This is a genomic window from Corynebacterium sp. HMSC072A02, assembly GCF_001810085.1.
GTDB lineage: Bacteria > Actinomycetota > Actinomycetes > Mycobacteriales > Mycobacteriaceae > Corynebacterium > Corynebacterium hesseae.
In genome coordinates, this window is record NZ_KV799885.1 from 395 (window position 1) to 57,206 (window position 56,812).

Here is a 56,812-nt window from a genome sequence, read left to right on the forward strand (position 1 = left end):
TTCTGAGGTTCCAGGCGTCGAGGGTTTTCTTGACTTTTGCGGTGTAGGACTCGATGAGTGTGAGGGTGCCTAGGCTGTGGCGTTGTTGAAGTGCTGCGTGGCGGGCTTTGCGTTGTTTGCCGCTAAAGCGGGTGGGGCCGAAATAAACCTGGTTAAGGCGTGCAAGCTCAGTGGCATCGGAAGCAGAAGCTCCGAGCGTGCGGAGCTCATCGGGTGAGCCAGGAATGTTTTCCACCAGCGCAATCCCCGAATTGCGTAGGCGGATGTAGGTTTCGATATCCCCCATGGGCACAGAGACTAAAACAGCACCGTGGGCCCCGCAACCGGAGCGAAGAAACACCCAGCTCAGGTGGTGTGGGAAAGGCCAACCCGAAAATGGAGGAATGAGCACCATGGGTGGGGAAGGTGGCTGTGGGCGTGGAGTTGGCATGAGAAAAGCCCCTCAGGGGAGGGGCTAGACGCGTGTGCTAACCGCGGTCGACGGCGCGGTTGCGCAGGGCGCGGGCGAGGCGGTCACGCTGCTCGGTCACCGTGCGGCGCAGGCCACCGGCTAGGTCGCGAGAGAGGAATTCGTCGGCGCGGTCGAGGGTCTCCTGGCTGACATCCCAGCGCGGGAACAACCCGGTCACCGTGGTCAAGGCAATCTCGTTGGACTGCGCGGACCAAATCTTTTCCGCCACGTCGAAGAACTCAGTACTCGGCAGGAGTTCATCGGAACCCACGAAAGTCAGGCCCGCTAGCTTCGACTCCAAGTCGCGGTTGCCCAGTTCACCGGCGACAATCTCGTCCCACACCGCGCGCTTGTTGTCCTCGGTATTAACCGCGGCCAACGCTTTAAGTGAGGCCTGGTAGCCCGTCGCGGTGTTATCGCGCTTGAGTTCCTCAGCCACCGCCGTCATGGCGGCGCCGGCGGCCTCGGGGCCGGTGACGTCGGCAAGCGAGCCATCGGCGATGAGCGCGGTGAGCGCCTTCCAGCGCAGGCCCGCATCCGAGGAGGTCTTAAGGAGCTCCTGGAAGAAGGCGCGGGAGGCGTCGTGAAGCTTGATGCCGGCCAGCGCCTGGGTGAAGACGATGGAGCGCTCGGCGTTTTCGGAGCGGGCGCCGTCAAGGAGGGCGTCGGCAAGCTGTGTGTCCTCCTTTGCCCACTCCGGGTCGGCGTAGGTGGACTGGGCCATAGCGGCCTGGGAGAGGATGCGCTCCAGCACGGCGAGCTCGGTCTCCGCCGCCGCACCGCGGGCCACGAGCGCCACGAAATCGCGGGCGCGCATCGAGCCCGCACGGGTCATTTCCCACGCGGTGGACCAACACAGAGTGCGGGCCATGGGATCTTCGAACTTGTCGATATTCTCCAACAGGAACTGCAGGGAACCCGCATCCAGCTCGATGAGGCAGTAAGTCAGGTCATCGTCGTTAGGCAGCACGAAGTCGATGTCCGCCTGCTTGCGGCCGATGAGTTCCGGAATCTCGGTGGAAGCGCCATCGATATCCATCTCGATGCGCTCGGTGCGCACCACCTTCTCACCCTGCAGGGCGTAGACGCCGACAGCGACGCGGTGCGTGCGCAGAGTATCGCCGCGCTGGGTGAGATAGGCCTGAGTAATGGTGCCGGACTCGTCCGTCGCCAATGCCATGCCCAGCGTGTTGACTCCTGAAGTCTTCAACCACTGCTGCGCCCAGAAGGACAGGTCGCGGCCCGAGGCCTCCTCCAAGTGGCGCAGCAGATCCCCGAACGTGGCGTTCGACCACTGGTGCTCCTGGAAGTGGCGGCGCACCCCGGCGAAGAAGTTCTCACGGCCCACGTAGGCCTGCAGCTGCTTGAGCACCGAGGCCCCCTTGGCGTAGGTGATGCCGTCGAAGTTCTGCTCCACGGTCTCAATATCGGAGGCATCCGTGGAAATCGGGTGCGTGGTGGGCAGCTGATCCTGCTGGTAGGCCCAGGCTTTCTCCACGTTGGCAAAGGTCACCCACGCGGTGTCGTACTGGGTTTCCTCCGCCTGGGAAATCGCCGCCGACCAGGTAGCAAAGGACTCGTTGAGCCACAGGTCATCCCACCATTGCATGGTCACCAAGTCGCCGAACCACATGTGCGCCAGCTCGTGCAGGATGGTGTCTGCACGGCGCTCATACTTGTAGTGCGAGGCTTGCGACGTAAAGACGTATTCATCGCGAATGGTCACGCAGCCGGCGTTCTCCATCGCGCCGGCGTTGAATTCCGGCACGAAAATCTGGTCATACTTGCCAAAGGGGTAGGCAAAGCCGAAGTTGCGGTGGTAGAAATCAAAGCCCTGCTTGGTCTCCGTGAACAAGCGCTCGGCGTCGAGCGATTCCAGTAGCGAGGGGCGGCAGTAAATGCCCAGCGGCACCTCCACGGACTTAGCCGGTGAGCCCTCCGGGTGCTCCGCCAAGGTGCCGGTCCACGTATCCGTCACGCCCACATACGGGCCCGCACACAGGGCAATCAGGTAGGTCGACAGCGGGTAGTCCACCGCCGCGCGCACGGTATTGCCCGAACGCGTGATGGGGGAGTTCGTAATCACGGTCCAGTGCGCCGGAACCTCAAAAGCTAGCGAGTACGTAGCCTTCAAATCCGGCTGGTCAAAGCAGGCGAAGACGCGCTTGGCGTCGGCAGTCTCGAACTGGGTGTAGAGGTAAGCCTCGCCGTCGACCGGGTCAACGAAGCGGTGCAGGCCCTCGCCGGTGCGGGAGTAACGAATCTTCGCCACGACCTTCAGCTCATACTCCGCCACCTGCAAACCCGACAGCGGGATCCCGTACGTCGGGTCATAAGCGCTGGTGGGCAGGGGAGCGCCGTTGAGGCGGACCTCGAGAAGCTCGTCACCGCGCAAGTCAATAAACGTAGAACCGGCCTTCTTAACTCGGAACTTCACCACCGTGGTGGAGGTGAAATACTCCTCTCCGGTGAGGTCCAAGGCGACGTCGTAGTGGCTTACCTCCACCATGTCGGAGCGCTGCTGGGCTTCCTCGCGGGTGAGGTTAATCGAGGTCATAAACTGCATCTCCTCTTTCTCTGTACCTAAAGTCTCTGCACCAGCGTAGTCACACGCCTAGGGTGGGGTGCCAAAGACCACAGAAACAAAGGAGATTTACCGTGGCTCAACAAGTGACGTTCTGGTTCGACTGCTCATGCCCCTTCGCATGGCTGACCTCGCGCTGGATTAAGGAGGTGGAGAAGGTCCGCGATATCGAGGTGACTTTTGAGCCGATGTCCCTGTCCGTGCTCAACAAGGGCCGTGACCTGGACCCGGAGTACATGAAGATGATGGAGGCCAACTGGGGCCCTGCCCGCGTGGCGGCCAAGATTGCCGTGGAGGCCCCGGACAAGGTCGACGCCTTCTACACCGCCGTGGGCACCCGCATCCACACGGAGGGGCAGGGCGGCAAGAAGGGTTACGGAGCCTACGACGACATCATCAAGCAGGCGCTTGACGACGCCTCCCTCCCCGCCACCTTCGCCTCCGTGGCCAACACCGAAGAGATGGATGACAAGCTCACCGAGTTCCACAACCGCGGCATTTCTGAGGTCGGCGATGAGGTCGGCACCCCGGTGGTGAAGTTCGGCGATACCGCCTTCTTCGGCCCTGTCATTACCCGCGTTCCCACCGGCGAGGAAGCTGGCGAGCTTTTCGATGCCTCCGTGCGCCTCGCCCAGTTCCCGTACTTCTTCGAGCTCAAGCGCTCCCGCACCGAAGAACCCCAGGTTTAACGCGTGCGGTTGCGCATTGCCGCCACGATGACGCAGACCAGGACGATAGGGGTGAGCACGAAAGCGGGAAGTCCCGCGATGTTAATGATGGGCAGATAGCTCTGCGCCTGGTATTCCTCCCACTCGGCGGCTAGCCACGTGGCCCACGAAGCGCCCGCAAGTATCGCTAGGACGCCGGCGGTGATTCCGCCGGCGGTGCGTGGCTTATGCAGGAGCCACCACAGACCCACGCCGAGGTGGGCCAGCGTCATCACTGCTGCCAAGAGAAGTGGCAGGATGAAGACGTTGTCGGTGAAGAAACCGGCGGCGAATAAACCTGCGCCGACAAGGATTGCGCCGACGTAAAGAAAGCAGACGCGTGTGGTCATGGGCATAGCGGGGTCCTTCCTAGGGGAGTAGACGTGCCCCACCATATCAATTTTGAGGTATTGCTAAAACGGGTCGGCGGGCGTGCCCGCTGACCGCTAAGATGTGGGCCATGCGCGTTTATTTAGGAGCAGACCACGCAGGGTTCGAGACGAAGAACGTCATCGCCGAACACCTGAAGAAACAGGGCCACGACGTCATTGACTGCGGTGCCCATGAGTACGACGCCGAGGATGATTACCCGGCTTTTTGCATTGAGGCCGCGCTGCGGACCGTCAACGATCCGGGCTCGCTCGGCATCGTGCTGGGTGGTTCCGGCAACGGCGAGCAGATCGCCGCTAACAAGGTGAAGGGCGCGCGCTGCGCCCTGGCGTGGTCGCCGGAGACCGCACGCCTGGCCCGCGAGCACAACAATGCCCAGCTCATCGGCATCGGTGGCCGCATGCACTCTGAGGAGGAGGCACTCGCCATCGTGGACGCTTTCCTTGATCAGGAATGGTCCCGTGCTGAGCGCCACCAGCGCCGCATCGACATTCTTGCCGAGTACGAGCGCACCAACATTCCGCCGGAGCTTCCGGAGGCTTAGTTCATGTCCTTGGGGTGAGTGCCGCCGCGGCCCTCTTCCCCAAGGTCGAGAACGGTGATGGCGGCCATCTCGGAATCATCAAGCTCAAAGCCGAATACATCGAAGTTCTGCGCGATGCGCTCCGGGTTTTCGGACTTCGGGAACACGATGACGCCATTTTGTAGGTGCCAGCGGATGATCACCTGAGCGGGGGAGACGCCGTATTTCTCGGCGGGCTCGGTGATTTCCGGCTGCTCGAAGAGATCCGTCTTGCCCTGGCCTAGTGGGCCCCAGGCTTCGATATGCACCTGGTGGGCGCGGAAGGCATCGAGCTCGCGCCAGCGCTGCAGGTAGGGGTGCAGCTCTACCTGGTTGACCACGGGGGTTTCATCAGTCTGGGTTTCCAGCTGGTCCAAGTGCTCAAGTTCGAAGTTGGAGACACCGATGGACTTTGCCTTGCCGGCCTTCTTCAGCTCGATGAGCTGCTTCCATGCCTCGACGTAGTGGCCGTTGTCCGGACAGGGCCAGTGGATAAGGTAGAGGTCGACGTAGTCGAGCCCCAGCTTCTCTAAAGATTCGTCGAGGGCCGCGGCTGCGTCAGTCTGGCGGTCATTCCACAGCTTCGTGGTGATGAACAGCTCCTCGCGCGGGATGCCGGACTTGGCAATCGCGCGGCCCACGCCGTCCTCGTTGCCGTAGATGGCAGCGGTATCGATGTGGCGGTAGCCCACCTTGAGGGCTTTGAGGACCAGCTCTTCGGTCTTGTCGGGGTCAACCTTGAAGACGCCGAAGCCGAGCTGCGGGATGGAGTTTCCATCGTGCAATTTGATATTAGGTACAGTCATGCGGCCCACTCTACGCAGAGCTTGGTCATCCGTGCAGAAAACGATTAAAACCGCACCAACTACCGAAATTAGGTGGTTAGCGCGGCTTTTTCTTGGAGGGAATGACGGGAATCGAACCCGCGTCTTCAGCTTGGAAGGCTGAGGTATTAGCCACTATACGACATTCCCACAACCGGCAATCTTCAAATTTCAAAGTCTTGACTTTGAAAGTCTCAACGTTGAAAGCTGTTGAATCGGCGTGCGGACTACTTTAGCGCACGCGGGCGCTGAAAGAAAAATGGGAACTTAAGCGGGGTAAAACGCGTTAGTTTGGGTAGGCGTACAAGCAAAACAACACATAGTTCGACACGCAATTCAACTCTGAAATGAAAGTGGTGCTTTCGTGAGCTCGTTATTGCTCCTTATCCTCGTCGTCGGTGGCGGCGCATGGTTCCTGTCCTCGCGTAACGGGAAGAAGCAGCAGGAGCTGCGAGAATCCCAGCGTTTTGAGGACGCCATGGCGGATGCCCGCCGGTGGACCGAGCGCCTGGGTGGTCAGGTGATGAACTTAAGCGGTACCGATACTGCCTCCCAGCAGGCCATGGCGGATGCCTCCGAACGTTTTACCGCAGCAAATTCGGCAATCTCCCAGGCAACGACCGCGAAGCAGGCGCACCTGGCGCGCGAATCTGCACTGGAGGGGCTCTACTATGTGGCAGCCGCGCGCGAGATTATGGGCATGGATTCGGGCCCGGAGCTGCCACCGCTGGAGGGCCAGCGCCAGGCCGGCAAGGTGACGGAGACCCGCACGGTAGAAGCGAACGGGGAGACGCTGACGGCGTCGCCAAGCGCATCTGCACAAACCCCGAACTACTACCCGGGCGGTGTCGTGGCTGGGCGCCCGGTCCCGGCCGGTTGGTACTCGCGCCCGTGGTGGGCTGATGCGTTGACCACCGGCGTGTGGATGGTGGGTTACTCCATGATGTTCAACGCCATGTTCGCGGGCATGTCCGGCGTCGGCTACTCCGCCGCGGCGGCTGAAAGCGGCGACTGGGGTGGAGACCTCGGCGGCGCTGAAGGCATGGACGGCGGTGCCCTGGACGGAGCCGGTGATATGGGCTCTGGCGATGCCGGGGGAGGCGACGATGGTGGCTTCTTCGATGGCCTCTTTGGTGGCGACGGAGGCGATGGCGGAATGTTTGATTTCGACTTCGACTTCTAAGCGGTGAAACATCCTTTGACATGCATAAATGAACATAAAATGGGGCCGGTGTTGGGATAGTCAAGCGGCTATCGGTACACTAGCCCCAGTATGAAGCGCAGCTGCGTTCGGAGCTTCCGGGCGCAGAGGCTTTCCATACGGGGCGTGGCGCAGCTTGGTAGCGCACCTGCTTTGGGAGCAGGGGGTCGCAGGTTCAAATCCTGTCGCCCCGACGTATGGGGGCCTGGACACGCATCCAGGCCCCTTCATTACATTTTTAGACGATCACAATCAGGAGAGTTTCTCGTGAAGACCACCGTAGACAAGCTGAGCGATACCCGCGTCAAGCTCACCGTCAACGTTCCGTTCGCTGAGTTGGACAAGGAAATCGCTCAGGCCTACGCGGCGATCGCGCAGCAGGTTTCCATCCCGGGCTTCCGTAAGGGCAAGGCTCCGCGCCAGCTTATCGACGCCCGCTTTGGTCGTGGCCCCATCCTCGAGCAGGTAGTCAACGACATGCTGCCGTCCCGCTACGAGCAGGCTGTTACCGAAAACGATCTCAAGGTCATTGGTCAGCCGGAGATCGACATTGCCAAGCTGGAGGACAACGACTTCGTCGAGTTCACCGCTGAGGTAGATATCCGCCCTGAGTTCGAGGTGCCGGACTTCTCCAAGATTTCCGTTAAGGTGCCGGCACTGGAGACCTCCGAAGAGGACGTCGACAAGGCGCTCGAGGACCTGGCTTCCCGCTTCGGTGAGCTCAAGGACACCAAGCGCAAGATGAAGACTGGTGACTACGCCATCATCGACATCACCACCGAGGTTGACGGCACCAAGCTGGATGAGGCTTCCCACGAGGGCATGACCTACCGCATCGGCGACGACAACCTGATCAAGGGCCTCGACACCGCTCTGCGCGGCATGAAGACCGACGAGGACAACGAGTTCACCACCACCATCCAGTCCGGTGAGCACGAGGGCGACGAGGCCACCGTGAAGGTCCACGTCCAGCAGACCAAGGAGCGCAAGCTGCCGGATCTCGACGACGAGTTCGCACAGATGGCCTCCGAGTTCGACACCATTGACGAGCTGCGCGAGGACACCAAGACCCGTGTCGAGGAGTCCAAGAAGTCCGAGCAGGCTGCCGCCATCCGCGATGAGGTCCTCAAGGCCGCGCTTGCCGACGTTGACTTTGAGCTCCCCGCCTCCGTGGTGGACGAGCAGGTCCACGCCCAGCTGCACCAGGTCATGGGTCAGCTGGCTCACGACGAGAAGGCTCTGGCTCAGCTGCTTGAGGCGCAGGGCACCACTCGCGAGGAGTTCGACGCTGACGCTCGCAAGTCCGCTGAGGAATCCGTGCGCACCCAGCTCTTCTTGGACGCACTCGCTGAGGTTGAGGAGCCGGAGGTGTCCCAGCAGGAGCTGACCGACCACATCCTCTTCACCGCCCAGTCCTACGGCATGGACCCGAACCAGTTCATCCAGCAGCTGCAGTCCAGCAACCAGCTGGGCAACCTGTTCTCTGACGTGCGCCGCGGCAAGGCCCTGGCTATGGCTATCTGCCGCGCCGAGGTCACCGACGAGGCTGGCAACAAGGTTGATGTTGACCAGTACTTCGGTGAGATCGATGAGGACGAGGCTGAGGCTTCCGAGGAGAAGTAATCTCCCGCTTGTAAAACGCCGCTGCCACATGTGTGGTGGCGAGCGCGCGTGAAACCCCGGATTCAGGTAACTCAAGGATGAGCCTGAATCCGGGGTTTGTGTCATTGTGAACGCCCTCTAGGAGTCTTTGAGTACTTCGTAGAGGGCGTGATGGGTGTTGGCTGGGGATACCGCTAGCCGTTCGTGGCTCTAAAGGCCTTGTCGGTTAGCTGCAGGAAGCGCATAACGTAATCCTTGACAAAGTCTGCGGTGCGTTCATTGAGATGTCCGGACTCTTCGAAAAGGGTGGGGGATTGACCCAGAAATACTTCGGGCTGACCCGGAAGCGGCATATCGAAGTAGGACAGGGCGAGGCGAAGGTTCTTCTGTGAACTGTAGCCGCCCATACGGCCTACAGAGTGGCTAATGATACCTGCGGGAAGGTTCTTCCACGCCACATCTGAGTTGGGCTTAGAGCCGATGTCCACTGCGTTCTTGAGGCAGGCAGGGATAGTGCGGTTGTTCTCTGGCGTAATGAAGAGGATCCCGCTCGAGTTCTTGATGGTCTCGCGAAAGGTGGTGTACTCAGCCGGAGTGGGCTTGTCCGTGACGGCGGGGTCATCGTAGTCGAAGTCATAGAGCGGCAAGTCACGGATTTCAACGATGTCTGCCTGGTAGTTTTCAGGGATCATTGTGAGCACTTCGTGTGCAATCTTGCGCGCAAATGAGCCGCGGCGCAGGCTGCCGACGATAACACTAATGCGTGGGGTGGTCATAGGAAGTCCTTTCTTCTTAGTTGGGCGTAGGTACGTGTGGTCAAGGGAGAAAAGGCTTGCAGCCAAAGGCAGGCGGTGGCCCGGCGGCGTGGGCGGCAGTAAGAAAGTTATCCACTTTGTCTTCTTCTTCATGGCGGAAGTACAGTTCGATGAGTCCTAACAGTCCTCCGAGGACGGCCTCCCGTGCGGCGGACGTATCCAAAAGCCGCATGGCTGCTGGTTGGTTTCCTTCGCGGATGGCTTCAAACAGCGCGATGGTCTCAAGCCAGCTTCCTTGGTCTGGTCGTGGAAACGGTTTAGAAATCCCAGTCATCATCACTCGTTTCTTCAGCAGTACCAATGACATAGGAGGAACCAGATCCAGAGAAGAAGTCATGGTTTTCATCTGCTCCGGGCGCTAGGGCAGCGAGGATTTCCGGGTTCACTTCCGTTTCTTCAGGTGGGAAGTAGTCCGGGTAGCCCAAATTCATGAGCGCCTTATTGGCGTTATAGCGAACGAATACAGCTACATCATCCATGAGCCCCAACGGCTCATATAGCTCGCCGGAATAATCCAGCTCTAGGGCATAAAGCTCTTCGAGCAAGGAAATAGTGAAATCATGCATTTCCTTCTGCCGTAGCGGGGTCGTGGATTCCAAACCGCGCTGGTACTTGTAGCCCGAGTAGTAGCCGTGCACTGCCTTGTCACGCAGAATGAGGCGAATCATGTCTGCCGTATTTGTCAGGGTGGCGTGGACAGAAAAGTGCAAGGGAAGATAGAAACCCGCGTAGAGAAGCAATGAGGAAAGCAGCGTCGATGACACCTTGCGTTTGAGTGGATCCGGCCCAAAATAGTGCTCGAGCACTTTCTTGGCGCGTGCCTGGAGAAGGTCATTATTCACCGCCCAGCGGTATGCTTCATCAATTTCCTTTGTACTGCTCAGGGTAGAAAACACTGAAGAGTAAGAACGGGCATGGACTGACTGCATGAAGGCGATGTTGGTATACACGGCCTCCTCGTGTTCGGTGCGGGCATCTTGAATCTGACAGATTTCTCCCACAGTGGCCTGGACAGTATCCAGGGTGGTGAGTCCCGTGAACACCCGCATGGTGAGGTTGCGTTCCTCGGGCGTCATCTTCTGCCACGCCGGGAGATCATTAGAAAGCGGGACCTTCTCTGGCAACCAAAAATTGGCGGTGAGACGGTTCCACACTTCAAGATCCTTGTCATCGCTCACCCGGTTCCAATTGATGGCGCGGATGCGGGCTGAAGGATCATGCCGGTAGCTCGGCGGGGTAACTGAAATGCTGGTTAGTTCAGCACTGTTCGATGTTGAAGACATAGCTTCCTTCTTTCTGAGTGAATGGTTGTAGACAAGGGGAGGACCGTGTTCCTACAGAGCACAGGAAACGCAGCCTTCGACCTCGGTTCCCTGGAGTGCAGGTTGGCGTAAACGGATGTAGTACAAGGTCTTGATTCCGGCTTTCCAGGCATAGATTTGTGCCTTGTTGATGTCTCGCGTGGTCGTATCAGCGGTAAAGAACAAGGTCAGGGAAAGTCCTTGGTCCACGTGTTGGGTGGCCATGGCGTAGGTGTCGATGATTTTTTTGTATCCCACGGCGTAGGAGTCATCGAAATACTCCAGGTTGTCGTTGGTCATTTCCGGCGCGGGGTAGTACACGCGCCCCAAGCGGCCTTCCTTGCGTATTTCAATTTTGGAGGCAATCGGGTGGATGGACGCGGTGGAGTCATTGATGTAGGAAATTGATCCAGTGGGTGGAACTGCCTGCAAGTAGGCGTTGTAGATGCCGTCTTGCATCACTTGTTTCTTGAGCCGTAGCCAATCCTCGCGTTGAGGAATCTGCACGCCTGCTTCATGGAAGAGCTGTTTTACGTGTTCAGTGGCTGGCGCCCAGTCTTGGTCGATGTATTTGTCAAAGTAGGCGCCAGTGGCATAGGTGGATTCTTCGAAGCCTGTGAATCGTTGACCTTTTTCAACCGCGAGTGCATGGGATGCGCGGAGCGCATGGTAGGTCACCGTGAGGAAATAGATATTTGTAAAGTCCAGTGCCTCGGCGCAGCCATAAGGAATACGCTGTGAAGCAAGGAAGCCGTGGAGATTCATTTGGCCCAGACCAATGGCATGCATGGAAGCATTTCCGTGAGCGATGGAAGGAACAGCTTCGATATTCGTCAGGTCTGAAACCTTCGTGAGGGCACGCACCGCGGTTTCGACGGTCTCCCCGAAGTTCGGTGATTCAAAAGCCTTCGCTATGTTGAGGGAACCTAGATTGCAGGAAATATCCTGGCCGACGGTGGTGTAGTCACCCGAAGCTCCGTAGGTCGAGGGCGTGTTGACCTGGAGGATTTCACTACACAGATTGGACATATTGATATGTCCTTTGAGGGGATTAGCGCGGTTGACCGTATCCTCAAAGAGGATGTAGGGGTATCCGGATTCAAACTGAAGCTCAGCCAGCGTGGTGAAAAACTCGCGGGCTTTAATGGTCGTGTGAGAAATTCGCGGATTGGCAACCAACTCGTCGTAGTACTCGGTGATGGACATGTCAGACATGGCTACGCCGTACTCGCGAGCGATGTCATACGGGCTAAAAAGATGCATATCCTTGTTCTCTTTGGCCAGCCGGAAGGTTATATCTGGAATAACAACCCCCAGCGAAAGAGTCTTGATGCGGACTTTCTCATCGGCATTTTCCCGCTTGGTATCCAGGAAGCGAAGAATATCTGGATGGTGCGCATGCAGGTAGACGGCTCCAGCGCCCTGCCGGGCGCCCAATTGGTTGGCATAGCTGAAGCTATCTTCGAGAATTTTCATGACTGGGACTACTCCGGAAGCCTGGTTCTCAATCTTTTTGATCGGGGCTCCGGATTCGCGCAGATTGCTCAGCAACAAGGCCACTCCACCACCGCGCTTTGATAGTTGCAGTGCAGAGTTCACGCTGCGGCCAATGCTCTCCAGATTGTCTTCGATTCGCAGGAGGAAGCAGGAGACCATTTCGCCGCGCTGGGCTTTGCCTGCGTTGAGAAAAGTAGGGGTGGCGGGCTGGAAGCGTCCGGTCATGATGTCATCCACCAGCTTTTCTGCGAGCTCTTCGTCGCCCTGTGCAAGGTATAAAGCTGTGGTGGCGACACGTTCTTCGTAGCCTTCTAGGAATCGGGAGCCATCAAAGGTTTTCAGTGCATATGAAGTAAAGAACTTAAATGCGCCGAGGAAGGTGCGGAACTGGTGCTTAGCTTGATGTGCTCTGTCGTACATGGCGCACAGAAAGGCGTCATCATAAAGCTCAAGGAAATCCCGCTCGTAGTACTCGTTATCAACCAACCATTCCAAGCGTTGCTTGGTGGAATCGAACTGATGCATGCGGGGAGCGACATGGTGCGTGACATAGTCTTGTGCTGCCTGAATGTCCTTGTCAAACTGGATTTTTCCAGAAGCGTCGAACAAGTTCAGCTGCGCGTTGAGTGCGTGGTAGCTTTTGCGCTTGCCGACACCGCCGGCATTGTCTGCTGAAGCAGTGCGGGGCGTAGCGCCAATAGTCTGTGTGGGGGTGGCATCAAGAGGCCACATTGTGTTGTCCAATCTGTGTGATGCGGATGTGTTCTTCATCTTGTGGGGGATTAATGGGGTGTCATCGTTAGCTGCTTTTGCTGCTCCCAAAACTTTTGAAGGCCCTGCTTTACGGCGGCAATGTCCTTCTGGGTGCCGAGAAGCTCGAAGTGATACAGCTCCGGTACGTGGCACTTGGCGGAAATGATGCGTCCGGCGACGCAGTAAGCACTTCCGAAGTTGGTATTCCCTGAGGTAATAACGCCCCGGATAAAGGAGCGGTTGATTGGGTCATTGAGGAAGTCGATGACCTGTTTGGGGACTGCGCGTTTGAGCGAGCCTCCGCCGTAGGTGGGAACGATGAGTACGTACGGGTGTGAAACCTGGATCATCCCGGTTTTCTTGGGGCGCAGTGGAATGCGCACCGCGGGTCTATCTAAGCGTTCGACGAATCTTTTTGTGTTTTCTGAAACGCTAGAAAAATACACCAAATCTGGTGAGTCTGACATAGCAATCCTGCTCATCCTGGCCTTAGCCATAAGTGGGATAGGTGATATTCGAAAAGACTAACTACGCAATGGCGTAGTTGCAACTACGGCCCAACGTAGTTTTGAAAAGGGCAGGTGAGAGTAGGATTAATGCAAAGGGGAAGGTCTAACGGCTGTGGTGTGCTACAAACACTGCGTCGGTAGCTGGGCGTCCAAGCACTACCCACTGAGTGCTGCCGGCCACCTGTATTTCGAGAGAATCTGAAAAGGGCGCTCCCTCGCGCGTGCTAAGAACAGCCCCTGTGACAATGCCGCGCTCTTCAAGGAACTTCAGCAGTTGTGGGTCGGAATCAGAAATGCGTTCCACGGTCACTTGCGGTTGCGCACCGCTGTCGGTGAGACGGTGCGCACTGGGGATTGTGATCTGTCCATCAACCGTAGGGATAGGATCGCCGTGCGGATCCCTAGTGGGGTAATTAAGGAACTTATCTACACGTTCTATGAGCATGTCGGACACCGCGTGTTCGAGATTTTCGGCTTCATTATGGACTTCGTCCCACGTGTAGTCCAATGCTTGAACCAAAAAAGACTCAAGCAATCGGTGGCGGCGCACCATGACCAATGCGTACTGCCTGCCAAGTTCGGTTAACTCCACAGAGCCATAGGGCGTGTGTGACACGAGCCCTTGCTTCGACATTTTGCGCACTGCATCGGAAACCGAGGAGAGCTTGAGTCCCAACTGTTTCGCTATAAGTGTGGCGGTAACGGGCTCGGACGACCATTCCTTTAGCCCCCAGATTGCTTTCAAATAGTTCTGGGTACTGGTGGATAGCTCGGAAACAGACATGAGCAAATGTTAACCCAGCTTCCGTATGCGCCTTTGGTGCTGCGCCCCAACGCTCATAGCGAACAGAGGCCAAGTTTGAGAGGAATGCCGGTAAGGTGGGGCCAGTTAAAGCATTCTTCACTTGAAGGAGAACCATTAATGTCTGAGAAGATTTCAATGAACTCGTCGTCTACGGGTATGAATCTGAGCGATAGCGTGTATGAGCGCCTGCTGCGCGAGCGCATTATCTTCCTGGGAACCCAGGTGGATGATGAGATTGCCAACAAACTGTGCGCCCAGATCCTCCTGCTGTCTGCAGAGGACCCCACGCGCGATATTTCGCTTTATATCAACTCGCCGGGTGGCTCCGTTACCGCGGGCATGGCAATCTACGACACGATGAAGTACTCGCCGTGCGATGTGGCTACCTATGGCATGGGCCTGGCTGCTTCGATGGGCCAGTTCCTCCTGTCTGGTGGCACCAAGGGCAAGCGCTACGCGCTGCCGCACGCCCGCATCATGATGCACCAGCCTTCCGCTGGTGTGGGTGGTACCGCTGCAGATATCGCCATCCAGGCTGAGCAGTTCGCGCAGACCAAGCGTGAGATGGCTGAGCTCATCGCTGAGCACACTGGCCAGACCTTCGAGCAAATCACCAAGGATTCGGACCGCGACCGCTGGTTTACCGCCCAGCAGGCCAAGGAATACGGCATCGTCGACCACGTCATCGAGTCCGTCAACGGTCCTATCACCAACTAGGGAACAAGGAGCTTTATCACTATGTCGAACCTTCAGATGCCTTCTTCCCGCTACGTTCTGCCGGAGTTCATTGAGCAGAACGCACAGGGATCGAAGACCACCAACCCGTATTCCAAGCTCTTTGAAGAGCGCATCATCTTCCTGGGCACCCAGGTCGATGACACCTCCGCCAACGACATCATGGCGCAGCTGCTGGTCCTGGAATCCCAGGATCCGGATCGCGACATTACGATGTACATCAACTCCCCGGGTGGCTCCTTCACCGCGCTGATGGCTATCTACGACACCATGCGCTACGTTCGCCCGGACGTGCAAACCGTCTGCTTGGGCCAAGCCGCGTCCGCAGCAGCCGTCTTGTTGGCCGCTGGCGCCCCGGGTAAGCGCGCCGCTCTGCCGAACTCTCGCGTGCTGATTCACCAGCCGCGCACGCAGGGCACGCAGGGCCAGGTCTCTGACCTTGAGATCGAGGCCAACGAGATCGAGCGCATGCGCCGCCTCATGGAAGAGACCCTGGCCGAGCACACCGGCCGCACCGCAGAGCAGGTGCGCATCGATACCGACCGCGACAAGATCCTCACCGCGCAGGAAGCCGTCGAATACGGTCTCATCGATACCGTCTTTGATTACCGCAAGCTCAACGCCTAAGTGAGCAAGCTTAAAGCCCCGCTGTCTAGTAGATAGCGGGGCTTCGGTCATGCCTAGGCTTCGTAGGGCGGCAGGATGGCCTCGGGGGACTCGGGGAGGATCTGGCCGCCGTCGATAATGAGGGTCTGGCCGGTGATGTAGCCTGCCTCGCGGGAGGTGAGGAAGGCCGCGGCATTGCCGATATCGCGCGGGGACCCTAAACGGTGCATGGGAATGGAGCGCGCCATCTGGTCGAGGTACTCCTGACCCTGGCCCTCCAAACCCTCGGTGAGGATGTTGCCTGGTAGAACTCCATTGATGGTGATGCCATCGCGCGCCACTTCCAGGGCGGCGGAGCGCATGAAGCCCTGCTGCGCGGCCTTCGAAGCGCCGTAGTGCGCCCAGCCTGGGTAACCGGTGTGCGAGCCGGTGATAGACGTCGTGATGACGATGCGCCCGTAGCCCGCCTTCTTCATGTAAGGCAGCGCCTCCTGCACCACGGTGAAGGTACCGTGCGTGTTGATGGCGAACATGGTGTCCCACTGCTCGTCGCTCATGTCCTCGAGCGGGCAGTTGGGGAAGACACCGGCGTTGGAACAGACAATGTCGATGCGGCCATAGCGCTTGACGACGTCCCCATAAAGGGTGCGGACGGAGTCGCGCGAGGTGACGTCGACAAGCAGGGCGTCCGCGCCGAGTTCTTCGGCGGTTTTGTGTGCGGCTTCTTCGTTGAGGTCAGCGATGATGACGGTCGCGCCGGCCTCGCGCAGGGCACTGACGATACCGCGGCCGATGCCGGCGGCACCGCCGGTGACGATGGCAACCTGGTCCTGAAGATCGAACATGTGAAGCTCCTTAGCGGTTGAGGGTGGCTCTGAGCCCCAGCCTAGGCCGCTACCGGTTGTGGCGTGCTGTGCTTTGTGGTCGCCGTGTAGGCACGCACGCCGATGAGGGAGAGCGCGGCCAGCACCGCGGTAACACCAGCGAGGGTGTAGAGGCCCGTCGGGGTCCAGCCTGTTTCGAGGAGGTAGCCGGCCAGGATAGGCGCGAGGGTGGCGCCGACGCGGGCGATGCCGATGGCGGCGCCCGTTCCCGTGGTGCGCAGTGCGGAAGGGTAGACCTCCGGGGTGACGGTATAGAGGCCGGAAATGCAGGCGTTGAGGCTAAGGCCTACGCCGACACCGAGGGCGAACATGAGGGGGGCACGGCGGTGGAGTTGATGAAGCCGACGAGGACGACGGAGGAGACAAGACAGAAGGCGATGAGCAGCGGGCGGGCGTCGATGCGCGTGGTGAATAGGCCGAAGAGGATGGCGCCGATAGCCCCGCCGAAGGAGAGCATGATGCCGCCGATGATGCCTTGTTGAGCAGTCAGGCCCTCGGCGGTAAGTAGCTTCGGGGTCCACTGTGAGGTGAAGTTGTAAGCAAACATGATGAAGCTGAATGCCAGCCAGAGCTTGATGGAGGTGCGCAGGAACTGTGGGGAGATGAGGTCCTTGTAGGACGCCTTGTGGGTGGTGCGGGGGCGGACGCTGACCTCGCTCTTGAGGCCGAGCTTGGCGGTGATGGTGCGCACGGCGTCCATGCGGCCGCGGGCGGCGAGGAAGTCGGCGGACTCGGGGACGACAGCAACCGTGAGGATAAGGGCCACGACGGTGAGCGTTGCGCCGACCCAGAAGATGGGTTGCCAGCTATCGAAGGTTGATGCGATAACACCGCAGAAGGATGCACCAAGGCCGTAGCCGGAGGCATAAATGGCGACGGCCAGTCCGCGGAAGCGCAGGTTGGAATACTCGCTGACGAGGACGGTGACGCAGACGAGGACGCCGCCGACGCCAATGCCGGTGATGAGGCGGAAGAAGAGGAGAAGGCTAAACGTTGGCGCGAGGGCGGTGAGAACGAGGCCGACGAGGTCGATGATGAGTGAGACGGTAATCAGTGTGGTGCGCCCGAGGCGGTCAGCTAGCGGGGCAAGGAAGAAGGAACCGAGGCCGATACCGATAAGCACGGCGGAGAGGAGCCAGCCTAGGGAGGAATTGGACAAGGCGAACTCTTCGCTGACAGGTCCGGCGCCGAAGGCCATGGCCACCATGTCGTAGCCGTCGAGAGTGTTGAGGAAGAGGGCGATGGCGATGATGAGCCACTGGCGCGCGCGCCCATGGGGGAGCGGTCGATGAGTTCGCGGATGTCCATGAAAGTCTTTCTGCTGATGGAGAGGTTTCGATGTAAGTTAGTGAACCGCTCTGTCTATGTCCATTAACTGCCGTTTTAAATTCAGTGGCGCGCCGCCGCGCGAGGAATAGCGCTCGGGTCTGGGTGGTTTACTAGAGTGGAATGGACTGCGGTAAAATCGCTCCACCCAACCCCAGAGAAAAGAGTTGAAAGGCCTTCATGGCACGTATGCAAGAAAGCGCTGACCTGCTCAAGTGTTCCTTCTGTGGAAAGAGCCAGAAGCAGGTGAAGAAGCTTATCGCCGGCGGCGGCGTCTACATCTGTGACGAGTGCATCGAGCTCTGCAACGAAATCATCGAAGAGGAGCTCGGCGCGGCTCAGGCTGAGGCGGACGAAGAGAAGGAAATGCGCCTTCCGCGTCCTTCGGAGATTTCGGCTTTTCTGGATAAGTATGTCATCGGCCAAGACCAGGCCAAGCGTGTGTTGTCGGTGGCTGTGTACAACCACTACAAGCGCATCAAGGCTGAGGAAGCCGCCGGCCTGGAGGGCCGTCGGAAGAAGACTCAGGATGAAGAGGTGGAGATTGCCAAATCCAACATCCTGATGCTGGGCCCGACGGGCTCCGGCAAGACCTACCTGGCGCAGACCCTGGCGCGTTTGCTCGACGTCCCCTTTGCCATCGCGGATGCCACGAGCCTGACCGAGGCCGGTTACGTGGGCGAGGATGTTGAGAACATCCTGCTCAAGCTGCTGCAGGCTGCGGACTTTGATGTGGAGCGCGCGCAGCACGGCATCATTTACGTCGATGAGGTGGACAAGATCTCCCGCAAGTCGGAGAACCCCTCGATTACCCGCGATGTGTCCGGTGAGGGCGTGCAGCAGGCGCTGCTGAAGATCCTCGAGGGAACCGTGGCGGCCATTCCGCCGCAGGGCGGGCGCAAGCACCCGAATCAGGAGTTCATCCAGCTGGACACGACGAACATCCTCTTCATCGTGGCCGGTGCTTTCGCGGGCTTGGACAAGGTGATTTCGGAGCGCGTGGGCAAGAAGGGCGTGGGCTTCGGCGCCAAGCTGGAGACCAAGGATGAGAAGGAATCCGTCGACTTCTTCTCCCAGGTGCGCCCAGAGGACTTGGTGAAGTTCGGCCTCATCCCGGAATTCATCGGCCGCCTGCCAGTTGTGGCCACGGTGGACAACCTGGACCGCGAATCGCTGGTTAAGGTATTGGTGGAACCGAAGAACTCCCTGGTCAAGCAGTACCAGCGCCTGTTCAGCATGGATGGTGCGGAGCTGCACTTTGAGGATGCGGCGCTGGAGGCAATCGCCGAGCTAGCACTCGAGCGCAAGACCGGTGCCCGTGGCCTGCGCGCCATCATGGAGGAGCTGCTCGTTCCCATCATGTATGACCTCCCGGACCGCGAGGACATTGCCAGCGTCCACATCACGCAGGACTGCGTGACTGACGGCGGCGAGCCGGAGTTCGTGTACTCGGATGAGGCGAAGGAATCCGCCTAAACGGCATCTTATAAGAGGCATCTTCACGGCTGAAGATGCCTCTTGCGCTGTCTAAAAGGCGTTTTCAGGCCTAAAAACGCCGTCTGTCAGATGCCATCTTCGTGCTGGGGGGCAAAGGAACCAGATGAGTGGGACCATTTAGCTATGGCGCGAGATCGTGACCTGGGATTATGCACGGGCCGGCGGGTAAATGGTTCCTTTACTGTGGTTTTATTGCTCGCCCGGTGCTGGGAAGAGGGTTCTACTCGTAGAGGTCCCGGGACACGTCGCCTTCGTCCTCGGTGGAGTAGACGTCCAAGGGCGCGGATTCGGCTTCCAGCTCGGTCTCGTTCTGCTTGAGGTAGGACTCAAAGCCAATGTCGGGGATGTTCGCCGTGAGGAAGGCCAGCACGGCATCGACGGCCATGCGGTGCAGACCCTCGGTGTTGTTGTGGGTGTGCATATCGATGTCGAGCAGATTGCTCATCATCGCGTGATTTGTCACCCGGTACATCGTCAGCGCCGAAATCAGAGTGAAGATATCGTTCGCAGAAATGCCCGGGCGGAAGGCGCCGGAATCTTGGCCCAGCATAAGCAGCCTGTCGAGGTGGAGGGAGATCGCTGAAACGTCGACAAGCGCGTGCGAGGACTCCAGCACACTGTGAGAGGACTCCATCGTCAGCATCCGGATGGCCTCCGGGTTGTCCACGTGCTGGCGGAACATCCAGTCCACCAAAGTGCGCACGCCCTCTACCGGGACCGCGGAATTGATTTCCAAGCTGCCCTCCGGAGGGTTGAGCCGCTGGGCAGCTGCAGCCAATGCCTGCTGGTAGAGGCCCTTTTTATCCCCGAAGTAGTAATGGATCATGCGCTTGGACATTCCAGACAGCTTCGACACGGTTTCGAGCTTGGTATCGGCATAACCGTGCTCAGAAAACTGCGCTATCGCAACATCGATCACGTGCTCAACAGAGCCGGAGTCGACCGTTGCAGTCTCAGTGCTCATGGAAAGTCCCGTCTAGTCGATGAATATGCGTACAGTTGTCCACTATGCCGAAAAAAGACGGCCATGGAGTTCAAGTGCAAAGAACTCGCATCTTTCGGGGGTAAAATCACACCCCATGGGGGCGAAAAACGGGACTAGGGTGGGGAAGTGAGTACCCAGCCGAAAGGATTCACACATGACTGCTTCTCAACCCGTCAAGATCACCGTGACCGGCGCCGCCGGCAACATCGCGTACTCCCTGCTGTGGCGCATCGCTGCCGGCGATGTCTATGGCAAGGACACTCCAGTTGAACTCGCATTGCTGGAAATCCCGGACGCCGTTGGTGCCGCTGAGGGCGTGGCCATGGAACTTAATGACTCCGCCTTCCCGCTCCTTCGCGGCATTACCGTCACCGATGATCCGGAGGTGGCCTTCAAGGACACCAAGGCCGCTTTCCTCGTGGGCTCCCGCCCGCGCACCAAGGGTATGGAGCGCGCTGACCTGTTGGAGGCTAACGGCGCTATCTTCACTGTGCAGGGCAAGGCGCTGAACGCCGTCGCCGCACGCGACGTTCGCGTCCTCGTCGTGGGTAACCCGGCCAACACCAACGCCTATATCGCCGCGAACAGTGCTCCGGACCTGGACCCGAGCCAGTTCAGCGCGCTCATGCGTCTGGACCACAACCGCACGCTGAGCCAGGTGTCCCTCAAGACGGGCGTGCCCACCGCGGAGCTGACCAAGGTTGCCGTTTGGGGCAACCACTCCGCCTCCCAGTTCCCGGACCTGACCTACTCCAACGCCGAGGTAGATGAGACCTGGTACAAGGAGGAGATGATTCCGAAGGTGGCCAAGCGCGGCGCCGAGATCATCGCCGTGCGTGGCCGCTCCTCGGCAGCCTCCGCAGCATCCGCCGCGGTGGATCACATGCACGATTGGATCCATGGCACCGAGGATTGGCGCACCGCCGCCATCGTTTCGGATGGTTCCTATGGCGTGGACGAGGGGCTCGTCGCAGGTTTCCCCACCGTCTCCCGCGACGGAAAGTGGGAAATCGTCCAAGGCCTGGAGCTTAGTGACTTCCAGAAGGAGCGCATCGAGGCCTCCGTGCAGGAGCTGCGTGAGGAGCGCGAGGCCGTAGCCCACCTGCTGAAGGGCTAAGCTTCCAGCACCAAGTTATCGATGAGTCGCACCGGCCCCACCTGCGCTGCAACCAGCGCCAAGGCGGGCCGGTGTTGTGTATCTACGGGCTCGAGCGTGGCGGGGTCCACCACGGTGAGGTAATCCACCGTCACGCCGGGGGAGGTGGCGAGCTGGGCCTCGGCTTCTTTGAGCGAGGCGCCATCCTGCAGCGCGAAGAGCGCCTGGGATAGGGCGACCGCCTGCTCACGCTCGGCGGCACTGAGGCGCGCATTGCGGCTGGACTCGGCCACGCCATCCGTTGCGCGCACGATGGGCACGCTGATGATGTCCAGCGGCAGGTCGAGGTCCGCCACCAGGCGGCGGATGATGGCTACTTGCTGCGCATCCTTTTGCCCAAAATAAGCGCGGTCTGGTGTGACAAGGTGAAACAGCTTGCTCACCACGGTGGCTACGCCGTCGAAGTGGCCGGGGCGCGAGGCACCTTCCAAGACCGAGCCCATCTCACCCGTGCGCACCCACACCCGCGGGGTACCACCCGGGTACATCTCCTCCACGCTGGGGGCGAAGACCGCATCGACTCCCAACGAGTCCAGCAGCGCGGCATCCGCCTCGAGAGTGCGCGGGTAGGCGCGGTAGTCTTCGCAATCGCCCAGGTCTGTGAACTGGAGGGGGTTGACAAAGACCGAGCACACCACGGTGTCGTTGTCTTCGCGGGCGCGGCGAATGAGGGAAGCGTGGCCGTCGTGAAGCGCGCCCATCGTGGGCACCAAGCCCACGGAGCCGGACGTTGCCGCGCGGAAGGCACGGAGTTCAGATTTAGTTTTCAGGATCTGCATGGCCAAAACATTAGTCCTCGAAAGACTCCTCGGCGTTGGGGAAGGAGCGTTCGTTCACATCGGACACGTACTCCTTCGCGCCCTCCAGCAGTGCGCCGCGCAGATTCGCGTAGCGGCGCACAAAACGCGGCGCCTTGGGACCACCCAGGCCGAAGGCATCGGTCCACACCAGAATCTGACCGTCGGTCTGCGCGCCGGCGCCGATGCCAATGGTGGGGATAGGCAGCTCCTTGGTCACCTGCTCAGCAAGGGCTGCCGGGACCATCTCCAGCACCACGGCGAAGGCGCCGGCCTCGGCGAGGGCGCGGGCGTCGTCGTGAAGCTTCTCCGCACCGGCACCCCGGCCTTGGACTACGAAGCCACCCAAGGCGTGGACCTGCTGGGGCGTAAAACCAATGTGGGCGCAGACCGGGATGCCGGCGGCGACAAGCGCGGCAACAATCGGTGCGCGCTCCGCACCGCCCTCCAGTTTCACGGCCTGCGCGCCGGTTTCCTTCATGACGCGCACCGCGGTCTCGAGTGCCTGGGAGGGGCCGTCCTCATAGGAGCCAAAGGGAAGGTCCACCACCACGAAGGCACGGGAGGTCGATGCAACCACCGCGCGGGCGAGGGGGATCATCTCATCCAGGGTGAGCGAGAGCGTGGTTTCGCGGCCCAGGACCACGTTGGCCAGAGAATCGCCGACGAGCAGGAGATCCACCCCGGCTTCATCGAAGATTTCGGCGGTCATGCAGTCATAGCTCGTCAGGCACGCGAAGGCCTGAGAGTTTTCTTTAGAGCGGGCGAAATGGCGGGTGCGGAGACGGGCGCGGCGGCCAGGGTTGTGAGACATGCCCTTACTCTAGACACGGCGCTGGTGCCAGTTGACGCACAGGGTAGAGTTGGCCAGGTGACTGATCAGAATAAAGAGCAACTCGTTGGCACCAACCGCGCGGACCAGCTTCCCAAGTCCTGGGAGCCGCAGGCAGTAGAGAAAGACCTCTACGAAGGCTGGGTAAGCGCCGGTTACTTCACCCCGGATGCTTCCTCGGAGGCGGAGCCTTATTCCATCGTGCTGCCGCCGCCGAACGTCACCGGCCAGCTGCACATGGGCCACGCCCTGGACCACACTCTGATCGACTCCATCATTCGCCGCAAGCGCATGCAGGGTTATGCCACCCTGTGGCTGCCGGGCGCTGACCACGCAGGTATTGCCACCCAGACCAAGGTGGAGGCCCGCCTGCGTGAGCAGGAAGGCAAGAAGCGCTGGGACTATGAGCGCGAGGAATTCATCAACAAGGTCTGGGAGTGGAAGGAAGAATTCGGCGGCACCATCCAGAACCAGATGCGCGCCATCGGTGACTCGGTGGACTGGTCCCGCGAGCGCTTCACCCTGGATGATGGCCTCTCCCGCGCCGTGCAGACCATCTTCAAGACCCTCTACGACGAGGGCATGATCTACCAGGCCAACCGCCTGGTTAACTGGTCCCCGGTGCTGGAGACCGCCGTCTCCGATATCGAGGTTGTCTACAAGGACGTCGAGGGCGAGCTCGTGTCCATTCGCTACGGCTCGCTGAACGACGACGAACCGCACCTCATCGTCGCAACCACCCGTGTGGAGACGATGCTGGGTGACGTCGCCATCGCCGTCCACCCCGACGATGAGCGCTACGCCCACTTGGTGGGTAAGGAGTTGCCGCACCCCTTCCGTGATGATTTGAGCCTGAAGATCATCGCCGATGATTACGTGGACATGGAATTCGGTACCGGTGCCGTGAAGATCACCCCGGCGCACGATCCGAATGACTACGCCATGGGCCTGCGCCACGACCTGGACATGCCAACCATCATGGACACCACCGGACACATCGCGAACACCGGCACGCGCTTTGATGGCCTTACCCGCGAGGAAGCCCGCGTGGAGATCCGCGAGGCGCTGCGCGAGCAGGGCCGCATTGTCAAGGAGATTCGCCCCTACGTCCACTCCGTGGGCCACTCGGAGCGCTCCGGCGAGCCCATCGAGCCGCGCCTGAGCCTGCAGTGGTTCGTGGCCGTGGAGAAGATGGCGAAGATGTCCGGTGATGCCGTCCGCGAGGGCGATACCACCATCCACCCGAAGTCCCTGGAGCCGCGCTACTTCGAGTGGGTCGATGACATGCACGATTGGTGCATCTCCCGCCAGCTGTGGTGGGGCCACCGCATCCCGATCTGGTACGGCCCGGAGGGCGAGGACGGCCAGCGCGACATTATCTGCGTCGGCCCCGACGAGGAAGCCCCAGAAGGCTACGTCCAGGACCCGGACGTTCTGGATACCTGGTTCTCCTCTGCGCTGTGGCCTTTCTCCACGATGGGCTGGCCGGAAAAGACCGCCGATCTGGAGAAGTTCTTCCCCACGAACGTGTTGGTCACCGCCTATGACATCCTCTTCTTCTGGGTCGCCCGCATGATGATGTTCGGCACCTTCGCCGGCGCCCACACTCCGGAGCTGCTCGGTGAGGGCAAGGACGGCCGCCCGCAGGTTCCGTTCACGGATATCTACCTGCACGGCCTGGTGCGCGATGAGCAGGGCCGCAAGATGTCGAAGTCCTTGGGCAACGGCATCGACCCGATGGATTGGGTGCGCGACTATGGCGCGGACGCACTGCGCTTCACCCTGGCCCGCGGCGCGAACCCGGGCGTGGACCTGCCGCTGGCTGTCGATGCCGCTGCTGCCGGCCGCAACTTCGCCACCAAGCTCTTCAACGCCACCAAGTTCGCGCTCATGAACGGCGCGGGCGTGGCTGAGCTGCCGGCACGCGACGCGCTGACCGACGCCGACCGCTGGATCCTCGACCGTTCCGAAGAGGTCCGCGCCAAGGTGGATTCCTACCTGGATGATTACCAGTTTGCCAAGGCCAACGAGCTGCTCTATCACTTCGTGTGGGATGAGCTGTGTGACTGGTACCTGGAGATTGCCAAGACCCAGATCCCGCGTGACTTCGATGGGGCGAGCGCCGAGGAGCAGGCCACCGGACGCACCACCCAGATCGTCTTGGGCCGCGTGCTCGACCTGGTTCTGCGCCTGCTGCACCCGACCATGCCGTTCGTCACCGAGGTCCTGTGGAAGGCCCTGACCGGTGGGGAGACCATCGTCACCGCGCAGTGGCCTACCCAGGAGCACACCAACGGCGGCGCCGAGAAGGACGAGGTCGCCGCCCGCCGCATTCAGGACGCAGACAAGCTCATCACCGAGCTGCGCCGCTTCCGCTCCGACCAGGGTGTCAAGCCTTCGCAGAAGGTCCCGGGCCGCCTCGACTTCGCCGCGGCCGACCTGCAGGAGCAGGAGGGGCTCATCCGCAACCTGGCCAACACTACCGAGCCGGGTGAGGACTTCACCGCGTCCGCCTCCATCGAGGTGCGCCTGTCCCAGGCCACCGTCGAGGTCACCTTGGACACTTCCGGTGCCGTCGACGTCGCCGCAGAGCGCAAGCGCCTGGAGAAGGATCTGGCCAAGGCCCAGAAGGAGCTGGACCAGACCGGCAAGAAGCTGGGTAACGAGGCCTTCCTGTCCAAGGCGCCGGAGGCCGTTGTGGAGAAGATCCGCGTTCGCCAGCAGGTGGCCCAGGAAGAAGTCGAGCGCATCACCGCACGTCTGGAGGGGCTCAAGTAGTGGCGGAGGAGAAAGACCGCGAGGAATTTGAGGTCGTCGATGCCCTCGCGGAGGGCACCGATGGCGGGCCGGTCGAAATCACCGACTCTGGCCTGACTCTGAACCTCGGTGGTGAGGAAGACTACGAGGAGGCAGCGCCCGAGCAGGCCACGCCGGAGGAGCTCGCGGAGCTGGCCCAGGTGACTGCGGAGCTTAACGCGCGTGCCCCGGAGACCATCATTGAGCCCAGCCTCGAGCGCATCGAGATGCTCATGGATCTCCTGGGGAATCCGGAGCGTTCCTTCCACGTCATCCAGGTTGCTGGCACCAACGGCAAGTCCTCGACCGCGCGCATGATCGATTCGCTGCTGCGCTCCTTCCACCGCCGCGTTGGGCTAGTGACCAGCCCGCACCTGCAGCTGGTGACCGAGCGCATCGGCATCGACGGCCACCCCATCCACCCGCGGGACTTCGTGCGCATCTGGCGTGAAATCAAGCCTTATGTGGAAATGGTGGATTCCCGCTCCGACATCCCCATGTCCACCTTCGAGGTGCTCGTCGGTATTTCCTACGCGGCCTTCGCCGATGCGCCCGTCGACGTCGCCGTGGTCGAGGTCGGCCTCGGCGGCACGTGGGATGCCACCAACGTGGTCAACGCGGAGGTAGCCGTGGTCATGCCGGTGGGCCTGGACCACACGGATTACCTCGGTGACACCATCACCGAGATTGCCGGTGAAAAGGCCGGAATCATCAAAGCCCGTGAGCACGATGCCGATGATGTGCTCACGCCGGGGGAGAACATCGCCATTCTGGCGGAACAAGACCCCGAAGCGATGCGCGTGCTGCTGCAGCGCACCGTCGACGTCGGCGCCGGCGTGGCCCGCGCAGGCTCCGAGTTCGCCGCGCTGGAATCCCGCATTGCCGTCGGCGGCCAGCAGCTCACCATCCAAGGTCTCGGCGGCCTCTATGAGGACATCTTCCTGCCGTTGCACGGCGAGCACCAAGCCAAGAACGCGGCCGTCGCGTTGGCTGCGGTGGAGGCCTTCTTCGGGGCGTCGTCAGGCAATCAGCTCGACATCGCCTCCGTGCGCACCGGCTTTGCTAAGGCCATTTCCCCCGGACGCCTGGAGCGCGTGCGCACCAGCCCCACCACGTTCTTGGACGCCTGCCACAACCCGCATGGTGCCAAGGCCCTAGCCGCAGCGCTCGACCGTGACTTCGACTTTGCCCGCCTCATCGGCGTGGTGTCCATCTTCGCCGACAAGGACGCCGCCGGCATTCTCACGGCCTTGGAATCCGTTCTTACGGAAGTCGTGATCACGCAGAACACCTCTCCGCGCGCCCGCGATGCCTATGAGCTGGCGGAGCTGGCCCGCGATATCTTCGGCGAAGAGCGCGTGTACGTCGAGCCCGAACTGCCCAGCGCCTATACCCAGGCTGTGGAATTGGCGGAGGAGGCCGACGTGCAGTCCGGATCCGGCATCGTGATCACTGGCTCTGTAGTCACAGCAGGTGATGCCCGCGCACTCTTTGGAAAGGAGCCCGCATGAGCCCCCGCAAACCTGTTCCTGAGGAGGAGATTGGCCCGCTCGGACTAGGCCAAGCGCCGGCCAAGGATCCCCTCAAGCAATTCGGCGGCATGGTGGTGGCCAGCTCCCTCACGCTGGAACTCATCACCTTGGTTCTGGCGCTGCCGATGCTGTACAAGCTCTACGACGGCACCCTGTGGACCCCGTTCAACTATGGCGTAGTCATCGGATTTATGGTGCTGCTGTTAGCGTCCTTCCCGTTCATGAACAAGCCCTGGATCGTCGGGGTATTGATCGTGTTCCACGTCATCGGCATTGTTCTTGGTTTCATGGTCCACTGGTCCGTGGCCACGATCTTCATCATCTTCGCCCTTCTCTGGGCTCTGGCGGCGTATATGCGCTCGGTGCTCGTTGCCCGCATGGACCGCGGCTACCTCACTACGCAGCATCTGACTGAGAAGTAGGCCGCCGCGGTGTATATCCGGCCGGAGCTGCGCGCGGGCGCAGCATTCATGTCTTTGTGGGATCCAACCAACCCGCTGATTCGCCGCGCCGGGCGTGTAGTTCCAGCGCTGTGGCCCGCCCCCTATATCCAGGGCGTGCGCACGCAGCGGGTGAGAAACGCCGAAATCCGCGCGACCATTTATAGCCCCGAGAACCCACGCGGCGCCGTGTTGTGGATCCACGGTGGCGGGCTGCTCATGGGCCATCCGCGCCAGGACGTCAAACACCTCAAAGAGACCGCTGCGGAAGTCGGCGTCACCGTCATCGCGCCGCGCTATCGCTATGCCCCGGAAAATCCCTATCCGGCCGCGCTTGACGACGTCCACTCGGCCCACCACTGGCTCCTCACGCACGCGGACGAGCTGGGCCTTAGCCCGGATCGGATTGTCATCGGCGGCCAAAGCGCCGGGGGAGGGCTCGCCGCCGCACTGTGCCAGCGCCTCTATGATGAAGGCGGAATCCAGCCGGCGGGGCAGTGGCTATTTTGTCCGATGCTGGATGACCGTGCAGCGTCCACCGACCGCAACCCCATCTGGGATGCGGATTCCAACGCGCAGGCCTGGCGCTACTACACCAACGGCAAGCCGGACGCGCCCTATGTCGTGCCCGGCCGCCGCGCGGATCTGTCTGGCCTACCGCCGGCGTGGCTGTATGCAGGCAGCAGCGAGCTCTTCTACGGCGAGATTGTGGATTACGCCGAGCGCCTGAAGTCCGCAGGCGTGCCCACGCAGTGCGAGGTTGTGGATGGCGGCGTCCATGCCTTCGAGTTGTGGGCTCCCTATACTGCGGAGGCGAAGCGCCTGCTCATGAACTCTCGCGTCTGGCTGCAGTCGACGCTGAACGCGCTAGACTAGCCGGCATGCTCTTTCTTCTCTACGGCCTGTCCGCCCTGCTGTGCATCGCTGCTCTCGTGGCCAAGCTGTATTTTGGCGGTTTTGCGCTGCCACTGGCGCTGTTGATTCCGGCCTTCGTCTTCCTCGTCGTCGGCGTGCTCAAACAGCAGCGCGACGAGCGCCCGGTGGAGTTTGCGGATTTGGAAGAATGGCACCGCGAGGAGCTGAAAGGCCTGCTGGAGAGCGGCCAATACGGCACGGCCGTGCGCCAAGTACAGATGTGGTTTCGTGGCACGAGCCATGAGCGCGCGGAGGAAATCGTGCGCCGCCTCACGTAGTGCTTATAAATTGGCCCACTGTCGGGACGCGGGAGCACCTGTTCTGTACTATGTGCCCTATGACTGAACGTACACTCATTCTCATCAAGCCGGACGGCGTGAAGAACGGCCACGTGGGCGAGATCATCTCCCGCATCGAGCGCAAGGGCCTGAAGCTCGTCGCCATGGATCTGCGCGTCGCCGACGAGGAGACCGCAAAGAAGCACTACGCAGAGCACGAGGATAAGCCTTTCTTCGGCGATCTCGTTGACTTCATCACCTCCGCACCGCTGGTTGCGGGCGTTGTCGAAGGTGAATCCGCCATCGCCGCATGGCGTCAGCTGGCCGGTGGCACCCACCCAGTGGAGAAGGCCACCCCGGGCACCATCCGCGGTGACTTCGCTCTGACCGTTGGCGAGAACGTCGTTCACGGTTCCGACTCCCCGGAGTCCGCTGAGCGTGAGATCTCCATCTGGTTCCCGAACCTCTAAAGAAGTTCACCGCGCCTAGCGCGCAACAACGCCCGAGCAGTTCACAAAGATGAATGAACTGCTCGGGCTTTTGTCATTTCTGCTACTGGGCTGAATCCCGACCTGCGTGCTCGAGCGCAGATCGATTCGGGTGCGGCTTAGTCGAACGAGAGCAATGTGCGCAAGGCAGCAAAAGCGTCTTTGTGCACCTGGTGGGTGACGGTGCGGCCGCATTGCTGCTTCGATAGCAGGCCGGCCTCCCGCAGGCGTGCTAAGTGGTGGGAGACCGTGGGCTGGCTCAGCGCAGTGAGCTCGGTGAGTTCCGTGACGCTCATGGGCCCACAGCCTTCATCGCACAGGATGGACAAAAGACGCAGGCGGGCTGGGTCTGCCAGCACTTTGAATTGCTGGGAAAAATGCCTCGCCTCGGCGTCGCTGAGCGGGCCCGTGCTTAAGGAGCAACACTTAGTGCCGGGCGCGCTGGTCTCGGGCGTGGAAGAGGAAGCCATGCGATCAGTATAGGGGTTATCCTTGCACCCTACGTTATATTGACGCATATCAATGCGTACTGTACATTGCATGTTCGTATCATGCTTTGTTCAACGTTGAAGGAGGGAGAGACATGGCCGTGTCGCAGCGCCCGACGTTGTCTTTTCTGGACCGATTTTTACCCGTGTGGATCATTTTGGCGATGGCCGCCGGACTGCTCATTGGCCACTTCCTCCCCGGAATTGGACACGCCCTAGGTGCCGTTGAGGTCGGCGGGATTTCCATCCCGATCGCCATTGGTCTCCTCGTCATGATGTACCCACCCTTGGCCAAGGTCCGCTACGAGAAGACCAAGGAAATCGCCACGGATGGCCGCCTCATGGCGGTATCGCTCGTCCTCAACTGGCTGGTGGGGCCGGCGTTTATGTTTACCCTGGCGTGGCTGTTCTTGGCGGACCAGCCGGAGCTGCGAACCGGCCTCATCATTGTGGGCCTTGCGCGCTGTATTGCCATGGTGCTTGTGTGGTCGGACCTCTCGTGCGCTGACCGCGAGGCAACGGCTGTGCTTGTCGCCCTGAACTCCATCTTCCAGGTCGCTATGTTTGGTGTTCTGGGCTGGTTCTACCTTCGCGTCCTCCCCGGATGGCTGGGCTTGGACACGACGAGCGCTGACTTTTCCTTCTGGGCCATCGTCAAGGCCGTACTCGTCTTCTTGGGCATACCGTTCCTGTTGGGTGCGCTGTCTCGCGTGTGGGGCGAAAAGGTAAAAGGACGGGAATGGTTTGAGAACCGCTTCCTCCCAGCCGTATCGCCCCTGGCCATGATTGGTCTGCTGTACACAATTGTGTTGCTCTTCTCCCTGCAGGGCGAGCACATTGTGGAACAGCCAGTAACGGTAGCGCGCGTGGCTGTGCCGCTGGTTATCTATTTCGTGGGCATGTTTGTATTGTCGCTGGGCGTGGCAAAGGCCGTTGGTATGAATTACGCGCAGTCTGCCAGTGTGGCGTTCACTGCAGCAGGAAACAACTTTGAACTTGCCATTGCAGTATCCATCGGCACCTTCGGAGCGATGTCTGCCCAAGCCCTTGCCGGAACGATTGGTCCCCTTGTTGAAATTCCAGTCCTCGTTGGTCTGGTCTATTTCATGCTGTGGATTGGTCCGAAACTCTTCCCGGGAGATGACACTCTTCCGCGCTAGCGCGTGCGTGCAGCGTCCATGCTGCGCACGCCAACTTCGGTCAGAGTGATGTTAAAGGTCCGCTGGTTCTTGCCATAAATAAAACCAGACATTTTCACTACGCCGGACTTTTCGAGCTCGCGCATTTCCTCCTCGAGCCCCTCCTCGTAGCCGAGTAGCTTGCTCAATGCTGGGATGGAAATCGTGTTACCGGTAACGGCGCCCGCCGCCACCAATCCGCTGAGGGTCTCTGGGTGTTCCTCAACGGCGGCAATGCTTTTCTCTGTGACGCCATCCAAACTGTCCTTTTCTGTGATGGCTTTGATGCGGCGCTTGCCCACGCGGAAAGAGGTGGTGCCGAAGGCGCGGCCACCGATGATGAACGCCGGTATGGCAAAGGCCGTGTGGCCCGCTGCGACGAGGATGGGGTTGAGCGATATATCGCCGAGAATCCCGGTGGACTTAATCCCTTCGGTGATAAGCGGCGAAAAGATGGCGAGCACCGGCAACAAGTAGGCAAGGGTGGGGTAGTCGCCCGCCCGAAACTCTTCCTGCGCGGCTTGTACAAACTTTGGTTTGCTGCGAATGATGCGGAAGGCTCCGTAGAGCATCACCATGATGAGCACCGCGTAGACCGGGACCGCGTAGGGATAGGGGAAGTCAACGACGCGAAGGCCTGAAGCGATGCCCGCGGGCACGGCTACGGTCACGATATTCCGCAGCGCGATCTCGTTGCGGGCGCGCGCCTGCGCCACAGTGCGTGGCGCGTGGACAGGTATTTTCCGCTCTGCAGGTGTGTTTGTGGGCGCGCCGTTGGACATAGCGGCGATACTAACATGTGAGCCTTAATCGAGCTCTGTGCCAGAATAGAAGGCGCTGACAACTTAATAAAGATGATGAGAATTTTTCAAAGACTCACTACCGTGTGGCGGCAACCTGCGCCCGGGGTGAGCACAACGTCAGGAGATAAGCCACTGATGGCATCCAAGAAGAAAACAAAAGAAGAACGTATTGAATCGACGTTGGCTGCGGCTGTAGCGGGGATTGACCGCGAGGCACTCGCGCCCAAGACCCGCCTTTATGCCTTGGCCAAGCAGGTGGGCGTGGCTTCCAAGGAATTGGTGGCCCAGTTCGCGGAGATGGGAATCAAGAAGTCCGCACAGTCCACACTGACGCCGGAAGAGGTGGGCCAGCTTATCGACGTCCTCGTGCCCGCCACCGAAGCTCCCGAGCAGGCCGCCACCGAGGACGCCAACCCGGCTGCAGCCACGGCCGATGCTGCGCAGACCCCCGAAGAACCTGTCGAAGAAACTACTGAAGCCCTGGCTGAAGAAAAGCCGGAGAAGACCGTGAAGAAGAAGCGCGCCAAGCGCGCGGCGAAGCGCGTGAGCAAGGCAGGCAAGAAGGCTGAGCCGAAGGGGCAGGCAGGGGAACCCACACCGGAAGAGCCTGCTGCGCAGCCGGAGCAGCCGGAGCAGTTGAGCGAGGAAGAAGAAAAGCTGCGTGAGCGCGTGCGCAAGAACGTTGACAACGAGATTTCGCAGATCGTCGACAAGGTCGATGCCGAAATGCTGCACGAGGCGCTCGCCGAGGCCGGTGATAGCGACGAGGACGAGGACCTCACCCCGCTGATCACCCCGATGGCTGAGGAAGACCCGGACGTGTACGACTTCGCGCCGGTCTTCATGGCGCCGAAGATCACTCCGCTGGCCAAGCGCCAGAAGCCAGAAAAGCGCGTGGAAGAAACCGAGGAAGATTCGGCGCCGTCGAACCAACCGCGTGGTCGCCGTCGCGGCAGCCGCGGAACTTCCCGTGGCCGCGGGGCGGAAAGCCGCGGGCCAGCCCGCGAGGAAGTCGAGCACATTGAAGAGCCGAAGGCCATCAAGGGCTCAACCCGCATCGAGGCGCAGCGCCGCCGCCGTGCGGAGCTGCGGGAGAAGGGCCGCGAGCGCCAGCACATCGTCTCCCAAGCGGAGTTTCTTGCGCGCCGCGAATCTGTAGAGCGCACCATGGTGGTGCGCGATAAGCAGCGCACCGACGGCGCGGGCATCATCACCCAGGTCGGTGTGCTGGAGGATGATCTCCTGGTCGAGCACTTCGTCACGACGGAGACGCACCCCTCCCAAATTGGCAATATCTACTTGGGCCGCGTGCAAAACGTGCTGCCCTCGATGGAGGCAGCCTTCGTCGATATCGGACAGGGCCGAAACGGTGTGCTGTATGCGGGAGACATCGACTGGCGCGCATTGGGCATTGGCGGACGCGGCCGCAAGGTGGAAAACGCCTTGAAGTCCGGTGATCAGGTCCTAGTTCAGGTGGCCAAGGATCCTATCGGCCACAAGGGCGCGCGCCTGACCACCCAGATTTCTTTGGCCGGCCGCTTCCTGGTGTATGTGCCCGGCGGGCGCAGCGCGGGAATCTCCCGCAAGCTGCCGGCGCCGGAGCGCAAGCGCCTCAAGGGGATTCTGGAGCGCGTCATCCCGGGGGATGGCGGCGCCATCATTCGTACCGCAGCGGAGAACGTGTCGGAGGAGGACATCGCGTCCGACGTCAACCGCCTGCACTCCCTGTGGGAGGACATTAGCGCCCGCGCCGCGCACGAGAAGGCAACGAAGGGCGCCAAGCCGGTCACCCTGTACGAAGAGCCGGACCTGCTCATCAAGGTCGTGCGCGACCTTTTCAACGAGGACTTCAGCACCTTGGTTGTGGACGGCAAGCGTTCCTACAACACGGTCAGCGCCTACGTGGACTCCATGGCGCACGACTTGGCGGACCGCGTTGTGCGCTACGACGCCCGCGACCACGATGGCGAGGATGCCTTCAGCGCCTACCGCATCGATGAGCAGCTGCAGAAGGCCCTGGGCCGCAAGGTGTGGCTGCCGTCTGGCGGCACCCTCGTCATCGACCGCACTGAGGCCATGACGGTCATTGACGTCAACACGGGCAAGTTCACCGGTTCCGGCGGCAACCTCGAGGAGACGGTGACCCGCAATAACCTCGAGGCGGCCGAGGAGATCGTGCGTCAAATGCGCCTGCGCGATATCGGCGGCATGATCGTCGTGGACTTCATCGATATGGTGCTGCCGGAAAACCAGGACCTTGTGCTGCGCCGACTCAAGGAGGCGCTGGGACGTGACCGGACGCGCCACCAGGTTTCTGAGGTCACCTCACTGGGCTTGGTGCAGATGACGCGAAAGCGCGTGGGCACAGGCCTCATCGAGACTTTCTCCACCGAGTGCGAGGCCTGCCATGGCCGGGGCATCATCATTCACGAGTACCCGGTTGATGAGGATGCCGAGGAGGAGAACTCGAAGCCACAGCGCCGTAGCCGCAAGGAGCGCCGCACACCGCAGCGCGATCCGAAGCAGCACCCGGCTGCCGTGCGCATGCACCGCGACGACGAGGAAGCCGCCGCCGAGCACGAAACTGCCACAGAAAAGGAAGCTTCGCGCGACGACGAGTCCTCCTTGGAGGAGCTCGTGGCCAACGTGGTCGTCGTCGACGAGGACGAGCCGGATACCCCGGATAGCGCCTCCATTGGCTATGCCGTAGCGGAAAGCCTGGACGCGAAGCGCTCGAAGGCGAAGGCGAAGCGCTCGCGCAAGCCGCGCCGGGCAACGCGTACCTTCCGGGAGCCACAACGCGAGGAGACGAGTGAGGGCTCGCGCGCGAAGCACGGCAAGCGCGATGAGCACGCCGGTGCGGAAAAGGCATCCACGCAGCGCTCGGAGCAGACCTATGACGAGGCTGTCGAAGCCTTTGAAAAGTCACCGCGCCGCAAGCGCCGCACGCGCGGAAACTCCCGCTCGGATATTCGCCCGAAGCGTGAAGACTTCGCGCAGGACGAGGCCCCGGCCAAGGACGCTCAGCTAGCCACCTCTAAGAAGGAGGTCAAGGCTGAGCGCAAGGGCGCGGAGCCGGGCGAGAACACGAGCGTGCGCGCGACCCGCAGCCGCGGCCGCCGCCGAGTGGTGCGCAAGATGGCGCAGAGCCAAGCCACCCAGAGGCCGAATGAACGCGGACAGGGGAGCGAGGCGCAGCGGCGAGAGTCTTCCGCACAGACCACAGCGTCGAAGGCGCGAAAGGGCGGGCGCGGGAGGCGTCGAGTAGCACGGCGCAGGTCGCGCTAGAAAAGGCGTTTTGCCTTTTCGCCCCCTCACGGGGTAGTCTTTGACAGTCGCTGTTTAGACCATGAATGCGCTCGATGGGACGCGCTGCGGTTCCCGCACGTCTCTCGCGGATGTGGTTCTAAACGCCAATGTCCAATGTCCATTCGCTAGCTGCACCACCCAGCTGCTAGCGAGCCGAGTTTAGATAAGGGGTAGCCCTCTATGTACGCGATCGTCAAGACCGGCGGAAAGCAGTACAAGGTTGCTGAAGGTGACCTCGTCAAGGTCGAGAAGATCGAGGGTGAGCCGGGTTCCTCCGTTGCTCTCACCCCGGTTCTGCTCGTCGATGGCGCAACCGTCAAGTCGAAGGCTGCAGACCTGGAGAAGGTCTCCGTCTCCGCTGAAATTGTCGAGCAGGGCAAGGGCCCGAAGATCGACATCCTCAAGTACAAGAACAAGACTGGTTACAAGCGTCGCCTTGGTCACCGTCAGCCGGTGACCACGCTGAAGATTACCGGTATCAAGTAAGCCTTAACCGGCTCTAATTCATCCCTGAAGGAGGGGAAACCACATGGCACACAAGAAGGGTGCTTCCAGCTCCAGCAACGGTCGCGATTCCGAGTCCAAGCGCCTCGGCGTTAAGCGCTTCGGTGGTCAGCAGGTTAAGGCCGGCGAGATCATCGTGCGTCAGCGCGGCACCAAGTTCCACCCGGGTGAGAACGTTGGTCGCGGCGGCGACGATACCCTGTTCGCTCTCGCGGCAGGCTCTGTTGAGTTCGGCGTCAAGCGTGGACGTCGTCTGGTCAACATTGTTCCGGCCGAAGAGGCTGCTGCAGAAGCAACTGCTTAATCCACACTTGCAAAAGTGCTGTGGGCCCTTCCTCTTATCAAAGAGGAAGGGCCCTTTTTGCGTTTTGTTCGCTTGGATCCAACTGCTACTTCGACTGTAATAGGGCTAAAGCTGTGGCTATGTCAAAGCTAGGCAAAGGATTCCTTCTGGAAGGGGCTAGCGGCGAGTCTTTCTTAGTCGAATTGTAGCTATGTATAAATTAAGGGTAGGCACATATCGGCAGGATAAGGTTTGCAACCCTCTCAGCTTCCTAGTATTCTTCCAGTGAATTACTTCTCTCGAGTGCCGGAATGGTGCTCGCCTATTCCCTACATTGGGAGATTGGAACCTTTATGAATAAGGCTTCTACTCGTCTCGCTGCGTTCGTTGCGGCTGGTGCCATTTCCGTCGCAGGAGCAGGCTTTGCGGCTCCTGCGCTTGCGCAAACCACTACAACTCCCCAGGCTGGTGTGGAGGCTGCCCCGGCGCCTGTAACTCGCAGTGCTGCGTCTGTCATCGATGCGACTAAACCCGTCAAGCTAACCATTACCAAGTATCTCGGCGACCCGGGCGATACCAGCACCCCGCTGGCTGACTCTGAGTTCAAGGTCCAGCGCGTCGATGTAGATCTGACCAAGCAGGAGGGCTGGAAGCAGCTCTCCGGCTACACGGCAGCGGATGCGCCGATCGATGGCGGCTTTACGGCTGTCACCAAGAAGACTGATAGTAACGGTGTGGCCACCTTTGATGAGTTGAAGGTGGGCGCCTACAAAGTTACCGAGACCAACCGCGCTGGTTACACTACCGCTCCGCCCTTCCTCGTCACGTTGCCGCACGATGTCGATGGTAAGTGGGTCTATGAGCAGACTGTTGAGCCGAAAAACCAGAAGATAGTTCCCTCCAAGCAGGTGAAGGATGCTGGTGCGACCATCGGAACGCAGCTGACCTATACCGTCAACGCTCCGGTACCCGCTGACGCATTGACCCGTTTCATCATCCAAGACCCGCTTAATGCGGCTCTAAAGGTCGACACGCAAAAAGTCAAGGTCTCGCTCGACGGAGCCACCAATGGTGCAACGCTTGCAGCAAGCGATTACAACACCACCTTGGATACTGCTACCAATACCTTGCAGGTGGAATTCACCAAGGATGGCTTGGCCAAGCTGCAGAAAGCCCGTAAGGGTGCGCCGGGCCTGAAGGTTCTTGTTGAGTTCCCAGCTACCATCACAAAGGCGCCAGAAGGTGGCGTAATCACCAACACCGCGAAGATCCTTCTTCCCAACGGCGCTGTAGTAGATACCAACGGTGATGACCCGGCTACCCCGGATGTAGAGGATAATCCGACCACGACCACGTTCGGTACCTTGACCATCACCAAGACTTCTGGCAATGCCAAGGAGGATGATTCCCTCGATGGTGCTGAATTTGAGCTCTACCAGTGCAAGAAGGAGGGGGAGAACTGGCAGCTGCTTGGCAAGCCGCTGAACATGGCTACCACCGCTGAAGGAACTCCAGCAACCACGATTGTGACCTCCGGTTCCACGGGCACCGCTCCAAGCCTTAAGTCTGAGGCAAAGGGCTATACCATTCCGGTGCAGTCCTTTGCTGCTGCCACCGGTGTGACTACCAAGGACTACTGCGTACTGGAGACCAAGGCACCGAAGAACTTCGTCCGTAACGAGGTTCCGCAGCATGTCACTGTGGACCTGGCTGCTAAGACTTTGGCTGTCGAGGTAGATAACCAGCGCAACTCCGTACTGGGGCAGCTGCCGGCTACCGGTGCCTGGGGAATCATCTTGGTCTTCCTTGTTGGTCTCGCACTGCTGGCTCGCGGCATTTACACCTCCTACAAGGATTCCCGTACTGCTTAATTAAGGGTTTCCGGGAAGGCGGGGCACTGCATGACCCAACGCAGAAGGCGACGTCGTAATCCGCGCTCCATCGTTTATCTCATCCTGGCTCTGCTGGTGTTCTTGTCTCCGGTCGTGCTGACCTACTACAAGAACATTGAGCAGCACCAGATTGCAGAAGAATATTCGCGTTCCGTTTCGCGTTTGTCTGAGGATGAGCGTGCCGCTGAGTTCGCGCGAGCCGCGGAGTACAACGCCCAACTGCCGGAGGTAGGAGCCCCCGATCCCTGGGTCAACGGTGTTGATGTTAATTCTCCCGCTTACAAGGATTACCTAAATATCCTGCGCGCCGTAGGCCCGATGGCCCGTGTCCGAGTCCCGAGCGTCGGCATTGATTTGCCGGTGTACCACGGGACGTCGACAAACGTGCTCGCCCACGGTGTGGGCCACCTATACGGCACAGCCTTGCCTGTGGGCGGAGCAGGAACTCATTCTGTGCTCACAGGACATACGGGGCTCGCGACCCTGACGATGTTCGACAACCTTACCCACATCAAAAAAGGTGAAGTTTTCACCGTTGAGGTCATGGGTGAGGTCCTAGCCTACAAAGTCACTGGGATTGAAACTGTTCTTCCAGAAGAAATCGAACACCTCCAGGTCGAAGAAGGGCGAGACCTTCTCACCCTTGTTACCTGTACTCCGTATGGCATCAACTCCCATCGGCTACTGGTCCATGGTGAGCGCACGGACGTGCCTGCCAACTATGACCAGGGGTTCAAGCCCCCGTGGCAGTCGTGGATGACCATCGCTATCGCCGTTGTTGTCTTTATTATTGCCTACCTGCTGTGGCTACTGGCTCGGCGCCGCAAGAAGCGCAAGCAGGATCAAGAAATTTATAGTTAGTGAAAGTACCTATGCTCATGAAGTCACGCGCTCACATCTATGGACGCTTCGCCTCCGTGCTTGCTGCCTTCATGATTGTCTGCGTGACTTTGTTTAACGCAGTGCCTGTGCCAGCTCAACAAGTAGCGAGTCTTGTAATCGCTAAAACTCTTGGTGCTGGTGCGGCAGGGGAGCCGGTGGATACGCAAGCCCGTTTTAAAGCCGTTCAGTTGATTGATCTCCAGGCTAATGAATCTACGGATCTCGGCGCGCTAGCTAAAGATAATCCGCGCCTGCTTGGCGACGATCCCGGATACAGCACCGGCCAAGCCCACTTTGCGGACACTAATGAAGAAGGCAAAGCTAGCTTCTATGGCCTTCAACCAGGGGTTTACCAAGTCTCGGAGGTCAACCTTCGCACAGGAAATGTGCATCGCGATGTAGCTACACCGATTCTTGTTTATATCGGGAAGGAGCCTGCCCTCGTTCGGGCGAAGAACCAGCCCACGGTTATTGAGAAGAAGGCAAGCTCGGACAAGGCGGCCCTAGGAGACGAGCTGACCTTTCACATCACTACGTCGGTTCCACCTTGCGATGTAAATGGTGAATTGCACCAATATGTTGTGATCGACGCATTGGCCACTCTTCTCAGTTTCAAAGGCATTAAAAACGTACGCGTGACTAATGCGGATGGCGATGTGCGACTTCTTGAGAAAGAGGACTACGTGGTGGGGGAGTCAGGTAACCGGGTAACCTTCTCTCTCAAGAAGACTGGTTTGGCCAAGCTTGCCGCCTCACGGGATGGAAATCCAGAAACCAAGGTCCACTTCGATATCGTGACCTCCGTCAAGGAGAACTCGGCCTCCGACACAACGATCCACAACACTGTGCTCTTCTCACCGGATGGCTACTGCGTGCCCAAGCCCGGAGAGATCCAAGCAGTGGACGCACGCTATAGTCTCGTCGCCGCCCAAGAACCTCTTGGTGGTGCTCCGGTTGCTCTTGATTGCACTATCGGCCTTGCGCCGGAAAAATCAAATACGGTTGAAGTAGTACTCGATGGCAATAGCCAACCAGGAGGCTCGAGCAGTTCGCGCCTGTGGTGGCCCATTGCCGCCCTCATCGCAGCCTTGGGAATAGGCGCTGCAGGAAGCTCCGGGGGTTCCTCGGAAAAACCTGCGGGCGAAGGCGAAGCCGCTGAAACATCGAGCACGCGTCTCTCCGAACCGGATGAAGAGCGACCAACCGTTCCGCAAAGCCAAGGACCGCTAAGCCGAGCGCTCGACTCCTTGGCCAGTACTGGCGCCAGCGTCATGGGGATCGTACTTGCAGGTCTAACGCTCATAGCGTTGGCCTTTATAATCCTTTCGCGACGTCGTGACAAGGAACAAGAAACGGGCGACGTTTCAGAATCTGAAGCAGGTGAGAAGCCGTGATAGGTTCCCGCCTATTTCCGAACCACCCACAATCTTTAGGAGCCTCCGTGCAGATGATCACACTGACCACAGCGATGAAGCGCCTTGGCGCCGTCATCGTGGCGGCCGTGATCGTGGTTGCCGGCCTAGCCATCCCCAACAGCCCTTGGGAAGAACACACCACCCCCGAGGCACAAGCACAAACCTCAAGGAATTGGGGGACGAACGAGAATTTGTTCCACCAGTGTGCTTTCCGGAGGGGAACAGGTGACGTCGCACCGTACGCCCAACAGTTGTGTTGGATTGACATGGCAGGTTTAATGCAAGTTTTGTCTCCCACGCCTACCCGCGTCACGAAAGACATGGGCCGCTATGAGATGAGCTTCACAGTCAACCTCCTTACGTCCTCCGAACGAGCTGGCGGCGGGACGACCAAGTGGTCGACGGAGATGAAGCGTTTTGGTTTGGAAGCTGGTCCGATCAATAACCGTGTGTTTGGTAATGAAATCAATGGTGTCCAGTACTTCGGACAATTCACCGGTGACAGCAGTACACCGGCTATTACCTTCAGGAATGTAATCAGCGTTGTTTCTACTGGCCAAATGGCTAAGGTGCAGTTCCGAGACATCAAAGTCAAAGACAAGGCTACCGGTAAAAACGTCACCGGCTATCGCATGACCGCGATCGATGCGGAGGCAACCGAGTCTGGCCTATTCGGCGAAAATATGTCTTTTGATGCGCCGGAATTGAACCAAGATATGAATCTGTACCGCCGAATTACGCCGCCTGGGTATCTTCCTGCGTGCGATCCCGCTAGAGACTCGAGAAGCATTCTGGGACCAGGTGAGGAAAGCTACTACAACGAGGGCGATAACACCTTCAAGGATGTTTATTGTAAGGAGAACACGTCGTATAAGTATCCCGCAGGAACTTACATTCTTGGTGGTGACGGCGTTACGTCTCTCGATGTAGGACTGTTCACGCGTAATGGATTTCAGGCCTTTGCTCTTGCGCTGAATATGGGTCGAATGACGGGAAACGTTCTGCCTGTCGATACCACGATGGAGAAGGCGGCAACGGGCCAAGCAACAACGTTTGATTTCTCCATGGCAACCCGACTCAACGGTACCGAGACGCCTGTTCCATGGCAGGGTGAAGGAACTTACACCCAAGCGTTGCGCCAAATGGATGCCTATGATGCCAACGGCACTAATGCCAAGGACGTGATGCTTTTCCGCTCCGCTGCTCAAGGTGCGCAGAAGAATCTTGCTTTCAACCGTTACGAGCCCGCATGGCAATGTACTGATCCAACCGATGCGACGAAGAACATCACGGTGAAAGAGGGGAGTGTCCCCGCGGGCAAGGGTGTCTCGTTGGAAAAAGATACGGCTACTGGCACTTCCACTCTCGTGATGGAGAACAAAACCTCGGTCCCCATGAACTGTAAGGTTACGTGGACTCCTAAGTTCAAGCCTTCATCACTTAACTTGCGTAAGTCGGTGAGCGGTACTGCAAAGAATTACAAAGATATTCAGCTGCTTACGTACGACATTGGCTATTCCTGCACGGAGCCACAAGGGTTTAAGGCAGCTTATCCAGACGTGAAACTTGCGGATTCACGCGCGCTTGCGGACGGTGCTGGTTATACCGTTACAGGTTTGCCTGCGGGTGCCACGTGTACTTTGACGGAGAAGAACGCGCAGGCTAGCCCAGGAACGCAGTTGAAATTGACCTGGACAGGTTCCAACGTGACATCTGGAACTGGAGCTACTCCCACTGCGACGGTCAAATTAGCCGAGGGAAGCACCAACGCGACGGGCGTCAGCAGCGCAGTGGCAGGCAATGCTTTCGATGCTCGTACCGGCACAGTGAACGTGTCCAAGCACATTCATGGTGAAGCGGTTGACAAACTCGGAAGCCCACGTGATTACCGCTTTGAACTTACCTGTGATAGCGCAAACTATGACCAGGTTGTCACTATGAAAACGACGTCCACGGGCGCGAACCAGCTTGATGGAACGGCCAAGTTTACGGGCGTGCCACTCGGGCGTGATTGCTTGCTCAAGCCGCTGTCCGGTTTGTCGGGAACTGAAACTGAGACCATTGTTTTTGATGGTCGCACGTTGAAGCTCGATGGTGCTGTCGTGGAGAAGAACCAGGCAGAAGCTTATCCTCTGAAGTTTCCTGACTCGGGGCAAAACAACAGCGTTTCTACTGTGTCTATTGATGCCCAGTATTCTTTCCAGCGCCGTGATGTAAAGGTTCAAAAGAATCTTGTTGGCCCCGCGGCCGCGAAGGTTCCCAATGAAGGAACTTACGATGTTTCCTACGTTTGTGAGACTCCGAATGATCCTGCTGGCAAGGTAGAAGGAACTCTGAAGCTCGCTAGTGGAAGTGAAAATGCCCAGTACATCAAAGGTGCGCGCGTTGGTGCAGAGTGTCGAATTTGGGAGTCGCAGCAACCAGAGTTCCCTAATCAGGTTGTAGATAGGACCCAGGTTACGGCGTCTGATACCTCTGACCAGGTCACGTCTTTGACTAATGAGGAAGCCAAATCCAAGCCGGTACTAACGGTTGATGATACGACCGACTCGAAGCACAATGCCGTGACCGTATCCAATCACTATGTGAGCCGGCTAGCCACCGTTGACCTCCAAAAGCTGGTGAGGTCTGAGCTCGGCATTTCCAACCTTCTGCCGGTTGATTACGAAGTTTCATTTGACTGTGGTGTCCGTAACGTTGAGACAGGCGAGGGGCAATATACCAACGTCGATCTTCGCGGTGATCTCCGCATCGGTGGATCGGAAACCAAGCGCCTTATCGCGGATGTAGCTGATGAAAAGTTGGCATCTTTGGTAAATGATGGGGCCGGTGGAGCTATGCGTGTTCCCTATGGCAACACGTGCCGCTTTTCTGAAAAGGATCCTGACACAGTTCGCGGGCTCGACTGGTCATCCAATGTAGGTTCTCTCAGTCTTGAGGTTGGTCGGCCTGAAGAAAAAGTGGATCTTATTAATACCTTCAAAGCTGCCGGTGATGGTGTAACCATCAAGCAGCGAACTGCAGGTGTAGCAAAGTTTACCCAGCCGGTGAAGTACACCTTAGAGTGTCGCGCTTCCGACGGTACTCAGCTTGATTTGGGTGAGCAGGGGAGTTTCACTCTTGAACCCGGTGAATCTTCCCTCCAGGTGCCTAGCTCCTCTATTCCAGAATCCAGCACGTGCCAGATCAAGGAGGTCGATGTTGATGACGGGAAGCGTGGAGATGGATTCGAGATCACACGAAACTCCACGTTGAAAGCAGACGACGTCAATAAGTCTTTCGATACTGGCGAAGGGGTTGATTCTGGCGTATTCACGGTAGGTGAACAGACCGTGGTCAACATTTCGCACACGTATGGCTACGCTGAGAAAAAGATGGAAATCACCAAAACCGTCGCGTTTGATTCAGAAACCGGTGATTACATCTCCCCGGTGCGCAAGAACGTTAAGTACCAGCGTGAATTCGACGTCAGTGTCGTCTGTACCCCGCCGGATGGGGGCGTGCTGGTGTCTCACGTAGGAAAAGTAAGTTCCCCGCAATCCGACAACCCGCAAACCCAAAAGCTGGTGTTCGATGACATTCCGGACGGATCCACCTGTCGCGTGACTGAGGGCGATACTACCGCTGCAGAAGGAATTACCTTCACGCAGGAGGTGGAAGCGGATGGCCAACGTGCTGAGAAGACACTTAAGTTTGCTATCAACGGTGACACACCGGTGCAACTAATTAACACCTATAAGCGGGAGATGGCCAAGCTCGACCTCACTAAGATTGCGAATACTCCAATCGACATTGAAAAGGCACAGCCCGATGTCACTGGGGATAGCGTCTATTACACGCACAATTTCTCTATGGTTTGTTCGGATCCTGAGGGGTCAGATGCAGAGTCTGGAGAGCTTCCGCCGATTGATGTCAAGCAGATCACTGGTCCCGGGCACACCGAGTTTGTCAATGTTCCGGTCGGTGCAAACTGTTCCATCACAGGCGATAAGTTTGGTCAGCTTGATTTGAAGAAGACACAAGGCGAGGGCAAGCCCACGCTCGAGACACACCTCATCCCTCAGAAGGTGGAGTGGCGTCTGCAGCGCAACGACGCTGAGCCTTTCATTGATTCCGAAGTGAAGGAAGGCACCACTACCTCCCAGCAGATTCCTATCAAGGCAGATAATGCAGATGGAACGTCCAACAATGTGTTGACGCTGACTAACTACTACACCTTCGTCAAATCCAAGCTTGGAATGAGCAAGAAAATTGTGGCTTCGGACGATGACATGAAGGTTTTGCGAAATGCCAAACCCGGAGTGAATTTTAAATTCAACTACCAGTGCCAAGGCGTGGGATATTCCACTTCAAATATTGGTCTGCCCACAACTCTCGCAGCGGGAGACAGCGAAAAATTTGCCGACCCGGAAAGGACGTTTAAAGCAGCGGAGGTGGAAGTCCCGTCTGGTGCGTGGTGTACCGCAACTGAAGATGAGCCTTCTTCAACCCCGCCGGAATTGATATGGAATGCCGATTCGCGCGAAGTTTCTAAGCGTGTTGGATCTGCCGAATCTTCGGTTGAATCCGTCGACTTTGTTAACACGTATAAGCGACGCACCGTACCGGTCCGCATCGTCCCGATGCAGGATGGCTATTTGGGTGGCGCGGATCAATCCAAATACGTATATGATCTGACGTGTAAAGATCCTTCGGGCACCAAAAAGTCCTTCGACTTTGATGCAGTGAATACTAACGCGACCTATACGGTCGCCGATAGCTCTGAGCCTTCAGGCGGCAGCATTGTGGAGCTACCGGTTGGATACGACTGCACCTTGGATCTCAGTAAATCCTCGGCTCTACAGCCACGAGTACAACTCGAGGCCACGAGGTCTCAGCGCACCCCATATGTGGAGTTTGGTAAGTGGGTTGGTGGTCAGCCCGATGCCAAGAACCCGACGAAGAAGCTTGCTTCGCTCACCGCTGACGAAGTGACCGATGCGATGAAGAAGTACAGTTATGATTTCCGTATTGATCCGAAACTGCAGTCCCGTTCTGGTGAGCCTGTAATGACGCTGGGAGCAGAAGCGATGCACCTTCGTGATCGCGTTGACGTCACCTTTACCAAGACATCTACGGGCTCCGCAGGAAAAGGAAGAACCTTTGGTTTTGCTTCCAGCTGTGGCGATACATCTTTCGAGCTTAAATCGGGTGAATCCCACACGCTGAAGGGGATTGAGATCGACCGAAACTGCACGATTCGTGAGCAAACGGCTGATGGTCAAGCGGGTGCTGTTGTTTCCGTGGAAAGTTCAGGTGAGCGCTTGGGTAACCCGACGGCCGAAACAACGAGCGACAGCGAGGGCCGGCTTACCGGTGGTACGTGGTCCTTCGACGTAATGCCGGTGAGCACGCCGACCGACTTGTCGACGGATGGCGCGAAGTGGGCGTTTAATGCCAAGAACTCTTTCCCAGGGCTCAAGGTGAAGAAAAAGATTGATGGTGCGCCGATTAGTGCCCTGAGTGGAGCTGTTGCGGATACCGCGATTCTTCCCGACTCAGCGGAGACCATGCGCTTTACCTATGAGGTAGAGAACGAAGGGGCCCTAGCATTGGGCAACTTCCTGTTCAAAGAACCCGAATTGGCTGGCTTTACAGTTCGTAATGGTGCTGGTGAAGAATTCACGATCAACAATAACGGGCTAATCCCCGCGGCGGTGTGCAACGTGGATGCAGCGGGACGCCTCGCACCTGGGGCGAAGCGGGACTGCTCCTTCGATGTGGTGATTAAGCAGAGCGCCGATACCGCTTTTAGCTATAAGGGAACCGTCGCGGTTACGGCGGATGCGTACGCCCAGCAGAGTGATGCAGCACCTGCAGCTCAGGTTGCTGCTTCCGATACGTACGGAGCACTACGTTTGAGTGGACTGTTGGCTGCAATGTTGCCGGATACTGGTATGCAGACTCTAGTCTTTGTACTCCTACTTGGTCTTGCAGTATTGGCTTTGGGACTGTGGTTCTACATGCGCAATAGGGAGGATGATGACGAAAAGGAAGAATAAGCGCCGTTCCTTCTGGCTCATCATCGCCGGGATTCTCATCCTGCTGTATCCCATAGTTGCTACGCAGTACAACGATTATCAGCTGCACCAGCAAGCCGAGTCTTATGGCAGGTCCGTGCGAGACATAGACCCGCCAACGCAGCGCCAGCAGTATATTCGTGCAGCGCATGAGTATAACGATTGGTTGGCGCAGCAAGGACACCACGCTTATCCTCCCCAGCCCGGCTCACCTGGCTTCGAGCGCTACCTAGATACGCTCAATGCTCCAGAGACGGGCGGAGTCATTGCGCGTTTGCGCATCCCTTCTATTGGTATCGATCTACCTGTCTTCCACACAACGGCACCTTCAGTTCTATACGGCGGAGCCGGCCACATGTTTGGTTCTTCTCTACCCGTCGGCGGTCCGGGAACTAACACTGTGATTTCGGCCCATACCGGGATGGTTAATGCGTCAATGTTTGATAATCTTCCGCGCCTGAAGGACGGGGAGACCGTAACCATCGACGTCATGGGCGAGACGCTCACCTATAAAGTCACCGGCCGCGAAGTAGTCAAACCTGAAGACTACGATGCTGTCACCTATGAGGCGGATAAAGACAAACTCACCCTCATCACGTGTACGCCTTATGGCATCAATACAGACCGCTTACTCGTGCACGCAGAAAGAGTGGATACTCAGGTGGAAGAAGAATCTGGGTGGCAACCTAAGCTATCGTGGTGGATGATTTTGGCGCTCATCCTTATCGCCGCGGTGCTGGTGATTGTGTGGTGGAATGAGCGGCGTCGAAAGAAGAGGCGTAGCCAGCGAGTAAGCTGACTACCTTTGGTCCCCAATTAAAAAGTTGATTTGGAGACTGGCAACGGCCAGTACGGAGAGTAGCGAGAATGGCACGATTCATTGACCGAGTGGTTTTGCACTTGCAGGCAGGCGACGGCGGACACGGCTGCGCCTCCGTCCACCGCGAAAAATTTAAGCCGCTCGGCGGGCCCGATGGCGGCAACGGCGGCCACGGCGGAGACATCCTGCTGGAGGTCTCACCCCAGATCCACACCCTCATGGATTTCCACTACCGCCCGCACCTGAAGTCCGGCCGCGGCGGCAACGGCGCCGGTGACTGGCGCAACGGCGCGCGCGGCGAGGACCTCATCCTCGAGGTCCCTGAAGGCACCGTGGTCTATACCGAGGACGGGGAGATGCTCGCGGATCTCACGGTCCCGGGAACCCGTTTCGTGGCCGCGGAGGGTGGTTTCGGCGGACTGGGAAACGCAGCGCTAGCCTCGGCAGCCCGCAAGGCCCCGGGCTTTGCGCTGCAGGGAGAGCCGGGCGAGGCGCGCGATCTAATCTTGGAGCTGAAGTCCATGGCGGACGTCGGCCTCGTCGGTTTCCCCTCCGCGGGCAAGTCCTCCCTCATTTCTGTGCTTTCGGCAGCCAAGCCGAAGATCGGTGACTATCCCTTCACCACCCTCCAGCCCAACCTGGGCGTGGTGGACATGGGCTACGAGTCCTTCACCAGGGCGGATGTCCCGGGGCTCATCCCGGGAGCCGCCGAGGGCAAGGGCCTAGGCCTCGACTTCCTACGCCACATCGAGCGCACAGCGGTTCTCGCCCACGTGGTGGATACCGCTTCCATCGAGCCGGGCCGCGATCCGCTCTCCGACATCGAGGCGCTCGAGACCGAGCTGGCCAAGTACCAGGAGCTCCTGGAACAGGACACCGGCCTCGGTGACCTGCGCGAGCGCCCGCGCGTCATCATCCTTAACAAGGCGGATGTTCCCGAGGCAGAGGAGCTCGCGGAATTTGTCAAGGGAGACCTCGAGGAGAAATACGGCTGGCCGGTCTTCATCATTTCCGCGGTGGCGCGCAAGGGGCTAGAGCCCCTCAAGTACAAGCTGATGGAGATGGTGAAAGAACACCGCAAGTCACAGCCCAAGGCGGCGGTGGACAAGAACCACACCATCATTCAGCCCAAGTCCGTGGGCAAGAAAAAGAAGGGCTCCTTCGCCGACTTCACCGTCCGCCCCGACCCCGAGGTGGAGGGCGGATTCATCGTCGAGGGCGACAAGATCGACCGCTGGATTCGCCAGACTGACTTCGAAAACGACGAGGCCGTGGGCTACCTCGCAGACCGCCTGGCCAAGGCCGGAGTCGAGGAAGAGCTGCACCGCCAGGGCGCGGAGGAAGGCTGCCCGGTCACCATCGGGGACATCACCTTCGAGTATGAGCCGATGGCCGGTGGCCGCGCAACTGATGCGGGCCGCGGACAGGACGGCCGCCTCATGGGCACCGACCGCGTTTCCGCCGCCGAGCGCAAGCGCGCCTCCCAGGCGCGCCGCGGCCTCGTGGACGAGTTCGACTTTGGCACGGACGGGGAAGTCACTCGCGAGTCCGCGAACCGCGATCGCTGGCAGGGTTAGCCCGGTATACTGAGCTGGTATGTCATCCGAACACGACAACCAGCTCGACTATCCTCTCCCCCTCGAACCCTTCGAGGGGCCGACCCCGGACGTGGACTACCCGGAGACCACCACGTTATCGGAGAAATCCAGCGGTTTCTCCTCGCCGCTGCGCGAGGAGATCTCTAAAGCCAAGCGCATCGTCATCAAGATCGGATCCTCGTCGCTAACGCGCGATGACTTCGTGACCTCCACCGAGAAGATCGACAAGATCGTCGACGCCGTCTGCGCACGCATGAACGTCTCCGACATCATCATCGTCTCCTCCGGTGCCGTGGCCGCCGGAATGGGCCCGCTGGGCCTGACCACCCGCCCCACCGATCTGGCCACCAAGCAGGCCGCCGCCGCGGTGGGCCAGGTGCACCTCGCCTACGAGTGGGGTGTGTCCTTTGCCCGCTATAACCGCACCATTGGCCAGGTGCTGCTGACCGCGTCGGACGTCGGCAAGCGCGATCGCGCCCGCAACGCCCAGCGCACCATTGACCGTCTGCGCCAGATGCGCACGGTGCCCATCGTCAACGAGAACGACACCGTGGCCACCTCCGAGATGCACTTCGGTGATAACGACCGCCTTTCTGCGCTCGTGGCCAATCTGGTCGGCGCGGATGCCCTCTTCCTTTTCTCTGACGTGGACGGCCTCTACGACAAGAACCCGGCCGAACCGGACGCCAAGTTCGTGGAGGAGGTGCGCACCGGTAAGGACCTCAAGGCGGTCGTGGCCGGCGATGGCGGCAAGGTCGGCACCGGCGGCATGGCCACGAAGGTCTCGGCTGCCCGCCTGGCCACGCGCGGCGGCATTCCGGTGCTGCTGACCTCGGCGGATAATATTGGGCAGGCGCTTGACGACGCCTCCGTAGGCACCGTCTTCCACACCCGCGAGGAGCGCCGCCTGTCTGCTTGGAAGTTCTGGGCTCTCTACTGCGCGGATACCGGCGGATCCCTGCGCTTGGACGAGGGCGCCATGGAGGCCGTAGTCCGCGGTGGAAACTCCCTGCTGGCCGTGGGCATTACCGACATTAAGGGCGAGTTCAACGCCGGCGAGATCGTGGACATCATGGGCCCCAAAGGCCAGGTCATCGGCCGCGGCGAGGTGGGCTATGACTCCACCACGCTGCACAACCTGCTGGGCAAGCACACCGATGAGCTGCCGGAGGATATGCGCCGCCCGGTTGTCCATGCCGACTACCTGTCCAACTTCGCCTCCCGTATTTAATGCGTTATTTCATGGGCCCCGACGTGTGGGCGGCAACCGTGGCAGATATCGACGCCGCCGGGCACGAGCGTGTCGAGAGCTTGGAGGACGCCGAGGTCTTTGTGAACACCGCCTCGGACCCGGCGCAGACCCCGGAAATCCCGGAGAATATCCAGTGGGTGCAATACTGCTTTACCGGGGTTAACCGCCACATCGACGCCGGGCTCATCCGGAAGGATGGCCTCCCGTGGTGTAACTCTGCGGGAGCTTTTGCCAAGCCCGTGGCGGAATCCGCGCTGGGGCTCATGTTGTCCCAGGCGCACCACCACAAGGCTTTCGCCCTGGCGAAGTCCTGGTCGGTGGCGCGCGCTCTCGATGAATCCCAGGCTTGGCTCTATGACCAGCAGGGGCCAGCACGTGTGCTCATCGTAGGCGCGGGAGGAATCGGCAAGCAGCTTATGGCCTACCTCGCGCCCTTCGGTGCGCACATCACAGCGGTCAACCGCACGGGCCGCCCGGTTGACGGCGCGGATGTGACGCTACCCATCGAGCGCGTGGACGAGGCCTGGGCGGATGCGGATTTCGTCGTCAGCATCCTGCCGGCGACGGAAGCGACGGAAGCGTTCTTCACCGCCGCCGTGTTCCACGCGATGAAGCGCTCGGCGGTGTTTATTAACGTCGGCCGCGGCAGCACAGTGGTCACGGACGACCTCGTGGACGCATTGCGCACGGGCGAGATTGCCGGCGCGGGCTTGGAGGTCATGGATCCGGAGCCGCTTCCGGATGGCCACCCGCTCTACGATTTGCCCAACGCCACGCTGACGCCGCACATGGCGGCTTCGGATCACGTGGCCCAGTACCACCTGGGTGCTATCTTCAATGCCAACGCCGCTGCGTGGGAGGGCGGCGAGGACATGCCTACCCGCGTCGACCCGGACGCCGGATACTAACTAGGAGGATGTGCATGAAGTACGCTATCGAACCACACCCGTGGGAGGAAACCATTGAGGTGCTCGACGCCGCAGGGTTCGAGCGCGCTCCACTTAGTGAGGCCTCCTTCCTCATCTACACCGGCGACGGCAGCGATTTCCCGGATCCGCTCCCAGAGAACATCGGCTTCGTGCAGATTCCCTCGGCGGGCGTGGACCACGTGCTTGAAGTGATGAAGAGGAGCAGCGTGCCGTGGTCGAACGCGGCTGGTGTGTATGACAACACGGTGGCGGAATCCACCATCGCGCTGCTGTTGGCGCAGCTGCACGCGCACCGCCGCGTTAACGGCACGTTCGATTCCTATGCCGAGATGGAAGCCCATACCTCCTATCTTTATGACGATAAGACGGTCGCCATTATTGGTGCCGGCGGCATTGGCAAGCGTCTGATCAGCATGCTGTCTGGTTTCGGACCGCGCATCATCGCGGTGAATCGCTCCGGCAATCCGGTCGAGGGTGCGGAGGAGACCTACCCGATTTCCCAGGTGGAGAAGGTGTGGCCGAAGGCGGACTACTTCGTGCTTATCGCTCCGCTGACCCCGGAGACCCGCCACATGGTGGATAGGGAAGCCTTCAAGCAGATGCCAGAACATGCTGTTGTCGTCAACGTCGGCCGCGGCCCGCTCATTAAGACCGAGGACCTCGTTGCTGCCTTGGAGTCTGGGGAGATTGCCGGCGCGGCCCTCGATGTCACGGATCCTGAACCGCTCCCAGAGGAGCACCCGCTGTGGCACGACAAGCGCGTGGTTATCACCCCACACATTGCCAATACGATGCGCTCCGTGCGGGAAAAAATTGGCGCGCACACCATCAAGGTGGCCGAGGCTTTCGCGGCGGGGGACAAGCTGCCTACTCTGGTTGACCCGAAGGCAGGCTACTAATGGAGAACCCCGATATCCGAGTCGGCGATGCGGAGCGCTCTGAGGCCCTAGAGCAGTTGAGCCAGCACTTCGTCAACGGCGCGTTGGCACCTGATGAATTCGAGCAGCGCACCGGCGAGGCTGCTGTAGCGCGGACCCGCGGGGACGTCGCAAAGCTCTTTGCGGATCTGCCGGAGCTTGCTGCCCCACGTGCTTCAGCGCCCGCCACCCGCCACGAAGCGGAGCTGGAGTACATGCTCGCCCGCGGCCGCAAGGTGCAGACAGCAGATGCTGTTATCTGGTCGGTGGCGACCATCGTGTTCTTCTTGGGCCTTTTCGTCTTCGACTGGAGTTACTTCTGGCTGGCTTTCGTCGCCGGTGGTATTGCTTCGGTGGGGGTGCGCGCGATACTGAACTTCAGCGATTCGGATGAAGAGCTTTTTGATGAGCTTTCCGAAGGGGAAGAGAAAAAGCGCGCCGAGCGCCTGCGTGCCGCGGCCGAGCGCCGCCGCGAACTCGGGGCTTAGCCAAAGACCGATCAGCGCCCCATAGCTGCACAAAACCCTGACAAGCGGGCAGACCTTCCGTACGCTGGTATGGCATGAGCAACACCGAACGTGAAGAAGTTCTGTCCAAAGCCCGCGCTGCCAAGGCGGTGGCGCCACAGTTCGCGCAGCTGCCCACCCCGCGCAAGAATGAAATCCTCAACCGCGCCGCTGAGAATCTGATTGCGCACACCGAGGACATCCTCGCGGCGAACCAGCTCGATATCGAGGCCGGCCGCGCCAACGGCATGTCCGAATCCCTCATCGACCGCTTGTCGCTTGATGTCGCCCGCATCGAGGGCATCGCCGACGGGCTTCGCCAAGTAGCCTCCCTCCAGGACCCGGTAGGGGAGATCCTGCAGGGGCGCACCATGGATAACGGCATCCAGATGAAGCAGGTCCGCGTGCCGCTCGGCGTGATGGGCATGGTCTACGAGGCCCGCCCGAACGTCACCGTCGATGCCTTCGGCTTGGCCCTCAAGTCCGGCAACGTGCCGCTGCTGCGAGGTTCCAAGTCCGCGAAGAACTCCAACGCCAAGCTCGTCGAGCTCCTCCAGGACACCCTCGTGGAGTTTGATCTGCCGCGCGAAGGCGTGCAGCTTCTGCCTTGTGAGACCCACGATTCCGTGCAGGACCTCATCACCGCCCGCGGACTGGTGGACCTGGTCATCCCGCGTGGCGGCGCGCGCCTTATCAACGCCGTCGTGGAAAACGCCACCGTCCCCGCCATCGAGACCGGTACCGGCAACTGCCACTTCTATGTCGATGCCTCCGCTGACCTGGACAAGGCCATCGACATGGTGATCAACGGCAAGACCCGCCGCACCTCGGTGTGCAATGCCACGGAAGGCGTGCTGATCGACGCTGCCCTTGACGACGCCTCGAAGCTCCGCATCATCACCTCCCTTCAGGAGGCAGGGGTCACCATCCACGGCGACGTGAAGGAGCTCGAGGCCTTCGGCGTTGAGGACGCCGTGGAGGCCACCGACGAGGAGTGGCGCGAAGAATTCCTCTCCATGGATATCTGCGCCAAGGTGGTCGACGGCGTCAACGGCGCCATCGCGCACATTGCCGAGTACACCACCGGCCACACTGAGGCCATTGCGGCCCAGGATGCTGACGTGCTGCTGACCTTCGCCAACGAGGTAGATGCCGCAGCGGTCATGCTCAACGCCTCCACCGCGTTTACCGATGGTGAGGTATACGGCATGGGCGCCGAAATCGGCATCTCCACCCAGAAGCTGCATGCGCGCGGCCCGATGGCGCTGCCGGAGCTAACATCCACCAAATGGGTGCTGCAGGGCACCGGCCAGACCCGCCCCTAGGGACAGCTAGAAAAGCTACTCGAAAGGTACTCGAAAGCTACTCGAAAAGAATTTTTCGAGGCTGACCTGCGCAAAACAATCTACTCGAAAACTTTTCGAGTAGATTGTTTTGCCTTGCGCGGGGTTCGTGCTGCGCGCCGGGGGAGCACTGGGTATTCTAAAGCGCGGTAATAACAAAGAACTGAATGGTGCCTTCTCCCATGCTGTCCCGCATTGCTTCCTCCGTGGCCGCCGCCGTCATGGCCGTGTCCGCCTTCATTGTCCCTCAAACCATCTCTGCACCCGCCGCGCACGCTGACGAACAGTGCCCCGCAGTGGTCGTCGTCGCCGCGCGCGGCTCTGGCCAAAACGGTCAGGTCTACCCCACGCAGTATTCGAACCAGGGCGGCCGCGCATCCAATGGATGGGAGGGCGAATCCATCCGCGCCATGCTGCAGGGCGCCGAGGCACGCTACCAGGCCACTCACGGCGGAAATTCGCTGATGAAGGACGTCTACGTGCTGGGCCTGGAGCCGCAGTACTATCCGGCGACCTACCCGGAATACTCTGTTCCGAACGAGTCGGTTCCGAACACCGCGGCTGACCTCGTGCGCCTGGCCACGCAGTACGCCAACCCGGTCATCAACACCGCAGTCTCCGCCATCAACCAGTTCATGTACTCCGTGCAGACCGGCAATCGTGGAGTGACCAGCGCGATCAACAGCTATGAAGCCGCCACCGGTTGCCACCCGCAATACATCCTGTCCGGCTACTCCCAGGGCGCCATGATCCTGGCCAACCACGAGGTGGAACTGGCCCACCGCGGTCAGCTCGCAGGCGTCGTGACCTTTGGTAACCCGCTGACCCGCGCAGGGGACCCGGCCGTCGTCGGCGCAACCCAGGGCGCGGGCGGCCCGATGGGCTACTTCCCGCAGATGCGCGCCAACGTCAGCCGCGTGGACTACTGCCTGCCGCTCGACGCCGTGTGCGACCTCTCCGCACAGACCCTCTACGCCGCCAAGCCCACTGGCGGCTCCCATGGCCAGTACTTCTTCACCTACCACCAGTGGGATAACCAAGTCTACGATTCCATCGGCCGCATGGTAGATGGCGTCCGTTTCCGCTAAACAGGAAAGAATGAAGTCTCTTTCTTTTCGTGTTTCCTGTGTAGCTGCCGCGCTTGGTGCGGCAGCGTCTCTTCTCAGCGCGCCCGTGGCCTCGGCGAGCGGTGGCGGCACGTGCCCCGACACCGTGGTGCTCGTCGCGCGCGGTTCAGACCAGAACGAGGAGCAGGGCGAATACGTCGGCCCGCAGCGCTACTCCGAACGTGCGCCGGAATCCACCGGTTTTGAGGGACGCAACTTTGCCGCCTTGTTCCATCAGGTAGAGCAGCGCCACCCCGGCACAATGGATGGCGTTTATGTGCTGGCGCTTGACCCGGAGGCGTACCCGGCCTCGATGAACCTGCCGCCCTTGGCGCAGGAGGGTGAAGACTTGGGCCCGCTTCAGCTTGTGCAGCGAGCGCTCGGGATCCTTCAGGAACATTCCATCGGGGAGATGGCGTACTCGGTAACGCTAGGGGCTGCTGACAGTCTTCGCACCGGCGCCCGCAATGCACCGAAGGTGGTGGACAACTATGAAGCCACCACCGGCTGCCACCCGCGCTGGGTAGCAGCTGGCTACTCCCAGGGAGCGCTCGTGGCAACGAGTGTGGAGGGCTACCTGGCCGATACCGGGCGCTTGCACGGGGTGATCACTTTTGGCAACCCCGTGCACCAGGTGCCGTGGGTTAAGAACCGTGCCGGGCTGCCGGCGCAGCGCTACGTCGACTACTGCCTAGACGGGGATTTCGTCTGCGATTTCTCCCTCGACGCCGCAAACCGCGCACTGGCCACCAAGGCCGAGCGCCACGCCTCCTATTTCTTGGCGGAGCCTACTGGGCAGGACGTGCAGGTCATTGACACGGTGGCCGGTATACTCACCAGCCATGACTAGTCCGCAACGCATCGGCATCATGGGTGGCACCTTCGACCCCATCCATAACGGTCACCTCGTCGCCGCCAGCGAGGTAGCCCACCGTTTCCGCCTCGACACGGTGGTCTTCGTCCCCACTGGCCAGCCTTGGCAAAAGGCCGACAAGCAGGTCACCGCCGCCGAGCACCGCTACCTGATGACCATGGTGGCCACGGCGTCGAACCCGCGCTTTACCGTTTCCCGCGTGGACATCGACCGCGAAGGCCCCACCTACACCATCGATACGCTGCGGGATCTGCGCGGAATCTTCCCAGACGCCGAGCTTTACTTCATCACCGGCGCCGATTCGGTGGCCTCCATCATGAGCTGGCGCAACTGGGAGGAGATGCTGGAGATGGCTCACTTCGTTGGCGTGACCCGTCCAGGCTATGACCTGCGCAAGGACATGCTGCCGCAGGATTCCCAGGATGACATCGAGCTGATTGAAATCCCCGCCATGGCCATTTCCTCGACCGATTGCCGTGCCCGCGCGCAGCAGGGCCAGCCGGTGTGGTACCTCGTGCCGGATGGGGTGGTGCAATACATTGCCAAGAACCACCTCTATGGTCCGCACCCGGAAAAGCCCCTGTAACGTCTGTGCCTTTCCGGTAGTCGGGCGGGGGAATTCGACTAGGAAAATGAGCCTTGTCGTGTAAGACTAGAGATCTTAAGAAAACGTACTTGTGTAGGGATTGTCATGTCGATTACTGATGAAGCACGCCAGATGGCGGAAACCGCCGCCTTGGCTGCGGATGAAAAGCTGGCCACCAACATCGCCGCTATTGACGTTTCCGACGTGCTGGCGATTACCGAGGTCTTCGTCTTGGCCTCCGCTGATACCGAGCGCCAGGTGGGGTCCATCGTGGAGGAAGTCGAAGACGAGCTGACCAAGAAGGGCTTTGAACCCAAGCGCCGCGAAGGCAATCGCGAGAACCGGTGGGTCCTGCTGGACTATGGCCCCATCGTGGTCCACGTTCAGCGCAATGATCAGCGCGAGTTCTACGGTCTGGACCGCCTGTACCACGACTGCCCGCTTCTCGACATCCCCGGCGTGGACACCCCGGAACGCCCCGGCGAGTGGTCTAATGAAGTCAACCCGCGCGACGTGGACTCGATCGATGAGATTCCCCTGGCCCAGCCAGAGCCGGAAGACGACGAATTATGACCCGCCGCCTCCTCCTCATCCGCCACGGCCAGACCACCTATAACGCCACCGGCCGGATGCAGGGGCACTTGGACACCGAGCTTTCGGAAGCTGGCCACTCTCAGGCCCGTGCCGCCGCCGACCTGCTGGAGGGCAAAGACATCACCGCGATCGTCTCCTCAGATCTCATCCGTGCGCGCGACACCGCGGAGATCATCGCTCGGCGTTTGGGGCTTGAGGTGTCCGTC

General features: G+C 59.9%; 51 protein-coding genes, 2 tRNA genes and 1 pseudogene (1 of these 54 only partly in view). 35 read left to right on the plus strand and 19 right to left on the minus strand.

Annotated elements, in window-relative coordinates:
• Together HMPREF2698_RS12335 and pepN are read right to left on the minus strand one after the other, a co-directional pair.
• Nucleotides 1–286 (minus strand): annotated as a pseudogene (locus HMPREF2698_RS12335) (HNH endonuclease); the annotation flags it as partial.
• 181 nt (nt 287–467) lie between these two features.
• A complete protein-coding gene (pepN, locus tag HMPREF2698_RS12340) occupies nt 468–3,008 on the minus strand; it encodes an aminopeptidase N (protein WP_070565208.1) in 2,541 nt (846 codons plus the stop codon).
• A 101-nt stretch (nt 3,009–3,109) separates the two neighbouring features.
• Here pepN and HMPREF2698_RS12345 point away from each other — a divergent pair, with 101 nt between their 5' ends.
• The gene (locus HMPREF2698_RS12345; protein ID WP_070565102.1) at nt 3,110–3,724 is read left to right on the plus strand and encodes a mycothiol-dependent nitroreductase Rv2466c family protein; all 615 of its coding nucleotides are present in this window, start codon (nt 3,110–3,112) and stop codon (nt 3,722–3,724) included.
• On the opposite strand, the gene HMPREF2698_RS12350 is transcribed toward HMPREF2698_RS12345, so the two are convergent.
• Nucleotides 3,721–4,092 (minus strand): hypothetical protein, encoded by a 372-nt coding sequence (locus HMPREF2698_RS12350; protein ID WP_070565211.1) that lies wholly within the window; start codon nt 4,090–4,092, stop codon nt 3,721–3,723. The two genes, HMPREF2698_RS12345 and HMPREF2698_RS12350, sit on opposite strands and share 4 nt — an antisense overlap.
• 110 nt (nt 4,093–4,202) lie before the next feature.
• Here HMPREF2698_RS12350 and HMPREF2698_RS12355 point away from each other — a divergent pair, with 110 nt between their 5' ends.
• Entirely contained in the window at nt 4,203–4,676 is a 474-nt protein-coding gene (locus tag HMPREF2698_RS12355; RefSeq protein ID WP_010191143.1) for a ribose-5-phosphate isomerase, read from the plus strand.
• On the opposite strand, the gene HMPREF2698_RS12360 is transcribed toward HMPREF2698_RS12355, so the two are convergent.
• The gene (locus HMPREF2698_RS12360; protein ID WP_070565105.1) at nt 4,673–5,500 is read right to left on the minus strand and encodes an aldo/keto reductase; all 828 of its coding nucleotides are present in this window, start codon (nt 5,498–5,500) and stop codon (nt 4,673–4,675) included. The two genes, HMPREF2698_RS12355 and HMPREF2698_RS12360, sit on opposite strands and share 4 nt — an antisense overlap.
• Before the next feature lie 93 nt (nt 5,501–5,593).
• A tRNA-Gly gene (locus tag HMPREF2698_RS12365) sits at nt 5,594–5,668 on the minus strand.
• 214 nt (nt 5,669–5,882) lie between these two features.
• On the opposite strand from HMPREF2698_RS12365, the gene HMPREF2698_RS12370 reads away from it, so the two are divergent.
• From HMPREF2698_RS12370 to tig, 3 genes are all read left to right on the plus strand, one after another.
• A complete protein-coding gene (locus HMPREF2698_RS12370) occupies nt 5,883–6,701 on the plus strand; it encodes a hypothetical protein (RefSeq protein ID WP_070565108.1) in 819 nt (272 codons plus the stop codon).
• Between the two features lie 138 nt (nt 6,702–6,839).
• Nucleotides 6,840–6,913 (plus strand) — tRNA-Pro (locus HMPREF2698_RS12375).
• Between the two features lie 73 nt (nt 6,914–6,986).
• Nucleotides 6,987–8,342, plus strand: a complete 1,356-nt coding sequence (gene tig / locus HMPREF2698_RS12380) for a trigger factor (protein ID WP_070524649.1) — start codon at nt 6,987–6,989, stop codon at nt 8,340–8,342.
• Nucleotides 8,343–8,515: 173 nt separating this feature from the next.
• Here the strand turns inward: tig and HMPREF2698_RS12385 are convergent, their stop codons facing one another.
• The 6 genes from HMPREF2698_RS12385 to HMPREF2698_RS12405 form a co-directional block, all read right to left on the minus strand.
• On the minus strand, nt 8,516–9,097 hold the full coding sequence (locus HMPREF2698_RS12385) for an NADPH-dependent FMN reductase (RefSeq protein ID WP_070530414.1): 582 nt from the start codon (nt 9,095–9,097) through the stop codon (nt 8,516–8,518).
• A 40-nt stretch (nt 9,098–9,137) separates the two neighbouring features.
• On the minus strand, nt 9,138–9,410 hold the full coding sequence (locus HMPREF2698_RS13320) for a hypothetical protein (protein ID WP_168164035.1): 273 nt from the start codon (nt 9,408–9,410) through the stop codon (nt 9,138–9,140).
• Entirely contained in the window at nt 9,394–10,419 is a 1,026-nt protein-coding gene (gene nrdF, locus HMPREF2698_RS12390) for a class 1b ribonucleoside-diphosphate reductase subunit beta (RefSeq protein ID WP_083303852.1), read from the minus strand. The genes HMPREF2698_RS13320 and nrdF overlap by 17 nt, the downstream gene beginning before the upstream one ends.
• Before the next feature lie 51 nt (nt 10,420–10,470).
• Nucleotides 10,471–12,666, minus strand: a complete 2,196-nt coding sequence (gene nrdE, locus HMPREF2698_RS12395) for a class 1b ribonucleoside-diphosphate reductase subunit alpha (protein ID WP_070565111.1) — start codon at nt 12,664–12,666, stop codon at nt 10,471–10,473.
• Nucleotides 12,667–12,716: 50 nt separating this feature from the next.
• Nucleotides 12,717–13,184, minus strand: a complete 468-nt coding sequence (nrdI, locus tag HMPREF2698_RS12400) for a class Ib ribonucleoside-diphosphate reductase assembly flavoprotein NrdI (protein WP_005324049.1) — start codon at nt 13,182–13,184, stop codon at nt 12,717–12,719.
• Nucleotides 13,185–13,299: 115 nt separating this feature from the next.
• Complete coding sequence (locus tag HMPREF2698_RS12405) at nt 13,300–13,980, minus strand: metal-dependent transcriptional regulator (protein WP_010190918.1); 681 nt, start codon at nt 13,978–13,980, stop codon at nt 13,300–13,302.
• 138 nt (nt 13,981–14,118) lie between these two features.
• Between HMPREF2698_RS12405 and HMPREF2698_RS12410 the strand changes: the two genes are divergently transcribed.
• Together HMPREF2698_RS12410 and HMPREF2698_RS12415 are read left to right on the plus strand one after the other, a co-directional pair.
• A complete protein-coding gene (locus tag HMPREF2698_RS12410; RefSeq protein WP_010190917.1) occupies nt 14,119–14,718 on the plus strand; it encodes an ATP-dependent Clp protease proteolytic subunit in 600 nt (199 codons plus the stop codon).
• A 21-nt stretch (nt 14,719–14,739) separates the two neighbouring features.
• Nucleotides 14,740–15,363 (plus strand): ATP-dependent Clp protease proteolytic subunit, encoded by a 624-nt coding sequence (locus tag HMPREF2698_RS12415; RefSeq protein ID WP_070447792.1) that lies wholly within the window; start codon nt 14,740–14,742, stop codon nt 15,361–15,363.
• Between the two features lie 53 nt (nt 15,364–15,416).
• Here HMPREF2698_RS12415 and fabG read toward each other — a convergent pair whose 3' ends face one another.
• From fabG to HMPREF2698_RS12425, 3 genes are read right to left on the minus strand one after another with little or no spacing between them, the layout of a single operon-like run.
• Nucleotides 15,417–16,187 (minus strand): 3-oxoacyl-ACP reductase FabG, encoded by a 771-nt coding sequence (fabG, locus tag HMPREF2698_RS12420; protein WP_070565114.1) that lies wholly within the window; start codon nt 16,185–16,187, stop codon nt 15,417–15,419.
• Between the two features lie 41 nt (nt 16,188–16,228).
• Nucleotides 16,229–16,537, minus strand: a complete 309-nt coding sequence (locus HMPREF2698_RS13675; protein ID WP_246819475.1) for an MFS transporter — start codon at nt 16,535–16,537, stop codon at nt 16,229–16,231.
• Nucleotides 16,513–17,433, minus strand: a complete 921-nt coding sequence (locus tag HMPREF2698_RS12425; protein ID WP_246819476.1) for an MFS transporter — start codon at nt 17,431–17,433, stop codon at nt 16,513–16,515. The genes HMPREF2698_RS13675 and HMPREF2698_RS12425 overlap by 25 nt, the downstream gene beginning before the upstream one ends.
• A 299-nt stretch (nt 17,434–17,732) precedes the next feature.
• On the opposite strand from HMPREF2698_RS12425, the gene clpX reads away from it, so the two are divergent.
• The gene (gene clpX / locus HMPREF2698_RS12430) at nt 17,733–19,028 is read left to right on the plus strand and encodes an ATP-dependent Clp protease ATP-binding subunit ClpX (protein WP_070565117.1); all 1,296 of its coding nucleotides are present in this window, start codon (nt 17,733–17,735) and stop codon (nt 19,026–19,028) included.
• A 241-nt stretch (nt 19,029–19,269) separates the two neighbouring features.
• Here the strand turns inward: clpX and HMPREF2698_RS12435 are convergent, their stop codons facing one another.
• Complete coding sequence (locus HMPREF2698_RS12435; RefSeq protein WP_070519465.1) at nt 19,270–20,013, minus strand: TetR/AcrR family transcriptional regulator; 744 nt, start codon at nt 20,011–20,013, stop codon at nt 19,270–19,272.
• A gap of 175 nt (nt 20,014–20,188) precedes the next feature.
• Here HMPREF2698_RS12435 and HMPREF2698_RS12440 point away from each other — a divergent pair, with 175 nt between their 5' ends.
• Nucleotides 20,189–21,151, plus strand: coding sequence for a malate dehydrogenase (locus tag HMPREF2698_RS12440; RefSeq protein ID WP_070530427.1), 963 nt, complete (start codon nt 20,189–20,191; stop codon nt 21,149–21,151).
• Here HMPREF2698_RS12440 and panC read toward each other — a convergent pair.
• On the minus strand, nt 21,148–21,969 hold the full coding sequence (gene panC / locus HMPREF2698_RS12445) for a pantoate--beta-alanine ligase (protein WP_070565120.1): 822 nt from the start codon (nt 21,967–21,969) through the stop codon (nt 21,148–21,150). The two genes, HMPREF2698_RS12440 and panC, sit on opposite strands and share 4 nt — an antisense overlap.
• 10 nt (nt 21,970–21,979) lie before the next feature.
• Nucleotides 21,980–22,801 carry a 3-methyl-2-oxobutanoate hydroxymethyltransferase gene (panB, locus tag HMPREF2698_RS12450; RefSeq protein ID WP_070565123.1) on the minus strand — a complete coding sequence of 274 codons (822 nt, stop codon included), beginning with the start codon at nt 22,799–22,801 and terminating at the stop codon, nt 21,980–21,982.
• 57 nt (nt 22,802–22,858) lie between these two features.
• On the opposite strand from panB, the gene HMPREF2698_RS12455 reads away from it, so the two are divergent.
• From HMPREF2698_RS12455 to ndk, 6 genes are read left to right on the plus strand one after another with little or no spacing between them, the layout of a single operon-like run.
• A complete protein-coding gene (locus tag HMPREF2698_RS12455; RefSeq protein WP_070565126.1) occupies nt 22,859–25,597 on the plus strand; it encodes a valine--tRNA ligase in 2,739 nt (912 codons plus the stop codon).
• The gene (locus HMPREF2698_RS12460; protein WP_070565129.1) at nt 25,597–27,126 is read left to right on the plus strand and encodes a bifunctional tetrahydrofolate synthase/dihydrofolate synthase; all 1,530 of its coding nucleotides are present in this window, start codon (nt 25,597–25,599) and stop codon (nt 27,124–27,126) included. The genes HMPREF2698_RS12455 and HMPREF2698_RS12460 overlap by 1 nt, the downstream gene beginning before the upstream one ends.
• Entirely contained in the window at nt 27,123–27,569 is a 447-nt protein-coding gene (locus HMPREF2698_RS12465) for a DUF4233 domain-containing protein (protein WP_070530438.1), read from the plus strand. Before HMPREF2698_RS12460 ends, HMPREF2698_RS12465 begins: the two co-directional genes overlap by 4 nt.
• A gap of 48 nt (nt 27,570–27,617) precedes the next feature.
• Nucleotides 27,618–28,463 carry an alpha/beta hydrolase gene (locus HMPREF2698_RS12470; RefSeq protein WP_070565214.1) on the plus strand — a complete coding sequence of 282 codons (846 nt, stop codon included), beginning with the start codon at nt 27,618–27,620 and terminating at the stop codon, nt 28,461–28,463.
• Between the two features lie 5 nt (nt 28,464–28,468).
• Nucleotides 28,469–28,780 (plus strand): hypothetical protein, encoded by a 312-nt coding sequence (locus HMPREF2698_RS12475; protein ID WP_070519479.1) that lies wholly within the window; start codon nt 28,469–28,471, stop codon nt 28,778–28,780.
• 59 nt (nt 28,781–28,839) lie between these two features.
• A complete protein-coding gene (ndk, locus tag HMPREF2698_RS12480; protein WP_070519481.1) occupies nt 28,840–29,250 on the plus strand; it encodes a nucleoside-diphosphate kinase in 411 nt (136 codons plus the stop codon).
• Nucleotides 29,251–29,387: 137 nt separating this feature from the next.
• On the opposite strand, the gene HMPREF2698_RS12485 is transcribed toward ndk, so the two are convergent.
• The gene (locus HMPREF2698_RS12485) at nt 29,388–29,738 is read right to left on the minus strand and encodes an ArsR/SmtB family transcription factor (RefSeq protein ID WP_070565132.1); all 351 of its coding nucleotides are present in this window, start codon (nt 29,736–29,738) and stop codon (nt 29,388–29,390) included.
• A gap of 113 nt (nt 29,739–29,851) precedes the next feature.
• On the opposite strand from HMPREF2698_RS12485, the gene arsB reads away from it, so the two are divergent.
• Nucleotides 29,852–30,916 carry an ACR3 family arsenite efflux transporter gene (arsB, locus tag HMPREF2698_RS12490; RefSeq protein WP_070565135.1) on the plus strand — a complete coding sequence of 355 codons (1,065 nt, stop codon included), beginning with the start codon at nt 29,852–29,854 and terminating at the stop codon, nt 30,914–30,916.
• Here arsB and HMPREF2698_RS12495 read toward each other — a convergent pair.
• Entirely contained in the window at nt 30,913–31,716 is an 804-nt protein-coding gene (locus HMPREF2698_RS12495) for a hypothetical protein (RefSeq protein ID WP_232770782.1), read from the minus strand. The genes arsB and HMPREF2698_RS12495 overlap by 4 nt on opposite strands.
• Nucleotides 31,717–31,872: 156 nt before the next feature.
• On the opposite strand from HMPREF2698_RS12495, the gene HMPREF2698_RS12500 reads away from it, so the two are divergent.
• From HMPREF2698_RS12500 to HMPREF2698_RS12590, 19 genes are all read left to right on the plus strand, one after another.
• Nucleotides 31,873–35,025 (plus strand): translation initiation factor IF-2 N-terminal domain-containing protein, encoded by a 3,153-nt coding sequence (locus HMPREF2698_RS12500; protein ID WP_070565141.1) that lies wholly within the window; start codon nt 31,873–31,875, stop codon nt 35,023–35,025.
• A gap of 201 nt (nt 35,026–35,226) precedes the next feature.
• Nucleotides 35,227–35,532, plus strand: coding sequence for a 50S ribosomal protein L21 (rplU, locus tag HMPREF2698_RS12505; protein ID WP_010190885.1), 306 nt, complete (start codon nt 35,227–35,229; stop codon nt 35,530–35,532).
• A 43-nt stretch (nt 35,533–35,575) separates the two neighbouring features.
• Nucleotides 35,576–35,854 (plus strand): 50S ribosomal protein L27, encoded by a 279-nt coding sequence (rpmA, locus tag HMPREF2698_RS12510; protein WP_010190882.1) that lies wholly within the window; start codon nt 35,576–35,578, stop codon nt 35,852–35,854.
• A 332-nt stretch (nt 35,855–36,186) separates the two neighbouring features.
• Entirely contained in the window at nt 36,187–37,704 is a 1,518-nt protein-coding gene (locus tag HMPREF2698_RS12515; RefSeq protein ID WP_070565143.1) for a SpaH/EbpB family LPXTG-anchored major pilin, read from the plus strand.
• Nucleotides 37,705–37,734: 30 nt separating this feature from the next.
• Nucleotides 37,735–38,586, plus strand: coding sequence for a class C sortase (locus HMPREF2698_RS12520; protein WP_070565146.1), 852 nt, complete (start codon nt 37,735–37,737; stop codon nt 38,584–38,586).
• A gap of 17 nt (nt 38,587–38,603) precedes the next feature.
• Nucleotides 38,604–40,001, plus strand: coding sequence for an isopeptide-forming domain-containing fimbrial protein (locus tag HMPREF2698_RS12525; RefSeq protein WP_168164036.1), 1,398 nt, complete (start codon nt 38,604–38,606; stop codon nt 39,999–40,001).
• A gap of 53 nt (nt 40,002–40,054) precedes the next feature.
• Nucleotides 40,055–46,063, plus strand: a complete 6,009-nt coding sequence (locus tag HMPREF2698_RS12530) for a DUF5979 domain-containing protein (protein WP_070565153.1) — start codon at nt 40,055–40,057, stop codon at nt 46,061–46,063.
• Nucleotides 46,044–46,880, plus strand: coding sequence for a class C sortase (locus HMPREF2698_RS12535; RefSeq protein ID WP_232770780.1), 837 nt, complete (start codon nt 46,044–46,046; stop codon nt 46,878–46,880). The genes HMPREF2698_RS12530 and HMPREF2698_RS12535 overlap by 20 nt, the downstream gene beginning before the upstream one ends.
• A 68-nt stretch (nt 46,881–46,948) precedes the next feature.
• On the plus strand, nt 46,949–48,478 hold the full coding sequence (gene obgE, locus HMPREF2698_RS12540) for a GTPase ObgE (protein WP_070565159.1): 1,530 nt from the start codon (nt 46,949–46,951) through the stop codon (nt 48,476–48,478).
• Nucleotides 48,479–48,497: 19 nt separating this feature from the next.
• Nucleotides 48,498–49,730, plus strand: a complete 1,233-nt coding sequence (proB, locus tag HMPREF2698_RS12545; protein WP_070564657.1) for a glutamate 5-kinase — start codon at nt 48,498–48,500, stop codon at nt 49,728–49,730.
• Nucleotides 49,730–50,659, plus strand: a complete 930-nt coding sequence (locus tag HMPREF2698_RS12550; protein ID WP_070565162.1) for a D-isomer specific 2-hydroxyacid dehydrogenase family protein — start codon at nt 49,730–49,732, stop codon at nt 50,657–50,659. Before proB ends, HMPREF2698_RS12550 begins: the two co-directional genes overlap by 1 nt.
• A gap of 14 nt (nt 50,660–50,673) precedes the next feature.
• Nucleotides 50,674–51,579, plus strand: a complete 906-nt coding sequence (locus HMPREF2698_RS12555) for a D-isomer specific 2-hydroxyacid dehydrogenase family protein (RefSeq protein ID WP_070565165.1) — start codon at nt 50,674–50,676, stop codon at nt 51,577–51,579.
• Complete coding sequence (locus tag HMPREF2698_RS12560) at nt 51,579–52,085, plus strand: DUF1707 SHOCT-like domain-containing protein (RefSeq protein ID WP_070565168.1); 507 nt, start codon at nt 51,579–51,581, stop codon at nt 52,083–52,085. Before HMPREF2698_RS12555 ends, HMPREF2698_RS12560 begins: the two co-directional genes overlap by 1 nt.
• 74 nt (nt 52,086–52,159) lie before the next feature.
• A complete protein-coding gene (locus HMPREF2698_RS12565; protein WP_070565171.1) occupies nt 52,160–53,428 on the plus strand; it encodes a glutamate-5-semialdehyde dehydrogenase in 1,269 nt (422 codons plus the stop codon).
• Nucleotides 53,429–53,628: 200 nt separating this feature from the next.
• Nucleotides 53,629–54,534, plus strand: coding sequence for a cutinase family protein (locus tag HMPREF2698_RS12570; RefSeq protein WP_246819478.1), 906 nt, complete (start codon nt 53,629–53,631; stop codon nt 54,532–54,534).
• 10 nt (nt 54,535–54,544) lie between these two features.
• Nucleotides 54,545–55,402 (plus strand): cutinase family protein, encoded by an 858-nt coding sequence (locus HMPREF2698_RS12575; protein WP_070565177.1) that lies wholly within the window; start codon nt 54,545–54,547, stop codon nt 55,400–55,402.
• Nucleotides 55,395–56,012, plus strand: a complete 618-nt coding sequence (nadD, locus tag HMPREF2698_RS12580; RefSeq protein ID WP_070530460.1) for a nicotinate-nucleotide adenylyltransferase — start codon at nt 55,395–55,397, stop codon at nt 56,010–56,012. The genes HMPREF2698_RS12575 and nadD overlap by 8 nt, the downstream gene beginning before the upstream one ends.
• Before the next feature lie 105 nt (nt 56,013–56,117).
• On the plus strand, nt 56,118–56,585 hold the full coding sequence (gene rsfS / locus HMPREF2698_RS12585) for a ribosome silencing factor (RefSeq protein WP_070565180.1): 468 nt from the start codon (nt 56,118–56,120) through the stop codon (nt 56,583–56,585).
• Nucleotides 56,582–56,812: the beginning of a histidine phosphatase family protein gene (locus HMPREF2698_RS12590; RefSeq protein ID WP_070525732.1), read on the plus strand. 468 nt of this gene lie beyond the right edge of the window; only the first 231 of its 699 coding nucleotides appear in the window; the start codon lies at nt 56,582–56,584; its stop codon lies off the right edge, out of view. The genes rsfS and HMPREF2698_RS12590 overlap by 4 nt, the downstream gene beginning before the upstream one ends.

Coding starts and splice junctions, on each gene's coding strand:
- obgE (WP_070565159.1), top strand. CDS start 46,949: ATGGCACGATTCATTGACCGAGTGGTTTTGCACTTGCAGGCAGGCGAC.
- HMPREF2698_RS12475 (WP_070519479.1), top strand. CDS start 28,469: ATGCTCTTTCTTCTCTACGGCCTGTCCGCCCTGCTGTGCATCGCTGCT.
- rpmA (WP_010190882.1), top strand. CDS start 35,576: ATGGCACACAAGAAGGGTGCTTCCAGCTCCAGCAACGGTCGCGATTCC.
- HMPREF2698_RS12350 (WP_070565211.1), bottom strand. CDS start 4,092: ATGACCACACGCGTCTGCTTTCTTTACGTCGGCGCAATCCTTGTCGGC.
- HMPREF2698_RS12530 (WP_070565153.1), top strand. CDS start 40,055: ATGATCACACTGACCACAGCGATGAAGCGCCTTGGCGCCGTCATCGTG.
- nrdI (WP_005324049.1), bottom strand. CDS start 13,184: ATGGCTAAGGCCAGGATGAGCAGGATTGCTATGTCAGACTCACCAGAT.
- HMPREF2698_RS12525 (WP_168164036.1), top strand. CDS start 38,604: ATGAAGTCACGCGCTCACATCTATGGACGCTTCGCCTCCGTGCTTGCT.
- HMPREF2698_RS12550 (WP_070565162.1), top strand. CDS start 49,730: ATGCGTTATTTCATGGGCCCCGACGTGTGGGCGGCAACCGTGGCAGAT.
- HMPREF2698_RS13675 (WP_246819475.1), bottom strand. CDS start 16,537: ATGTTCGCCCTCGGTGTCGGCGTAGGCCTTAGCCTCAACGCCTGCATT.
- fabG (WP_070565114.1), bottom strand. CDS start 16,187: ATGTTCGATCTTCAGGACCAGGTTGCCATCGTCACCGGCGGTGCCGCC.
- HMPREF2698_RS12535 (WP_232770780.1), top strand. CDS start 46,044: ATGACGAAAAGGAAGAATAAGCGCCGTTCCTTCTGGCTCATCATCGCC.
- panC (WP_070565120.1), bottom strand. CDS start 21,969: ATGCAGATCCTGAAAACTAAATCTGAACTCCGTGCCTTCCGCGCGGCA.
- HMPREF2698_RS12515 (WP_070565143.1), top strand. CDS start 36,187: ATGAATAAGGCTTCTACTCGTCTCGCTGCGTTCGTTGCGGCTGGTGCC.
- clpX (WP_070565117.1), top strand. CDS start 17,733: ATGGCACGTATGCAAGAAAGCGCTGACCTGCTCAAGTGTTCCTTCTGT.
- HMPREF2698_RS12565 (WP_070565171.1), top strand. CDS start 52,160: ATGAGCAACACCGAACGTGAAGAAGTTCTGTCCAAAGCCCGCGCTGCC.
- HMPREF2698_RS12440 (WP_070530427.1), top strand. CDS start 20,189: ATGACTGCTTCTCAACCCGTCAAGATCACCGTGACCGGCGCCGCCGGC.
- HMPREF2698_RS12425 (WP_246819476.1), bottom strand. CDS start 17,433: ATGGTGGCCATGGCCTTCGGCGCCGGACCTGTCAGCGAAGAGTTCGCC.
- HMPREF2698_RS12355 (WP_010191143.1), top strand. CDS start 4,203: ATGCGCGTTTATTTAGGAGCAGACCACGCAGGGTTCGAGACGAAGAAC.
- panB (WP_070565123.1), bottom strand. CDS start 22,801: ATGTCTCACAACCCTGGCCGCCGCGCCCGTCTCCGCACCCGCCATTTC.
- HMPREF2698_RS12435 (WP_070519465.1), bottom strand. CDS start 20,013: ATGAGCACTGAGACTGCAACGGTCGACTCCGGCTCTGTTGAGCACGTG.
- pepN (WP_070565208.1), bottom strand. CDS start 3,008: ATGACCTCGATTAACCTCACCCGCGAGGAAGCCCAGCAGCGCTCCGAC.
- HMPREF2698_RS12570 (WP_246819478.1), top strand. CDS start 53,629: ATGCTGTCCCGCATTGCTTCCTCCGTGGCCGCCGCCGTCATGGCCGTG.
- nrdE (WP_070565111.1), bottom strand. CDS start 12,666: ATGTGGCCTCTTGATGCCACCCCCACACAGACTATTGGCGCTACGCCC.
- nadD (WP_070530460.1), top strand. CDS start 55,395: ATGACTAGTCCGCAACGCATCGGCATCATGGGTGGCACCTTCGACCCC.
- HMPREF2698_RS12385 (WP_070530414.1), bottom strand. CDS start 9,097: ATGACCACCCCACGCATTAGTGTTATCGTCGGCAGCCTGCGCCGCGGC.
- arsB (WP_070565135.1), top strand. CDS start 29,852: ATGGCCGTGTCGCAGCGCCCGACGTTGTCTTTTCTGGACCGATTTTTA.
- HMPREF2698_RS12520 (WP_070565146.1), top strand. CDS start 37,735: ATGACCCAACGCAGAAGGCGACGTCGTAATCCGCGCTCCATCGTTTAT.
- HMPREF2698_RS12485 (WP_070565132.1), bottom strand. CDS start 29,738: ATGGCTTCCTCTTCCACGCCCGAGACCAGCGCGCCCGGCACTAAGTGT.
- ndk (WP_070519481.1), top strand. CDS start 28,840: ATGACTGAACGTACACTCATTCTCATCAAGCCGGACGGCGTGAAGAAC.
- HMPREF2698_RS12465 (WP_070530438.1), top strand. CDS start 27,123: ATGAGCCCCCGCAAACCTGTTCCTGAGGAGGAGATTGGCCCGCTCGGA.
- proB (WP_070564657.1), top strand. CDS start 48,498: ATGTCATCCGAACACGACAACCAGCTCGACTATCCTCTCCCCCTCGAA.
- HMPREF2698_RS12555 (WP_070565165.1), top strand. CDS start 50,674: ATGAAGTACGCTATCGAACCACACCCGTGGGAGGAAACCATTGAGGTG.
- HMPREF2698_RS12360 (WP_070565105.1), bottom strand. CDS start 5,500: ATGACTGTACCTAATATCAAATTGCACGATGGAAACTCCATCCCGCAG.
- HMPREF2698_RS12410 (WP_010190917.1), top strand. CDS start 14,119: ATGTCTGAGAAGATTTCAATGAACTCGTCGTCTACGGGTATGAATCTG.
- HMPREF2698_RS12470 (WP_070565214.1), top strand. CDS start 27,618: ATGTCTTTGTGGGATCCAACCAACCCGCTGATTCGCCGCGCCGGGCGT.
- rsfS (WP_070565180.1), top strand. CDS start 56,118: ATGTCGATTACTGATGAAGCACGCCAGATGGCGGAAACCGCCGCCTTG.
- rplU (WP_010190885.1), top strand. CDS start 35,227: ATGTACGCGATCGTCAAGACCGGCGGAAAGCAGTACAAGGTTGCTGAA.
- HMPREF2698_RS12575 (WP_070565177.1), top strand. CDS start 54,545: ATGAAGTCTCTTTCTTTTCGTGTTTCCTGTGTAGCTGCCGCGCTTGGT.
- HMPREF2698_RS12560 (WP_070565168.1), top strand. CDS start 51,579: ATGGAGAACCCCGATATCCGAGTCGGCGATGCGGAGCGCTCTGAGGCC.
- HMPREF2698_RS12405 (WP_010190918.1), bottom strand. CDS start 13,980: ATGTCTGTTTCCGAGCTATCCACCAGTACCCAGAACTATTTGAAAGCA.
- HMPREF2698_RS12415 (WP_070447792.1), top strand. CDS start 14,740: ATGTCGAACCTTCAGATGCCTTCTTCCCGCTACGTTCTGCCGGAGTTC.
- HMPREF2698_RS13320 (WP_168164035.1), bottom strand. CDS start 9,410: ATGACTGGGATTTCTAAACCGTTTCCACGACCAGACCAAGGAAGCTGG.
- nrdF (WP_083303852.1), bottom strand. CDS start 10,419: ATGTCTTCAACATCGAACAGTGCTGAACTAACCAGCATTTCAGTTACC.
- HMPREF2698_RS12500 (WP_070565141.1), top strand. CDS start 31,873: ATGGCATCCAAGAAGAAAACAAAAGAAGAACGTATTGAATCGACGTTG.
- HMPREF2698_RS12495 (WP_232770782.1), bottom strand. CDS start 31,716: ATGTCCAACGGCGCGCCCACAAACACACCTGCAGAGCGGAAAATACCT.